Source organism: Mesorhizobium sp. M1143 (genome assembly GCF_040318435.1).
Lineage (GTDB): Bacteria > Pseudomonadota > Alphaproteobacteria > Rhizobiales > Rhizobiaceae > Mesorhizobium.
Map to the genome: position 1 here is coordinate 57,280 of NZ_JAMYMJ010000014.1, position 50,844 is coordinate 108,123.

Annotated in this window: 46 protein-coding genes and 1 tRNA gene (1 of these 47 only partly in view); 15 read left to right on the forward strand and 32 right to left on the reverse strand. The window is 63.9% G+C overall.

What is annotated here, in order from left to right; translation table 11 throughout:
• From NKH35_RS12920 to NKH35_RS12945, 6 genes are all read right to left on the reverse strand, one after another.
• Positions 1-828: the 5' portion of an Ldh family oxidoreductase gene (locus tag NKH35_RS12920; protein WP_023714560.1), read on the reverse strand. It extends 174 nt beyond the left edge of the window; 828 of the gene's 1,002 nt are visible here — the first part of the coding sequence; the start codon lies at positions 826-828; the stop codon falls past the left edge of the window.
• A gap of 114 nt (positions 829-942) precedes the next feature.
• Positions 943-1,752 (reverse strand): ABC transporter permease, encoded by an 810-nt coding sequence (locus tag NKH35_RS12925; RefSeq protein WP_023732642.1) that lies wholly within the window; start codon positions 1,750-1,752, stop codon positions 943-945.
• A complete protein-coding gene (locus NKH35_RS12930; protein WP_196814080.1) occupies positions 1,752-2,465 on the reverse strand; it encodes an ABC transporter permease in 714 nt (237 codons plus the stop codon). Before NKH35_RS12930 ends, NKH35_RS12925 begins: the two co-directional genes overlap by 1 nt.
• Positions 2,466-2,621: 156 nt before the next feature.
• On the reverse strand, positions 2,622-3,422 hold the full coding sequence (locus NKH35_RS12935) for a transporter substrate-binding domain-containing protein (RefSeq protein ID WP_023671323.1): 801 nt from the start codon (positions 3,420-3,422) through the stop codon (positions 2,622-2,624).
• A gap of 54 nt (positions 3,423-3,476) precedes the next feature.
• Positions 3,477-4,292, reverse strand: coding sequence for an ABC transporter ATP-binding protein (locus NKH35_RS12940; RefSeq protein WP_023671322.1), 816 nt, complete (start codon positions 4,290-4,292; stop codon positions 3,477-3,479).
• Positions 4,293-4,436: 144 nt separating this feature from the next.
• Positions 4,437-4,592: a hypothetical protein gene (locus NKH35_RS12945; RefSeq protein WP_196813600.1), complete on the reverse strand. Its 156-nt coding sequence runs from the start codon at positions 4,590-4,592 to the stop codon at positions 4,437-4,439.
• Between NKH35_RS12945 and NKH35_RS12950 the strand changes: the two genes are divergently transcribed.
• The 4 genes from NKH35_RS12950 (at position 4,519) to NKH35_RS12965 (ending at position 8,502) form a co-directional block, all read left to right on the forward strand.
• Positions 4,519-5,391 (forward strand): dimethylarginine dimethylaminohydrolase family protein, encoded by an 873-nt coding sequence (locus NKH35_RS12950; RefSeq protein ID WP_023732643.1) that lies wholly within the window; start codon positions 4,519-4,521, stop codon positions 5,389-5,391. The genes NKH35_RS12945 and NKH35_RS12950 overlap by 74 nt on opposite strands.
• The gene (locus tag NKH35_RS12955) at positions 5,361-6,029 is read left to right on the forward strand and encodes a TetR family transcriptional regulator C-terminal domain-containing protein (protein WP_023823892.1); all 669 of its coding nucleotides are present in this window, start codon (positions 5,361-5,363) and stop codon (positions 6,027-6,029) included. Before NKH35_RS12950 ends, NKH35_RS12955 begins: the two co-directional genes overlap by 31 nt.
• Complete coding sequence (locus NKH35_RS12960; RefSeq protein WP_352914803.1) at positions 6,026-7,606, forward strand: 5-guanidino-2-oxopentanoate decarboxylase; 1,581 nt, start codon at positions 6,026-6,028, stop codon at positions 7,604-7,606. The genes NKH35_RS12955 and NKH35_RS12960 overlap by 4 nt, the downstream gene beginning before the upstream one ends.
• A gap of 188 nt (positions 7,607-7,794) precedes the next feature.
• Positions 7,795-8,502 (forward strand): SDR family NAD(P)-dependent oxidoreductase, encoded by a 708-nt coding sequence (locus NKH35_RS12965; protein ID WP_023693135.1) that lies wholly within the window; start codon positions 7,795-7,797, stop codon positions 8,500-8,502.
• Between the two features lie 135 nt (positions 8,503-8,637).
• On the opposite strand, the gene NKH35_RS12970 is transcribed toward NKH35_RS12965, so the two are convergent.
• The 5 genes from NKH35_RS12970 to aroA all read right to left on the reverse strand — a co-directional run bounded on the left by NKH35_RS12970 (position 8,638) and on the right by aroA (position 14,581).
• A complete protein-coding gene (locus tag NKH35_RS12970) occupies positions 8,638-9,459 on the reverse strand; it encodes an MOSC domain-containing protein (protein ID WP_352670981.1) in 822 nt (273 codons plus the stop codon).
• A gap of 248 nt (positions 9,460-9,707) precedes the next feature.
• Positions 9,708-11,405 (reverse strand): 30S ribosomal protein S1, encoded by a 1,698-nt coding sequence (gene rpsA, locus NKH35_RS12975; protein ID WP_023703671.1) that lies wholly within the window; start codon positions 11,403-11,405, stop codon positions 9,708-9,710.
• Positions 11,406-11,610: 205 nt separating this feature from the next.
• Complete coding sequence (gene cmk, locus NKH35_RS12980; protein ID WP_352914858.1) at positions 11,611-12,249, reverse strand: (d)CMP kinase; 639 nt, start codon at positions 12,247-12,249, stop codon at positions 11,611-11,613.
• A gap of 15 nt (positions 12,250-12,264) precedes the next feature.
• On the reverse strand, positions 12,265-13,209 hold the full coding sequence (locus NKH35_RS12985) for an Abi-alpha family protein (protein ID WP_352914807.1): 945 nt from the start codon (positions 13,207-13,209) through the stop codon (positions 12,265-12,267).
• A 10-nt stretch (positions 13,210-13,219) separates the two neighbouring features.
• Positions 13,220-14,581 (reverse strand): 3-phosphoshikimate 1-carboxyvinyltransferase, encoded by a 1,362-nt coding sequence (gene aroA / locus NKH35_RS12990; protein WP_352914809.1) that lies wholly within the window; start codon positions 14,579-14,581, stop codon positions 13,220-13,222.
• Positions 14,582-14,787: 206 nt separating this feature from the next.
• On the opposite strand from aroA, the gene NKH35_RS12995 reads away from it, so the two are divergent.
• The 4 genes from NKH35_RS12995 (at position 14,788) to NKH35_RS13010 (ending at position 17,708) form a co-directional block, all read left to right on the forward strand.
• On the forward strand, positions 14,788-15,180 hold the full coding sequence (locus NKH35_RS12995; protein WP_023683538.1) for a TIGR02300 family protein: 393 nt from the start codon (positions 14,788-14,790) through the stop codon (positions 15,178-15,180).
• 173 nt (positions 15,181-15,353) lie between these two features.
• Positions 15,354-15,429 (forward strand) — tRNA-Ala (locus NKH35_RS13000).
• 171 nt (positions 15,430-15,600) lie between these two features.
• Complete coding sequence (locus tag NKH35_RS13005) at positions 15,601-16,284, forward strand: outer membrane protein (protein WP_352914812.1); 684 nt, start codon at positions 15,601-15,603, stop codon at positions 16,282-16,284.
• 1,034 nt (positions 16,285-17,318) lie between these two features.
• Positions 17,319-17,708: a hypothetical protein gene (locus NKH35_RS13010; RefSeq protein WP_023683541.1), complete on the forward strand. Its 390-nt coding sequence runs from the start codon at positions 17,319-17,321 to the stop codon at positions 17,706-17,708.
• A gap of 42 nt (positions 17,709-17,750) precedes the next feature.
• Here the strand turns inward: NKH35_RS13010 and NKH35_RS13015 are convergent, their stop codons facing one another.
• The 5 genes from NKH35_RS13015 to msuE all read right to left on the reverse strand — a co-directional run bounded on the left by NKH35_RS13015 (position 17,751) and on the right by msuE (position 22,455).
• On the reverse strand, positions 17,751-18,515 hold the full coding sequence (locus tag NKH35_RS13015; RefSeq protein WP_023683542.1) for an ABC transporter ATP-binding protein: 765 nt from the start codon (positions 18,513-18,515) through the stop codon (positions 17,751-17,753).
• A 24-nt stretch (positions 18,516-18,539) separates the two neighbouring features.
• Complete coding sequence (locus NKH35_RS13020; RefSeq protein ID WP_023732650.1) at positions 18,540-19,538, reverse strand: ABC transporter substrate-binding protein; 999 nt, start codon at positions 19,536-19,538, stop codon at positions 18,540-18,542.
• A 42-nt stretch (positions 19,539-19,580) separates the two neighbouring features.
• Positions 19,581-20,429, reverse strand: coding sequence for an ABC transporter permease (locus NKH35_RS13025; RefSeq protein ID WP_023711343.1), 849 nt, complete (start codon positions 20,427-20,429; stop codon positions 19,581-19,583).
• A 25-nt stretch (positions 20,430-20,454) separates the two neighbouring features.
• Positions 20,455-21,831, reverse strand: coding sequence for an LLM class flavin-dependent oxidoreductase (locus NKH35_RS13030; RefSeq protein WP_352914816.1), 1,377 nt, complete (start codon positions 21,829-21,831; stop codon positions 20,455-20,457).
• Positions 21,832-21,897: 66 nt separating this feature from the next.
• Complete coding sequence (msuE, locus tag NKH35_RS13035; protein ID WP_023683545.1) at positions 21,898-22,455, reverse strand: FMN reductase; 558 nt, start codon at positions 22,453-22,455, stop codon at positions 21,898-21,900.
• Between the two features lie 339 nt (positions 22,456-22,794).
• Here msuE and NKH35_RS13040 point away from each other — a divergent pair, with 339 nt between their 5' ends.
• Positions 22,795-23,814, forward strand: coding sequence for an LLM class flavin-dependent oxidoreductase (locus tag NKH35_RS13040; protein WP_023683546.1), 1,020 nt, complete (start codon positions 22,795-22,797; stop codon positions 23,812-23,814).
• 81 nt (positions 23,815-23,895) lie between these two features.
• Here NKH35_RS13040 and NKH35_RS13045 read toward each other — a convergent pair whose 3' ends face one another.
• The 5 genes from NKH35_RS13045 to NKH35_RS13065 form a co-directional block, all read right to left on the reverse strand.
• Positions 23,896-24,741 (reverse strand): fumarylacetoacetate hydrolase family protein, encoded by an 846-nt coding sequence (locus tag NKH35_RS13045; protein WP_023693126.1) that lies wholly within the window; start codon positions 24,739-24,741, stop codon positions 23,896-23,898.
• Between the two features lie 146 nt (positions 24,742-24,887).
• Positions 24,888-25,619, reverse strand: coding sequence for an SDR family oxidoreductase (locus NKH35_RS13050; RefSeq protein WP_023693125.1), 732 nt, complete (start codon positions 25,617-25,619; stop codon positions 24,888-24,890).
• 292 nt (positions 25,620-25,911) lie between these two features.
• On the reverse strand, positions 25,912-28,284 hold the full coding sequence (locus NKH35_RS13055) for an aldehyde dehydrogenase family protein (RefSeq protein WP_023732652.1): 2,373 nt from the start codon (positions 28,282-28,284) through the stop codon (positions 25,912-25,914).
• 226 nt (positions 28,285-28,510) lie between these two features.
• A complete protein-coding gene (gene deoC, locus NKH35_RS13060; protein WP_352914821.1) occupies positions 28,511-29,560 on the reverse strand; it encodes a deoxyribose-phosphate aldolase in 1,050 nt (349 codons plus the stop codon).
• A gap of 206 nt (positions 29,561-29,766) precedes the next feature.
• Positions 29,767-30,594, reverse strand: a complete 828-nt coding sequence (locus NKH35_RS13065; protein WP_023671300.1) for a ferredoxin--NADP reductase — start codon at positions 30,592-30,594, stop codon at positions 29,767-29,769.
• Positions 30,595-30,814: 220 nt separating this feature from the next.
• Between NKH35_RS13065 and NKH35_RS13070 the strand changes: the two genes are divergently transcribed.
• A complete protein-coding gene (locus tag NKH35_RS13070) occupies positions 30,815-32,899 on the forward strand; it encodes a hydantoinase/oxoprolinase family protein (protein WP_352914823.1) in 2,085 nt (694 codons plus the stop codon).
• Between the two features lies 1 nt (position 32,900).
• Positions 32,901-34,583: a hydantoinase B/oxoprolinase family protein gene (locus NKH35_RS13075; RefSeq protein WP_352638680.1), complete on the forward strand. Its 1,683-nt coding sequence runs from the start codon at positions 32,901-32,903 to the stop codon at positions 34,581-34,583.
• Positions 34,584-34,605: 22 nt separating this feature from the next.
• Here the strand turns inward: NKH35_RS13075 and NKH35_RS13080 are convergent, their stop codons facing one another.
• On the reverse strand, positions 34,606-35,496 hold the full coding sequence (locus NKH35_RS13080; RefSeq protein WP_352811191.1) for an SGNH/GDSL hydrolase family protein: 891 nt from the start codon (positions 35,494-35,496) through the stop codon (positions 34,606-34,608).
• A gap of 254 nt (positions 35,497-35,750) precedes the next feature.
• Here NKH35_RS13080 and NKH35_RS13085 point away from each other — a divergent pair, with 254 nt between their 5' ends.
• Together NKH35_RS13085 and NKH35_RS13090 are read left to right on the forward strand one after the other, a co-directional pair.
• A complete protein-coding gene (locus NKH35_RS13085) occupies positions 35,751-36,521 on the forward strand; it encodes an ABC transporter substrate-binding protein (protein WP_023671296.1) in 771 nt (256 codons plus the stop codon).
• 70 nt (positions 36,522-36,591) lie between these two features.
• On the forward strand, positions 36,592-37,707 hold the full coding sequence (locus tag NKH35_RS13090; RefSeq protein WP_352914828.1) for an aminomethyl transferase family protein: 1,116 nt from the start codon (positions 36,592-36,594) through the stop codon (positions 37,705-37,707).
• Position 37,708: 1 nt separating this feature from the next.
• Here NKH35_RS13090 and NKH35_RS13095 read toward each other — a convergent pair whose 3' ends face one another.
• The 6 genes from NKH35_RS13095 to NKH35_RS13120 are packed head-to-tail and all read right to left on the reverse strand — an operon-like array spanning position 37,709 to position 45,004.
• Positions 37,709-38,170, reverse strand: coding sequence for a MarR family winged helix-turn-helix transcriptional regulator (locus NKH35_RS13095; RefSeq protein ID WP_352914831.1), 462 nt, complete (start codon positions 38,168-38,170; stop codon positions 37,709-37,711).
• Positions 38,167-38,751 carry an amino acid synthesis family protein gene (locus tag NKH35_RS13100; RefSeq protein WP_023736894.1) on the reverse strand — a complete coding sequence of 195 codons (585 nt, stop codon included), beginning with the start codon at positions 38,749-38,751 and terminating at the stop codon, positions 38,167-38,169. Before NKH35_RS13100 ends, NKH35_RS13095 begins: the two co-directional genes overlap by 4 nt.
• On the reverse strand, positions 38,744-39,628 hold the full coding sequence (locus NKH35_RS13105) for a UPF0280 family protein (protein ID WP_023729752.1): 885 nt from the start codon (positions 39,626-39,628) through the stop codon (positions 38,744-38,746). Before NKH35_RS13105 ends, NKH35_RS13100 begins: the two co-directional genes overlap by 8 nt.
• Positions 39,628-41,169, reverse strand: a complete 1,542-nt coding sequence (locus NKH35_RS13110) for a 6-hydroxynicotinate reductase (protein ID WP_352914835.1) — start codon at positions 41,167-41,169, stop codon at positions 39,628-39,630. The genes NKH35_RS13105 and NKH35_RS13110 overlap by 1 nt, the downstream gene beginning before the upstream one ends.
• Positions 41,166-44,129, reverse strand: coding sequence for a molybdopterin-dependent oxidoreductase (locus NKH35_RS13115; RefSeq protein WP_352671017.1), 2,964 nt, complete (start codon positions 44,127-44,129; stop codon positions 41,166-41,168). Before NKH35_RS13115 ends, NKH35_RS13110 begins: the two co-directional genes overlap by 4 nt.
• A gap of 11 nt (positions 44,130-44,140) precedes the next feature.
• A complete protein-coding gene (locus tag NKH35_RS13120) occupies positions 44,141-45,004 on the reverse strand; it encodes an FAD binding domain-containing protein (RefSeq protein WP_023815985.1) in 864 nt (287 codons plus the stop codon).
• Positions 45,005-45,287: 283 nt separating this feature from the next.
• Between NKH35_RS13120 and pncA the strand changes: the two genes are divergently transcribed.
• Both pncA and NKH35_RS13130 read left to right on the forward strand, forming a co-directional pair.
• Entirely contained in the window at positions 45,288-45,902 is a 615-nt protein-coding gene (pncA, locus tag NKH35_RS13125) for a bifunctional nicotinamidase/pyrazinamidase (RefSeq protein WP_023815986.1), read from the forward strand.
• Between the two features lie 85 nt (positions 45,903-45,987).
• The gene (locus tag NKH35_RS13130; RefSeq protein WP_352914840.1) at positions 45,988-47,355 is read left to right on the forward strand and encodes a sodium:proton antiporter; all 1,368 of its coding nucleotides are present in this window, start codon (positions 45,988-45,990) and stop codon (positions 47,353-47,355) included.
• On the opposite strand, the gene NKH35_RS13135 is transcribed toward NKH35_RS13130, so the two are convergent.
• Genes NKH35_RS13135 through NKH35_RS13150 form a run of 4 tightly spaced genes read right to left on the reverse strand, consistent with a single transcriptional unit; the run spans position 47,356 to position 50,667 of the window.
• Positions 47,356-48,108: an ABC transporter ATP-binding protein gene (locus NKH35_RS13135; protein WP_352914843.1), complete on the reverse strand. Its 753-nt coding sequence runs from the start codon at positions 48,106-48,108 to the stop codon at positions 47,356-47,358. It abuts the gene before it with no gap.
• Positions 48,105-48,830: an ABC transporter ATP-binding protein gene (locus tag NKH35_RS13140; RefSeq protein WP_023815989.1), complete on the reverse strand. Its 726-nt coding sequence runs from the start codon at positions 48,828-48,830 to the stop codon at positions 48,105-48,107. The genes NKH35_RS13135 and NKH35_RS13140 overlap by 4 nt, the downstream gene beginning before the upstream one ends.
• The gene (locus tag NKH35_RS13145) at positions 48,827-49,789 is read right to left on the reverse strand and encodes a branched-chain amino acid ABC transporter permease (RefSeq protein WP_352914846.1); all 963 of its coding nucleotides are present in this window, start codon (positions 49,787-49,789) and stop codon (positions 48,827-48,829) included. Before NKH35_RS13145 ends, NKH35_RS13140 begins: the two co-directional genes overlap by 4 nt.
• A complete protein-coding gene (locus tag NKH35_RS13150) occupies positions 49,786-50,667 on the reverse strand; it encodes a branched-chain amino acid ABC transporter permease (protein ID WP_352914849.1) in 882 nt (293 codons plus the stop codon). Before NKH35_RS13150 ends, NKH35_RS13145 begins: the two co-directional genes overlap by 4 nt.
• Positions 50,668-50,844 lie beyond the last annotated feature (177 nt).

A 50,844-nucleotide genomic window follows, 5' to 3' on the forward strand; every position in this document is an offset into this window, starting at 1 on the left:
CGGGTCGAGCAGCTTGGGCTCGACGGCGAGCACGAACAGGCCGGTTCCCGGGCTGTCCGGTCCGCCGGAGAACCAGGGCGCGTCGAGCGACCAGTTGGCGCCCGACAGGCCAGCCGCCAGCACTTCGACCATCAGCGCGATGTTGGCGCCACGCTGGCCGCCGAAGGCCAGCATGGCGCCCTTCATGGCAGCGGCCGGATCGGTGGTCGGGTTGCCGCTGGCGTCCAGCGCCCAGCCTTCGGGGATCTTCTTGCCGTCCTCGGCCGCCTTGCGGATGTTGACGAAGGCGGTGGCGCTCGACGACTGGTCGATGACCAGCGGCGCGCCATCGGCGGCGGGTGCCGCAAACGACATCGGGTTGGTGCAATAGACCGGCTTGACCGAGCCCGAGCCTGCCAGCACCGCCGGCCCGTTGGTGGCGGCGAAGGAGACCAATCCCAGCTGCGCCAGACGCCCGGTGAAATAGCCTAGTGCGCCGCACGTATAGGCGTTCTTCTGCGAGAAGATGGCGACGCCGAACAGCTTTGCCGCCTTGGCGAGGTCGTCGATGGTGCGGTCGAAGCCGGTATGGGCGAGGCCGCCACGCGCATCGGAGAGATAGACGGCGAGCGCCGGCCTGGTGATCACCGGATCGGCATTGCCGTCGATGCGGCCGGCTTCCAGCGCTTCGAGGTAATCGATGAAATGGGTCAGCCCGACGGTCGAAAGCCCTTCCGCCTCGGCGGCAATGATCGAGGCGGTGAGCGACCGCGCCGCCTCCTCATTGGCGCCGGCGCCGAGCGCCGCCATCCGGCACAGCCCTGTTGCCTGGTCTAGAGAGAGTTGCATGGTGCGGACCCGATTGGTGGTGAGAGTGAGTAGGGAGTAGTCAGTAGGGAGTAGCGAAAGCAAGCGGTTTCCCGGTCATATGCTGACTACTCACTACTGCCTGCTCACTATTCCCTAGCCCACCTTGTTCGGTATGCGCGCCTCGATCTTGCTGAATGCAAACACCAGTATGCCGGTGATGATCATGTAGATCAGCGCCAAAAGCAGCAAGGGTTCGTAGGTGAGGTAGGTGTCCTGCCGGACCTTGGACGAGACTGCGAAGATGTCGATGACGCTGATCGTCGCCACCAGCGGCGTCGACTTCAGCTGCAGCACGGTTTCGCCGGTCAGCGTCGGCAGCGCCCGGTAGATGGCCTGCGGCAGCCAGATGCGGCGGAAAATCTTCCAGCGGCTCATGCCGAAAGCGCGGGCCGCCTCTAACTGCCCCTTCGGCACGCCGGCAAAGGCGCCGCGCATTACTTCGCCCTCATAGCCGGCGAAGGACAAGGTCAGTGCCAGCACGCCATAAGGCCAGGCTTGCCTCAGATACGGCCACATCCAGGATTCGCGGATCCAGGGAAATTGCGGAAACAGCGAGCCCAGCCCGTAATAGAGCAGCCATAGCTGGATCAGCAGCGGCGTGCCCCTGATGACGGTGCAGAATGTCCTGGCGGGGGCGGAAAGCCAGAACGGGCCGGCGGCCTGCGCCAGCCCGAGCGGCACGGCGAGCAGGAAGCCGAGAAAGCAGGTGACGGCCAGGATCCACAGCGACCGCCAGATGCCGAGAAGCCCCATTTCGTAATATTGCGGCAGCCAATCCCAGCGCATGAAGAAGGCTGCGCCGAAAACCAGCGCGATCGCGACCAGGATCAGCACGATGCGATGCGGCTGCAGCCACAGCGACGTGCGCGCGGCAGCGTTGATGATGGTCGCTTCTCCGGCCATCAGCGCGCATCCTTGAGCGACGGCATACCGCGCCGCGACCAGGCCTCGACGCGGCCGATGAGCAGGTTGGAGACCAGCGACAAGATGAGATAGAGCACGCCCGCGGCGAAAAAGAAGGTGAAATAGGCTTTGGTGACCCCCGCAGCCTGCCGCGTCGCCAGCGCCAGCTCGTAAAAGCCGACGACCGCCAGAAGGGCCGTATCCTTGGTGGCGATCAGCCACAGATTGGCGAGCCCGGGTATGGCGAAGGGCAGCATCGCCGGCAAGGTGATGCGCCGCAGCATGAGCCCGGGTGACATGCCATAGGCGCGGGCGGCTTCGATCTGGCCCTGCGGTATGGCCAGGATGGCGCCGCGGATCACTTCGGTCGAATAGGCACCCTGGACAAAGCCGAGCACGGCGATGCCCGCGGCAAGGCCGCTGATGTCGACGCGCTGGTAGCCCATTGCCGTCAGCGCCTGGTTGATCAGGTCCGTCCCGGCATAATAGAGCAGCAGGATCAGCACCAGTTCGGGCACGGCGCGCACGATGGTGGTGTAAACCGCCAGCAGGTCGCGCACGACCGGACCGCCGTAAAGCTTGCCAAAGGCGCCACCGGTGCCGATCAGGAGACCGAGGACGGTGGCGCCGAGCGCGATCTCGATCGAATGGAGCAGTCCAAGCAAGAGCGTGCCGCCCCAGCCCGGCGGATTGGGCGAAAGGAGCTCTATGATGCCGGCCGCCGAGGCCGAAAGAAGTGCGTCGATCAGCGTCGCCCCCGGATGCTGGCTCTAACCGCCGACGGCAGCGCCGGCGGCAAGCATGTCTGGGAAAGATCGGGCAGGGAGGCATGGCGCTAACGCCATGCCCCCTAGCTCATGCGAGGATCGTCAGTTCGACTGCGCGCCGCCACCACCGTAAATGTCGAAATCGAAGTATTTCTTCGATATCTCGTCATATTTGCCGTTCGAGCGGATCGCCTTGATGCCGGCGTTGATCTTGGCCTTAAGGTCGGTGTCTTCCTTGCGCACGCCGGCGCCCACGCCCGGTCCGAGCACTTCATCGTCCGGAGCCACCATGCCCTTCAGATCGCAGCAGGCCTTGCCCTGGTCCGACTTCAGAAATGCGTCGAGCGCGATCGAATCCGCCTGGACGGCGTCGAGGCGGCCTGCGGCCAGATCGTTGTTGGCTTCGTCCTGCGTCTGGTATTCCTTGATCTCGGCAGCCGTGGGCCCGAAATGCTTCTTCGCATAGGCCGAATGGGTGGTCGACACCTGCACGCCGAGCACTTTGCCCTTGAGATCGTCCGGCGTGGCGCCGAATTTCTGGTCCTTCGGCCCGATGATGGCGGTCGGCGTGTTGTAGTACTTATCCGAGAAGTCGATGGTCTTCTCGCGTTCGGCGGTGATCGACATCGAACTGGCGATGACGTCGATCTTCTTGGTCGTCAGCGCCGGGATGATGCCGTCCCAGGCGACAGGCGTGATGACGCAGTCGAGCTTCTCCTCGGCGCAGACGGCGTCGATGAACTCGATTTCCCAGCCAACCCATTTGCCGGAAGCGTCCGGCGAGGTGAAGGGCGGATAGGGCTCGGCGGCGACACCGATCTTGACCGGATCGGCCTTGGCCACGCCCATGGCGGCAACGCCGAGCAGCAGCGCTGCGGCGAATGTTTTCAGAACAGTCTTCATGTCACGACTCCCAGTTTGTTGTTGGTTCCCGGTTTTCTTCCGTCCCGGCTTGTCCTAGCCGATGTTGCGGATGAACTGCTTCAGCCTTTCGGATTTCGGTGCGCCGAATATCTGCTCCGGCGGCCCCTCTTCCTCGACCAGCCCGTTGCAGAGGTAGACGACATGGGTCGCGACCTCGCGGGCGAATTTCATTTCATGCGTGACCAGCACCATGGTGCGGCCCTCGCGCGCCAGGTCGCCGATCACCTTCAGCACCTCGCCGACCAGCTCCGGGTCGAGCGCCGAGGTCGGCTCGTCGAACAGCATGACGCGCGGGTTGATGGCCAGGGCGCGGGCGATCGCCGCGCGCTGCTGCTGGCCGCCCGAGAGATAGGCCGGATAGACGTCGCGCTTTTCGGCCAGGCCGACGCGCGCCAAAAGCTTTTCGGCTTCCCTGATCGCCACGTCGCGCCTGACGCCCAGAACATGCACCGGAACCTCGATGACGTTCTCGATCAGCGTCATGTGGCTCCACAGGTTGAAGTTCTGGAACACCATGCCGAGCTTGGCGCGGATGCGTTCGATCTGCCGGCGGTCGGCGGGCACGGTGTGGCCGTGGCTGTCGGCCTTGAGTTTGATCTCCTCGCCATTGACGCGGATGATGCCGCTGGTCGGGTTTTCCAGGCAGTTGATGCAGCGCAGCAGCGTCGACTTGCCGGAACCCGAGCCGCCGATAATGGCGATCACCTCGCCGTCGCGCGCCGACAGCGAAACGCCTTTCAGCACATGCAGATGGCCGAATTTCTTGTGCAGGTTCTCGACATGGATGGCTTCGGCGGCGCCGTCCTGCGCCTTGCCGGATTGGACTGCGGCGGTTCCCGCCGCGCTCACCGGGGAACCTCTGCCACAGGGTCCACGGCAGATCGTCGAACGTCTATCCGGCTAATCAACATACGCTGTAATGCCCACTCCAGACTTCAGCATGGACCCAACAGCGCGAGCCCGTCAATCCCGCTCATTACGGCACTTGCGGCCTTATTGTGCAAGTGTATAAATAGCCTCCGATGAAATTTTTTCCATTTTTTTCACCTTGAACACGGCATTGAAAAGGGCACTGATGAGCGCTTTCGGATCACAATCCATGGCGGCGCCGTTGCGGCGCGTGCTGATGCGGTCGGCGGCCAATGCCATGCGCGGTGCCGACCGGGCTACCTGGCACTATGGCCCGGGTTTCGACCCGGCGAAAGCGGCGGCGCAGCACGCGGCTCTCGCTGAGCTGGTGACGGCGTCCGGCGCCGAAATCGAATGGATCGATGACAAGGCCGACGGGCTGTCGGATTCCGTATTCACCCACGACCCGTCGCTGATGACCGACCGCGGCGCGCTGATCCTGTCCATGGGCAAGCCATTGCGCGCCCGGGAGCCATCGCTGCATGAGGAAACCTACACACGCCTGGGTATTCCCATCCTCGGCCGCGTCCAGGCTCCCGGCCAGGTAGAAGGCGGCGATTGCGTCTGGCTGGATGCCAGCACGCTGGTGATCGGGCGCGGGGTGCGCTCCAACCAGGAAGGCATACAGCAGGTTTCCAATCTGCTGACGCCGCTCGGCATTTCCGTCTACGGTTTCGATCTGCCGCTGTGGCAGGGCGAGGAGGCGTGCCTGCATCTGATGTCGGTGATCAGCCCGCTGGCCGACGACCTGGCCCTGGTCTATTCACCGCTTTTGCCGGCGCCGTTCTATCAGTTGCTGAAGGCGCGCGGCATCCGGCTGGTGGAAGGCGACGCCGAAGAGTTTGCCGCGTCCAACGGCCTCAGCCTGAACGTGCTGCCGACCAGCCCGCATAAGGTCATTGCCGTCGCCGGCTTTCCCAAGACCAGGGCCGCGATGGAAGCCGCCGGCTGCACGGTTCAAATCTTCGAGGCGGATGCCCTCTGCATCGCCTGCGAAGGTGGGCCGACATGCCTGACGCGGCCCATCCTGCGGCAATGAATGAGCGCCGCAAGTTCCGCCGCGAGGGCGAGGAGCGGCGGCGGCAGGATCTGATTGACGCGACCCTGGACAGCGTGGCCGAACATGGGCTGGAGGGCGCCAGCCTGCGCACCATCGCACTGCGCGCCGGTGTCACCGCCGGGCTGATCCGGCACTATTTCCCCGGCAAGGAAGACTTGCTGCAGGAAACGTACGCGGCGCTGATGGGCCGCATGACCGAGCGGGCGAAGGCGGCATTGCTCATGGAAGACGCCTCGCCGCGCCAGCGCCTTGCGGCCTTCGTTACCGCCAACCTCAACGCGCCGATCATCGATGCACGCGTGTTTTCGCTGTGGGCAACCTTCATCGGCCGCGCCGGCGCGGATCCGAGCCTGGCTCGCGCCCACCGCGAAGGCTATCTTGGCTTTCGCAACGAGGTGGAAGCAGTCGTTGCCGAAGTGCTCGGCGCCGAGCAGCGCAGGCCAAACGCAAATGAACTGCGCCGCCATGCCATTGCCATCAACGCGATCATCGACGGGCTCTGGATCGAAGGCTGTCTGGCCGCAGAGATGTTCTCGCCTGGCGAATTGGCGGCGATCGGCGTCAAAGCCATAGAGGCCGAGCTCGGCCTCGCGCCGCAAAAGGGAGAGAAGCTATGACCACCATCGGCGAAGCGCTGATCACGCTGCTCGAAGCGCATGGCGTCGACACCGTTTTCGGCATTCCTGGCGTCCACACTGTCGAGCTTTACCGCGGGCTGGCGCGTTCAAAGATACGCCATGTCACGCCGCGTCACGAACAGGGCGCCGGCTTCATGGCCGACGGCTATGCCCGTGCCAGCGGCCGGCCGGGCGTTGCCTTTGTCATCACCGGACCGGGGCTGACCAACACCATCACCGCAATGGGCCAGGCGCGCGCCGATTCGGTGCCGATGCTGGTGATTTCGGGCGTCAACGCGATGCCGACGCTGGGAAAGGGACTGGGCTTCCTGCACGAACTGCCGGACCAGCGCGGCATGATGGAGAAGGTGGCGCTGTTTTCGCAGCGTGTCACCGAGGCCAGCGAATTGCCTGGCGCTTTGGCGCTGGCCTTCGCGCTGTTTTCGTCGTCGCGGCCGGGCCCCGTCCATATCGAGATCCCGACCGACGTCATGGTCAAACCGGCCGACGGCATCGCTGCTTCGCTCACCAATGCAGCGCCGCCGGCGCCGGATGGCGCGGCCATTGCCGAGGCAGCCAAACTGATCGCAGCCGCGCGCCGACCGCTGATCCTTGCCGGTGGCGGCGCCAAGCGCGCCGAACAGCCACTGCAGCGCCTGGCCGAGCGGCTCGGCGCACCTGTCGTCCAGACCGCCAATGCGCGCGGTCTGCTGCACGCGCATCCGCTTTGCGTGCCGGCCAGCCCCAGCCTGAAGGCGGTGCGTGCGCTGATGGCAGACGCCGATCTGGTCATCGCCGCCGGCACCGAATTCGGCCCGACCGACTATGACGGTTACAGCGACGGCGGCTTCGTGCTGCCCGCCAATCTGATCCGCATCGATATCGGCGCCGACCAGCTCGCCCGCCGCCCGGTGAGCGTCGGCATCCAGGCCGATTGCGCGGAGGCGCTTGGTGCACTGCTAGGCGCGCTCCACCCTGATCATGCCGCAGCGAAGAACGGCGAGAGCCGCGCAGCCGCGTCGAGAAAGGCGGCCTTTGCCGAGCTCAGCCCGGCCTATGCCGCGCAGGTGCGTGCGGTGGAAACCATCCGCGACGCACTGCCGGGCGCCATCATCGTCGGCGATTCCACCCAGCCGATCTACGCCGCCAATCTCTATTACGACCATGACCGGCCAGGCGGCTGGTTCAACGCCGCCACCGGTTTCGGCGCGCTCGGCTACGGGCCGCCGGCGGCGATCGGCGCAGCGCTCGCCATGCCCGGCGTGCCGGTGGTTTGCCTGACCGGCGACGGCGGCTTCCAGTTCACCTTGCCGGAGCTAGGCGCGGCGCTCGATGCACCCGCACCGGTCATCTTCGTCGTCTGGAACAACAGAGGCTATCGCGAGATCGAAACGTCGATGCTCGATGTCGGCGTCGAGCCGGTCGGCGTGTCCCCGGCGCCGCCGGATTTCTGCAAGCTGGCCGAGGCCTATGGTATATCAGCCGAGCGGCTTGCCGGTACTGCCGGTCTCGCCGATGCGCTCAAGCGCGCACGCGCAACCAGACTGCCGCACGTCATCGAAATCACCATCGACTGACGCCTGGCCGCGCGCCGGATGTCCATGCGCGGGGGTCGGAAGGGGCGGTCGGCGGCTTCGAGCGATGCAAAGACGCAACAACTGCCATGTCGAGATGTCGGTTGAGTGATCGTGCAAAAGGCGCGACGCTCTGCGTCGGCGCGGCACGACAAGCGACATAATCATAAGAAACGACAGGAGCGTCCAGGATGACGGAAACAGTTCAGGGCAAGCATATCGTGGTGACCGGTGGCACCGGGGCGCTGGGTGCCGCGGTCGTCGGCAAATTGCTGGCGGACGGCGCGATCTGCCATGTGCCCAATGCCCACGCGTCGGCCCCCACGCATTTCCCCTTCGCGGCCCATGATCGCGTCCGGCTGGCGCATAATGTCGATCTCGCCGATCCTGCCAAGGTCGATGCCTTCTATGACAGCGTTCCCGAATTGTGGGCCTCCATCCATCTGGCCGGCGGCTTTGCCATGGCCCCCGTCGAGAAAATCGAATCCGCATCCTTTGCCGAAATGATGGACACCAACGCCCGCACCGCCTTTCTGTGCTGCCGCGCGGCAGTACGCTCCATGCTGGGCTCGAACACAGCGGGCCGCATCGTCAATGTCACGGCACGCGCCGGGCTCGACCCGCGCAGAGGCGCCGGCATGGTCGCCTATACCGCCAGCAAAGCGGCAGTGGCGGCGATGACCGTGGCGATGGCGGAAGAGCTGAAGCATAAAGGCATACTGGTCAACGCGGTAGCGCCCTCGACGCTCGATACGCCGGCCAACCGCGCCGACATGCCGGATTCCGATTTCGGCAAATGGGTCAGCCTCGAAGCCGCCGCCGAGGCAATCGCCTATCTGGCATCACCGGCCAATCTGGCAATGAGCGGAACGCTGGCGCCACTTTACGGCCGCGCCTGAAGTTCCGCCGCGCAGGCGACTCATTTGGTTTGGCTTCCGATGGCGGCCTTTGCCGACCTCGCCTGATCTACAGCGGAGGTTAGCCATTCAATCATGGCGACCGCCGACGCCTCCACGGCATTAGAAGGCCTGCGACTACGTCAGGTTCGAGACGCCCGCTTCCACGACCTCGACTGCGTCGCCGATGGCGATCGCGCCGGCGTTGTTGGGAATCGCATTCTGGCCGAAGATGATGCCGCCCTTGGCGGAGCGGTGGATTTTGCCAAGCGTCTGCAACGGCTCGCGCGGGTCCGGCTGCTCGCCGCTCAACGGATCTCGGGTCGTGATGACGCACCGCGAGCAAGGCTTTGCGATGCGCAACTCGACAGCGCCGATGCGGATCGTCTTCCAGCTGTCTTCGAGCCATGCGCCGTCTGCGTCGACGACGATGTTTGGCCGGAACCGCGCCATCTCGATGGGCCTGGCAAGATGGCTGTTCAGATGGTTCAGCGAGCCTGTCGTGGCGATCAGCAGCGGAAAACCGTCGGCAAAGCCGACGAAATCGCCGGGCTGGCCGAATTCCGCATCGACCGGCCGGTTTTGCGGATCGTCGAAATAGACGAGATCGACGGGCCGGCCAAGAATAGCCGAGAGATAGGCGCCGGCGGCCGGATCGCCCGGCCGCGCGGCAGCCATATCCTTCCAGATCTTGACTTGCCGGAGCGCGGTGCCGGGAGCCGGAGCCTCGACGAAGTGCGAGCCATGCCTGTCATGTTTCAAAAGGATGCCCGTTTCGCGATGCTCGACGTCGATCGTCGTCATATCAGGTATCTGGCGAATGGTGAGGAACTGCCCATCCTTGTCGACGACCATCCAGCGGCGGTCGCCTTCCATGCCCATTGTCTCGATGTCGGCGCTCGGCACGGCATGGCCGCGCAGGCTCTTGACCGGATAGCGATAGAGTTCGACGACCTTCATCGCGCATGCTTCTCCGTTGCCCGAAGGGCCGGACTTCCGTGTTTACGTCTGCAACGACAGCCGAGCCTACAGCCGCGCATGCGGAATTGAAGGGGTTCCGCCGTCTTTGTCTTGTGCCAACCGCGTCGCCGAGCATGAAAAAACCCGCGAGCCTTGCGGCCCGCGGGTCTTCTTGTTCAAGCCGCGCGTGAGGCGCAGCCGAGGTTTACGCTTGCGCGAAGCGACTTACGCGCTGCGCGCGAAGCGGCTTAGCTGCCCTGCTTCTTCAGCGCGGCGCCAAGGATGTCGCCTAGCGAAGCGCCGGAGTCGGTAGAGCCGTACTGTGCGACGGCTTCCTTCTCTTCGGCGATTTCCAGCGCCTTGATCGAGACCTGCAGCTTGCGGGTCTTCTTGTCGAAGGCGATGACGCGGGCGTCCAGCTTCTGGCCGACCGAGAAGCGCTCGGGGCGCTGCTCGTCACGGTCACGGCTGAGGTCGTTGCGCTTGATGAAGGTTTCGATGCCGCTGTCGACCAGCCGCACTTCCAGGCCGCCATCCTTGATGCCGGTGACTTCGCAGGTGACGACCGCGTTCTTGCGCAGTTCGCCTGAAGTCGCGGCTTCGCCGACCGTATCCTTGGCCAGCTGCTTGATGCCGAGCGAGATGCGCTCCTTGTCGATGTCGACGTCGAGCACCTGCGCCTTGACCATGTCGCCGCGATTGTACTCTTCGATGACCTGCTCACCCGGACGGGTCCAGTCGAGGTCCGAGAGGTGCACCATGCCGTCCACGTCGCCTTCAAGGCCGATGAACAGGCCGAACTCGGTCTTGTTCTTGACCTCGCCCTCGACCTGGCTGCCGACCGGATGGCTCGCGGCAAAAGCCTGCCACGGATTCTCGAGCGTCTGCTTGAGGCCGAGCGAGATGCGGCGCTTGGCCGGATCGACCTCGAGCACGACCACGTCGACTTCCTGCGTCGTCGACAGGATCTTGCCGGGGTGCACGTTCTTCTTGGTCCACGACATTTCCGAAACGTGGATGAGGCCTTCGATGCCCGGCTCCAGCTCGACGAACGCGCCGTAGTCGGTGATGTTGGTGACGGTACCCTTGATCTTCTTGCCGATCGGGAACTTGGTGCCGATCTCGGACCACGGATCGCTCTCGAGCTGCTTCATGCCGAGCGAGATGCGGTGGGTTTCCTGGTTGATGCGGATGATCTGCACCTTGACCGTCTGACCGATGTTGAGGATCTCGGTCGGGTGGTTGACGCGGCGCCATGCCATGTCGGTGACATGCAGCAGGCCATCGATGCCGCCGAGGTCGACGAACGCACCGTAATCGGTGATGTTCTTGACGACGCCTTCGACAACCTGGCCTTCTTCGAGGTTCTGCACGATTTCCGAACGCTGTTCGGCGCGGCTTTCCTCGAGCACGGTGCGGCGCGACACCACGATGTTGCCGCGGCGGCGATCCATCTTGAGGATCTCGAAGGGCTGCGGGTTGTGCATCAGCGGAGAGACATCGCGGATCGGGCGGATATCGACCTGGCTGCGCGGCAGGAAGGCCACGGCGCCGTCGAGGTCGACGGTGAAGCCGCCCTTGACCTGGTTGAAGATGACGCCTTCGACGCGCTCACCCTTGGTGAACTTCTCTTCGAGCTTGACCCAGCTCTCTTCGCGGCGGGCCTTGTCGCGCGACAGGACGGCTTCGCCCAGCGCGTTTTCGATGCGCTCGACCATGACCTCGACCGTGTCGCCGACCTTGAGCGTCGAGTCCTTGCCCTTGACGCCGAATTCCTTCAGCGGCACGCGGCCTTCGACCTTGAGGCCGACATCGATGATGGCCATGTCTTTTTCGATCGCCAGGATCGTGCCCTTGACGACCTGACCTTCGCCGGAGTGGCCGGCGGTAAATGATTCTTCGAGCAGGCTCGCGAAATCGTCGCGAGTGGGATTTGCAGCTGACATATTTTCTCCTGGAGTGCCCCGCATCTGAAGCGGGACGGGCGCCGTGGGTTAGCGTTGCGTTGGCCTGCCGGCGTTCCGGGCTACAAAAGCCCTGGGCCGCCTAAGCGGCAATTCCGGCGCATGAAGAATGCTGGCAGGCTGGTTCGTGCCCGATATGGGTATTTTCTTCGCTTCCGGCAATCGGTGGCAGCGGGAAAACCCTGGATCAGGCTTTATCTCTCTTGGCCAAGGCGTCGTCGATGATCGCTTTGGCCGCCAGAAACGCGGCCTCTATAGCCATTTCGGAGGTATCAAGCAAGTGCGCGTCGGCGGCGGGCTTCAGCGGCGAGTCGGCCCTGCCCATGTCGCGCTCGTCGCGGCGCATGATATCGGCAAGGATTTCGGCGAAATTGGCAGTGCCGCCGATGCTCTCGATTTCCGCCAGCCGGCGCTGCGCCCGCACCTGCGCACTCGCCGTCACATAGAGTTTTATGTCGGCGTCAGGGCACACGACCGTGCCGATGTCGCGCCCGTCGAGCACCGCGCCCGGCGGCGTTTTGGCGAAATCGCGCTGCTTTTCGACCAGGATGCGCCGCACGGTCGGATACACCGCGACCTTCGAGGCCGCTTCGCCAACCGCATGCGCCGACAGCACGGCTCGGTCGAGCTTTGCCAGATCGACTTGACGCGCGGCGGTTTCAGCCGCCGAGACATTGTCGAGCGGCAGCGCGTGCTGAAGCAGCGCATAGGCAACGGCGCGGTAGGTGAGGCCGGTGTCGAGCAAATTGAGGCGGTAATGGTCGGCGAGCCGCCGGGCAAGGGTGCCTTTGCCGGCGCCGGCTGGGCCGTCGATGGCGATTATCATCATTGTTTTTCCGATTTAGGAAACTTCATCTTCCTTCTTTCCGGAATTATTCAGGAATTCCCTAATGTTGTGCGAGCACATTTTTAAGAAGTAATAGCCAAACGAGGAAATACGATATAGATCAACAGAGCATATTAGGCTGCCATCTTTCATTTCGAATGAAATATCTTGCTTCTCAATTAGCGATAAATTTTTAAGTACGGCAATGTCAACTTTGATGCCTTCACTAAAGACATCTTGCATGTACTTTAAATCTCCGAATTCCTTATTCGACACAGCGGCGCTCATGTAAAAAGAGCCGGGTCCTGGCAAAATGCATTGTGCAAAATAAAAGAAAGATTCGTAAGGACCGTCAATAGAAACAAGTCTACGAATGGCACCTGCAAGGACTAGAGTTCTACGGGGATGATGAATAATCGGCCGCTCCGAGGCGATCGAATTTACTCGATCTCTGTATCGCCTGTCCTCCTGGTCGGTTTTGAAATCTTTTTCATCGGTCGCGTTTCCTACCCAGAATATTCTCTCTAACAGTCCAGCTTGATTTGAAGAAAGTTCAGACAGTACATTTACAAGATGGGGAGATATCCCGCTGCCCGTCGCTGCGCTGGCGATGAGCTCCGCCCATCTTTCCATCATTTCGGTATCATCGGGGCTCTCAAGAGAGGCTTTCTCGAGGGCAGGAATCAAAACCTTGTTAGGAATCGGACTAAATTGGCCGCTTTCTATGTCTAGCCGCTTTCGGGCAATCTTGGCTATTTCAACTAGAACGTCCTCCCGTTGAAGCCGAATCTGATCTGCGCGCAAACCACGAGCTTCGGATATCGGTCGGATGATATCCGTCAAGGCATCTAGCAAGCGACCGGAAGACTGGGGTGGGATTTCCGCCTTAATCTCAGCTTTGGCTCCTATACCAACGTCGATATTTATCCCTACCTTCTTATTAGAGTCATTCTCTCCCATTTTGTCGCCCTCAAGCCCCAATCTCCGCGCCCAGCCCCGTCATCAGCCCCATGAACTCCGGAAAGCTGGTCGCGATCATGGCCGCGTCGTCGATGGTCACCGGCTTTTCCGTCGCCAGCCCCATCACCAGGAAGCTCATGGCGATGCGATGGTCGAGATGGGTCTGGACCGTCGTATCCTGGCCGTTGGGATGGCCGCCCAACCCCTTGCCGCCCGGCTTGCCGCGCACCGCCAGACTTGCTTCGCCCTCAGTGCAGTCGACGCCATTAAGCTTCAGCCCATTGGCAACCGCTGCCAGTCGGTCGGATTCCTTCACCCGCAGCTCTTCCAGCCCCTGCATCAACGTCTCGCCCTCGGCGAAGCTCGCGGCAACCGCCAGCACCGGATATTCGTCGATCATCGACGGCGCCCGCTCGGGCGGCACGGTGACGCCCTTGAGCTCGGAGTAGCGCACGCGCAGATCGGCAACATCCTCGCCGCCGGCATTGCGCGGGTTCAAGATGTCGATCTGGCCGCCCATTTCCTGCAACGTTAGAAGCAGGCCGGTGCGGGTGGGGTTCATCAGCACGTTCTCGATGACGATGTCCGAACCCGGCACGATCAGTGCCGCGACCAGCGGGAAGCCGGCCGAGGAGGGGTCGCCGGGCACGGCGATGGTCTGCCCCGTCAATTTGCCCTGGCCCTCGATGAAGATGTGGCGCACGCCGCGCTCGTCGGTCTCGACCGAGAGATTGGCGCCAAATCCCCTAAGCATCTTTTCGGTATGATCGCGCGTCATCACCGGCTCGATCACGGTGGTGATGCCGGGCGTGTTGAGGCCTGCCAGCAGCACGGCCGACTTCACCTGCGCCGAGGCCATCGGCACGCGGTAGGTGATGGGCGCGGCGTGTTTCGGCCCATGCAGCGTGATCGGCATGCGGTCGCCCGGCGTCGCCTTCAGCACCTGCACGCCCATCTGGCGCAAGGGTTCGAGCACGCGGCCCATCGGCCGTCCCGACAGCGATGCGTCGCCGATGAAGGTCGTTTCCATGTCGTAAGTGCCGACGAGGCCCATTGTGAGGCGGGAGCCGGTGCCGGCATTGCCGAAATCGAGCGGGCCTTCCGGCTGCAGCAGCGCGCCATTGCCGGTGCCGCGGATCACCCACTCGGCGCCGCGCTTCTCGATATGCGCGCCCATCGCCTTCATGGCGGCAGCCGTGCGCATCACATCCTCGCCTTCGAGCAGGCCGGTGACGCGGGTTTCGCCGGACGCGAGCCCGCCGAACATCATGGAACGGTGCGAAATCGACTTGTCGCCCGGCACCCGCGCGGTGCCGGAAAGGGCAGATGATTTGCGGGCGGTGGCCGGCTTGGCAGCGGCGGCGTGAGACATGGAATTTCCCTGGACGGAATGCCGGCGCACCGGCGCTTTTCATTTGTTGCGGCGGTCTCGTATCACGGCGGGGGGAAATGGTCATCCCCATGGTCGCCGCTTGGCGCGAGGCCTTTCAGTGCTTGGTTTTGTGACGCCGGCTTTTCGCTTTGACAGCGCGGTAAACTGTGGTTAAGGGGACCACTCTTTTACTGACGAGGCTTGACGTGGCAAAAAACGAACTTGGCACAAAGCGTGTCGACCCTGAAACGGGCCGAAAATTCTACGACCTGAACAAGGACCCTATCGTCTCGCCCTATACGGGCAAGACGTATCCTCGTTCCTATTTCGAGGACGGCAAGATCGCCGCCCTCGAAGAGGAAGAGGAAGTGGCCGAGAAGGAAGTGGACGCCGAGGAAGAAGAAGGCGTTGAAGTCGTCTCGCTTGAAGAGGCCGACGAAGACGTCAAGGCCGGCGACGAGCTTCCCGACCTGGGCGACGACGAGGACGATGTCGATCTAGGCGACGATGAGGACGATACTTTCCTTGCGGACGAAGAGGAAGAAGACGACGATGTCGCCGACATGATCGGCGTCGGCGACGACGACGACGAAGTCTAAGAACGCTTCGAACGCATGCATTTAGCGGCGTTCACGGGCTATGACGAAAAAGCGGCCCTCGAAGGCTTGATCTTCAGGGAAGGCGGGGTTAGAAGCCGCCTGCACTAAACGGCGCGGTCCTGAAACCCGCGCCGGACCTCTCGCCGGCAACGGCGACGGCTGACTGCCGGAGTGGGGCCATAGCTCAGTTGGGAGAGCGCTTGAATGGCATTCAAGAGGTCGTCGGTTCGATCCCGATTGGCTCCACCAAACAGTCTGCAATGTTTCCATGCATTTAGCATCGCGGCTGGCTTAACGCTGTTACTGTGATTAGTTCCGGGGCACCGCAGTGTTTCACGTCGACGGATTCCACTGCGGGCACACTTTGCCGACAGGTGTGGCTTCCTAGCTACATACAAAGTTGCAGGCATATTCTACTAGTTGCCTGACATTCTGCTGGGGATTCCGATGAAAGCCTTTCTTTTCGCTTCACTTATCGCGCTTTCGGTGACCGCGCCGGCAATCGCCGCCGACACCATTACTGCTCCTGTGGACACCCCTGAATGGACCTGGCAAGGACCTTACGCTGGTATCTTCGGCGCGGGAACGCTGGAGCACTACAAGATCCATGAGCCGAACATTGGCGCCGGAGCTACCCACAGCCCCGGCTCGGCAACAATCGGCGGCTTTGCGGGCTATAACTTCCAGTCGGGCAAGATTGTCTACGGCGTCGAAGGCGAGCTTGGGTATCGCTTCAAGAAGAACACCTTCAACGACATTCCTGGCCCAGGCGTCCTCGACGCTTCCACCGGGTTGTTTGGCTCTGTAAAGGGTCGAGTCGGAATGGACATGGGAGCGTACATGCCGTTCGTCACGGCGGGGGTAACCGCCGCAAAGTTGAAGACGTTCTATCCAGGTGGTGACGCGGAGCGCGATGCCACCTTGGTAGGCGGCATCGTTGGAGCAGGTTTAGACGTCGCACTCACCCACAACGTGTTTTTGCGCGGAGAGTATGATTTCTCCTTCTTTGGCAAGAAATCGCTAGAATATTGCGGTGGCGGGTGCACACTCGAACACACGGTTCAGACGCACGACTTCCGCGTCGGCGTCGCGATGAAATTCTAGCTGTTAGCAGCACGAGCCTTGCTGAACTGGTCGCGTGTGCGACTTGCCGCAAAGGTCGACCTTAGCGGAATGGCGATCAGCGGTCTCGAGAACGGATTCAGGAAATCGCGTCCTCACGATATCGCGGCAGTCCGCAAAGCGTTTAAAGAGGCCGGAATCGTCTTCACCGTCGAAGGCACTCCCTCGCTAGCCCGCTCAGAAGGTGATAGCGGCCTCGCCACCGACAACAGACAGTGGCGCCGGCGGCAGAGCAAATAATAAGGGCGAAAAGCACGGGCGACCGATGAAGAACGTCCGGGTGCGACTGAACATCCTCGCTCCAAGGATGTTCTTGGGCCGCACGAAAAAGCCCGCCAGCTTGAGCTGGGGGCAATCGGTCTGGAGTAGCTGGAATGAGCCAGCATAGACGAACGAGCGGCGGGTTGGATGGTCCCTTTACCTGCCTGGCTTACCAGCCACCGCTCTCCAAGGCTCCCATAGACCTACGCCTGCTAAGTCGTCACGTCGAGCGCGTGAGTGGCCGTCACCTTGCCAACCTTGGCAATTGTCACGCAGATCGCCCGGACCAGGCTCGGTAGCGCAAGATAACACGAAATGCCGCCGGTGGCGCGAACGCGAAGGCCAAACCCGATCCGCTCGCTGTCGAATACAGAAGTCCGTGCCGTTCGGCTTCGTAGCGCCCACCACGCGCTTTGTGATTTTGACTGATTTGGCGCCTTCGGACATACTGTGGCACCGCTTGGAGGGTCGGGGCACCGCCAGGGCACCATAAAATAGACAACCCGGCGACACTCACGGAAGCACCGTAGCTGATTTGCGTTGAAACTAATAACTTCCCGGACACTGGCTGCAACGCACGGAAACAGAACGAAAGAAAGGCCCTATGAATGGCATTCAAGAGGTCGTCGGTTCGATCCCGATTGGCTCCACCAAACAGTCTCTTTCCGACGCTCGGTTTCGCGGCATTCATGCTTGTCGCCTGCCAGTCGGCGCCTGAACCATCATCGCCGCCGCCAGCGCCCGCACCTCAGCCCATGGCGCCTGCCGCGATCTCTGCTCCGGATGGTGCGGCGGTCCTCGATCCATCCGTGCGGGTTATGCCGCCCGGCGAAGGCGTCCCGGCCAAATATGTCGCGTTTTCCGGCATATGGGGCGGACAGCTGGACGGGATGTATGACGGCAAGCTCGCCGTGCTGACGATTACGCGCGGCGGCAATGTCACCGCCACCTATGCCTGGGGCGATGTCGCCGACAACAAACCGGGCGTGGCCGATGGCGAAGGCAAGATTTTCGGCAACACGTTGAAACTGCGGCGCCTTCCCAATGGCGCGGACGTCAGCGCGGTCATTCAGGCGGACGGAACGCTGGCCGTCACCTATGGGCTTGCCGACCGAACCTATACGGGCACGTTCACCAAGCAGTAATCGCGAGAGCGAGTGTCAGCCTACGGTTCGCGCCTGCCCCGATCAGTGCAGGCCGAATTCGCGCAGCAGTTCTTCGCGATAGCGCACGAAGCGGCTCTCGCTGCGCTCGCGCGGGCGTGGCAGGTCGATGTCGATCAACCGCGCCGCGCCGCCTTTCTCCTTGGGCAGGATCAGCACGCGGTCAGCCAGATAGATCGCCTCCTCCAGATCGTGGGTGACCATCACCATGGTGACGTTCTCTTCGCTCCAGATGCGCGCCAGTTCCTCCTGCATGCCGATCTTGGTCATGGCGTCCAGCGCCCCGAGCGGCTCGTCGAGCAGAAGGATTTCGGGCTGCACGGTGAGCGCCCGGGCGATGCCGACGCGCTGCGCCATGCCGCCGGAAAGCTGGCTCGGAAAAGCATCCGCGAATTCGGCAAGGCCGACCAGGGCGACGTAGAAGCGGGCGCGTTCCTCGGCTTGTCTCTTGGGAACACCGCGCACTTCGAGGCCGAACGCGACATTGCCGAGCACGCTCAGCCACGGCAGCAGCCGCGGCTCCTGGAAGATCACGGCACGCTCGGCGCCGACGCCATGCACCGGCTGGCCGTCGATCGCGACACCGCCGCTGTCGGCCGCCTCCAGCCCGGCCAGAATACGCAGCAGCGTGGTCTTGCCGGAGCCGCTGGCGCCGACAATGACCAGGCATTCCCCCGAACGAATGTCGAGGTTGAGCGTCCGCAGCACGGCAAGCTGGCGCCCGCCGAGGCTGAAGGATTTGGACAGGTCGCGGATCGAGACCTCCCCGCCGCGGTTGGAACCGGTCATCTCATCTCTCAGCTATTTCAGAGCTCAGTTGATCTTGGTTTCGCCGGGCCGGTACAGAATGTCGGCGGCTTTCAGCTTGCCCTTGGCCAGACGGCCGTCGCGCTCCAGCACGGCGACCCAGAAGTCGATGTCGCGGTCGGTCGCCTGCGCACCTTCGCGCAGACCAAAGCCGGTCCAGTAGCGGGCGAGATCGCCGTTTTCACCGCGCTTGTCGAGGATAGTGGCCAGCACCTTGCGGGCTTCGTCCGGGTTCTGGCGCGACCAGTCCGAGGCGCGCGCCGACTGTTCGACGAAGTTGCGCGCCGCATCCGGGTTGGCGGCAATGAAGTCGCGCCTGAGTACGACGAAGCCGCCGGCGAGTTCGCCGAGCACCTGCGTGTCGTCGAACACGCCGCGCACGCCGCCATTGGCGACCAGCGCGCCGGCAAAGGTCGCCTGCCAGTAGCCGAGGCCGGCAATGTCGACCTGGCGCGAGCGCAGCGTCTGCTCAAGCTGCGGGCCGGGCACGACAATGAGGTTGGCGGCGGTCGGCGGCAGGCCGACGCTGTGCAGGGCCTCACGCACCGTATAGTCGAGATGAGCGCCGAGCGTGTTGACCGAGATGGTCTTGCCGGCAATGTCGGCGATCGATTTGATCGGGCTGTCTTCCAGCACGTAGAAGACGCTCTTCACATCCTTGTTGATGCCGTTGCTCGGATACGCCGCGACGAAGTCGTTGCCGCCCGAGATCGAGTTGATCACCGCCGCGGTGGCGGCCGAGCCGATGTCGACGCTGCCGGAAGACAGCGCAAACAGCGATTCCGGTCCACCCGAGGAATAGCCGACATTCTCCAGCTCGACGCCGAGCCCTTTGAAGTAGCCGAGCTCGTCGGCCAGCTCATGCGGGGAGATGCTGCCACGGCTGGCGAGGTAGCGGAACTTGACGGCTGCGGCTTGCGCAAAGGCCATGCGCGGCAGGCCGGCGGCGATGAGGCCGGCGGCAAGCGGCGCGCCGGCAAGCAGCGAACGGCGGGTGATTTTCATGATCGGGTCCTTCCTGGAGGTAAACGGTGAGGGGCGGACTGCTCAGTTGACAGGATTGCTCCAGCGACAGAGCCGCCGCTGCAGGGTGACCAATGCCTGGTTGGCGATCAGGCCAAGCCCGGCGAGGATGACGATTGCCGCAAACATCAGCGGGATCTGGAAATTGTACTGCGCGTTCATCACCTGGAAGCCGATGCCCTTGTTGGCACCGATCATCTCGGACGCGATCAGCAGCAGCAGCGCGGTGGTGGCGCTCAGCCGCAAGCCGACGAAGATCGACGGCACGGCGCCCGGCAGTACGACGCGGCGAAACACGGTGAGCCGGCTCGCACCATAGACGCGCGCCATTTCAAGCAGCTTGGGATCGACTTCCTTGACGCCGCTGGTGGTATTGAGCAGCAGCGGAAACAGCGTCGCCCAGAAGATGACGAAGATCTTCGAGGTCTCGCCAAGTCCCAAGAGCAGGATGAACACCGGATAGAGCGCCAGCGCCGACGTCTGCCGGAACACCTGCAGGATCGGATCGAGCGCGGTTTCGACCGGGCGCACCTGGCCCATGAACAGGCCAAGCGGAATGGCAACGGCGACAGCCGCCGCAAAGGCGATGCCGGCGCGTTGCAGGCTGATGGCGATGTCGCCGAGCAGGCTGCCGCCGGCAAGCCCCTTCCAGAGTGCGACGACGATCATGTCGATCGGCGGCAGCACCGCCGCGTTGACCCAGCCGACGCTGCTCGCCACCTGCCAGAGCGCCAGGAAGCCGGCAAGCACGCCGTAGCGCTTCAGGAAGCGAACAGCCGCCTTGCTACCGAGGTTCAGGAAGTCGGTGCCGAGCCCGGTTTCGCCACCACTGCGGCGAACCGTGATCTGCCGATCGATGTGCTGCAGCGTCATTGCTTCACCCCTTCGATTGCCAAGGTCATTCGGCGGCAAGGACGGTCGAGCGGGCGACGGTCCATGGATTTTCCGGGCGCCTGAGGCCGAGATTCTCGCGCAGCGTGCGGCCTTCGTAAGCCGTGCGGAACAGGCCGCGCCGTTGCAGTTCGGGAATGACCAGGTCGACGAAATCGTCGAGCCCGCCGGGCAGCCAGGGCGGCAGGATGTTGAAGCCGTCGGCCGCGTCGCTGGTGAACCATTCCTCCAGCTGATCGGCGACCTGCCTGACGCTGCCGACGATGGTGTAGTGGCCGCGCGCCGTCGCTACCCATTGGTAAAGCTGGCGGATGCTGAAATTGTGCTCGTCGGCAATCTGCCGGATCAGCGCCTGGCGGCTTTTCATGCCTTCGGTTTCCTTGCTCGGCGGCAACGGGCCGTCGAGCGGATAGCCCCTGATGTCGAGCGTCTGGCCGGCCAGCCCGTTGAGCAGGGCGACACCGTCCTCGGGCAGGATAAGGTCGTTAAGCTGTTGGTATTTGGCACGGGCCTCGTCCTCGGTGCGGCCGACGAAGGGCGCGACGCCCGGCATGATCAGCACCTGGTCGGGATCGCGGCCGACTTCAGCCACGCGCGCCTTGATGTCGCGGTAGAATTCCTGCGCCGTCTCGAGCTTCTGATGGGCCGTGAAGATGACCTCGGCCGAGTGCGCGGCAAGCCCACGGCCGTCTTCCGACTGCCCCGCTTGTACGACAACCGGATGTCCTTGCACCGGGCGCGGCACGTTGAGCGGACCCTTGACGCTGAAATGCTCGCCCTTGTGGTCGATGTCGTGCAATCTGTCCTTGTCGTAGAAACGGCCCGACTGCTTGTCGCGGATGAAGGCGTCATCCTCCCAGCTGTCCCACAGCGCCTTGACCGTCTCGACATGCTCATGCGCCCTGGCATAGCGCTCGGCATGGCTGGGCTGGACGTCGCGGTTGAAATTGCGTGCCGTTTCGTCGCCGGCCGAGGTCACCACGTTCCAGCCGGCGCGGCCGTTCGACAACAGGTCGAGCGAAGCAAATTTGCGCGCCAGCGTGTAAGGCTCCTCATAAGTGGTGGACGCCGTTGCGATGAAGCCGAGATGCGTCGTCAGCGGCGCCAGCGCCGCAAACAGCGTCACCGGCTCGAAGCCGGCGATCTTGGCGTTGCCGCCCTCGCGGGCGCCGAGGCCGACGGTCAGGTTGTCGGCCAGGAAATAGGCGTCGAACAGGCCGCGCTCGGCGGTCAGCGCCAGCTGCTTGTGGAACTCGAAATTGGTGGCGCCGTCGGCCGGCGCATCGGGATGACGCCAGGCGGCGATATGCTGCCCGCCGCCGGGCAGGAAGGCGCCGAGCTTGATCTGCCGCGGCCTGCTATCGGACTTGCTGGCTCGAGTCATTGCAGGTTCGTCCTTCTGGTCTATGCGGGCTGGTCTTGCGGGAAGAAATGTTGTGTTCCTGATCTCTCAGGCGGCAAGGACGACGCTGTAGGGCACGCCGGCCACCCGGCATGCCTCGGCGACCGCCTGCCGGGCTCGCGCCTTGACTGCCTCTGACACCAGCACGCCATCTGCAAAGTCCTTGTCCGAGGCGTAGATCGCGGTCGGCAGGGTCTGCGCCTCGAAGAAGCCGAACAGCGGCCGCAACTGGTGTTCGACGACAAGCGAATGACGCTCGCCGCCGCCTGTCGCCGCCAGGATGATCGGCTTGCCGCGCAGCGACGACGGGTCGAGCAGGTCGAAGAAGTGCTTGAACAGCCCGGTGTAGCTGCCCTTGAAGGTCGGGGAGCCGACCACCAGCACGTCGGCGCCGAGCAGCTGCTCGATAATACCGCGCGCCGCCGGATCGAGATCGCCAAGCTGTCTTGCAGGCGCAAAGGACGGGCCGAGATCCTCGATGTCGAAAACGCTCAAAGCCGAGCCGGCCCGGCTCGCCACCTCACCGGCGATGTGGCTGACGAATGCCTTCGTCTTGGACGGACGGGTCAGGTTGCCGGACAACCCCACCACCAGCTTTTTTGACATCCGAGGCTCCTTCTCGCAACGCACTATCCGCATTAAGCCTACCGATTTTATAGAATTAAATGAGCGAGAAGATTTCAAAACCGGGCTCTGAAGCGAATGGAGTTTGCGGTACATCGCCTTTGGTTGGTTCATTTGGCCCCAAAAGCGCCGCGGCAGATGCTGACGCGGTCGCGCAGGGCATCGCCGGGGACCATGGCCTTGGTCCTTTGCGCACCGATGGGTATCGTCGCGAAACCGTCAAGGGCCGGCGGCATTGACACTGCGTTGTGTGAGTGTCGATTGAACCCGATCGCGTGGGCGACGAAGTAGGCAACTGGAATCAAAGAACAGGATGCGCGCATGAAGAAGATCGGCTTTCTTTCGTTCGGCCATTGGTCGCCCTCGTCGCAATCGCAGACGCGCTCGGCGTCCGACGCGCTGCTGCAGTCGATCGACCTGGCCGTCGCCGCCGAGGAGCTGGGCGCGGACGGCGCCTATTTCCGCGTCCATCATTTTGCCCGCCAGCTCGCTTCGCCGTTTCCGCTTCTGGCCGCGGTCGGCGCCCGCACCAGCCGCATCGAGATCGGCACCGCCGTCATCGACATGCGCTATGAGAATCCGCTGTATATGGCCGAGGATGCGGGTGCTGCCGACCTGATCGCCGGTGGCCGGCTGCAGCTTGGCATCAGCCGCGGTTCGCCGGAGCAGGTGATCGACGGCTGGCGCTACTTCGGCTACGTGCCGCAGGACGGCAAAAGCGATGCCGACATGGCGCGCAACCATGCCGAGGTGTTTCTGGACGTGCTGCGCGGCGAAGGTTTCGCGCAACCCAATCCGCGGCCGATGTTCCCCAATCCTCCGGGAATGCTGCGGCTCGAGCCGTTCTCGGCCGGCCTGCGCGATCGGATCTGGTGGGGCGCCGCTACCAACGCCACCGCCGAATGGGCGGGCAAGCTCGGCATGAACCTGCAAAGTTCGACGCTGAAGTTCGATGAGGGCGGCCAGCCGCTCCACATCCAGCAGGCCGAACAGATCCGCGCTTATCGTGCGGCGTGGAAGGAAGCCGGCCATACACGCGAGCCGCGCGTGTCGGTCAGCCGCAGCATCTTTGCGCTGGTGAACGACCGCGACCGCGCTTATTTCGGCGGCGGCAGCAGCGAAGATCATTTCGGCTATATCGAGCCTGAGAAGCTTGCCGTCTTCGGCCGCTCCTATGCCGCCGAGCCCGATGTGCTGGTCAAGCAGCTGAAAGAGGATGAAGCGATCGCCGAGGCCGACACGCTGCTTCTGACCGTCCCCAACCAGCTCGGCGTCGAGTACAACGCCCACGTCATCGAGGCCATCCTGAAGCACGTCGCGCCAGCTCTCGGCTGGCGCTGACAAGAGGCGCCAGCCGCCGGGCAAACAAAGAGATAGACCGTTTCGCCGGCAAACGGTGAAACGCTCTAAGGGAAGAGGCGGCTAGGCATCCGCCTTGAAGGTCTGCTTCTGCTGGCCGAGCCCCTCGATGCCCAGTTCCACCACATCGCCAGCCTTCAAGAACACCGGCGGCTTCATGCCCAGCCCAACGCCGGGTGGCGTGCCGGTGGAGATGATGTCGCCGGGGTGGAGCGACATGAACTGGCTGAGATAGGAAACGAGATAGGCGACGCCGTAGACCATGGTCCTGGTCGAGCCGTTCTGCATCGTCTTGCCGTTGACCGTCAGCCACATTTTGAGGTTCTGCGGATCGGCAACCTCGTCCTTGGTGACAAGCCACGGCCCGGTCGGACCAAACGTGTCGCAGCTCTTGCCCTTGGTCCACTGGCCCTGGCGCTCGGCCTGGAAGGCGCGCTCGGACACGTCATGGGCAACGGCATAGCCGGCGACATAATCCAGCGCATCGGCCTCGCTGACATATTTGGCTTTTCTGCCGATGACCACGGCGAGTTCAACCTCCCAGTCGGTCTTTTCCGAGCCGCGCGGGATCAGCACATCATCGTCGGGGCCGACAATGGCCGAGCTCGCCTTCATGAAGATGATCGGCTCCGGCGGCACGGTGGCGCCGGTTTCGGCGGCATGGTCGGAATAATTCAGGCCGATGCAGATGAACTTGCCCGTGCCGGCGACGCAGGCGCCGAGGCGCGGCTTGCCGGAAACCGCCGGCAGCGAGTTCGGATCGAGCTTCGACAATGTCTCGAGCGACGCCGGATCGAGCGCCTTGCCAGCAATGTCGGTGACATGACCCGAAAGATCGCGGATCGTTCCATCCGCATCGAGCAGGCCGGGGCGTTCGCTCCCTATCTCGCCATAGCGCAGCAGTTTCATCTTGCTCTCCAAATTGCGGCCCAAGGCCGTTTTCAAAACTCGCTCCGCCAAGCGATGACTGGGCGGACTCTGGCTATCGGACCCGACCTAGGGCAAGCCGGACTTTAGAACTGTTCGAGCCTGGACCTGCGGATCGAGGCTATTGCTCAGATCGACCAGCCGCCGTCGATATTATAGGCCTGGCCTGAGGTGTACGTGGCGCCGGCGAGGTAGACGGCAAGGTCGGCGATTTCCTCGGGCGTGCCGAGACGGCCCATCGGCTGGCGGGCAATGAAGGCTGCGCGGGCCGCCTCGTAATCGCCCTGCGCATGCATGCGGTCCTGCAGCGACGGGCTCTCGACAGTGCCGGGGCAGATGGCGTTGCAGCGAATGCCCTTGGCGACATAGTCCGCGGCAACCGCCTTGGTGAGACCGATCACGGCCGCCTTGGAGACGCCATAGGCGAAGCGGTTGGGCACGCCCTTGCCGGCGCCGGCGACGGACGACATGTTGATGATCGAGCCGTCGCCGCGCTCCAGCATGCCGGGCAGCACGGCCCGAATGGTGCGGATCATGGCGCGGACATTGAGATTGAAGGCGAAGTCGAGATCGGCATCCTTCATCTCGAGGATCGAGCCGGAATGAACGAAGCCGGCGCAGTTGAACAGCACGTCGACGCGGCCGATTTCGGCGAAGCCCGACGTGACGGCATCATCGTTGAGGACGTCGAGCTTGCGGGTCTTGATGCCGGAGGTCTTGGCGAGTTCGGCCAGCAGCGCCTCGTTGATGTCGGTGGCGTGCACGACGGCGCCTGCCTTGGCGAAGGCCAATGCGCTCGCCCTGCCGATGCCTTGCGCCGCCGCCGTGACGACAACGACCTTGCCTGCCAGATCCGCCATGCGTTTCTCCTCGCCTCTTTGGCCACTTCTCGGCCCGATTTAATGCGGGCTGACCGGGGCGTCCTGTGCCAGACAGGCGCGACTATGCGGCCTGCACAATCCATCAGTCCATAAACAACAAATGTTTTTTCTGGTTAAAGAACACATGTCCGGGCGTCAAGCCCGAACGCGATCACCTTCGCGACGGCTGATGTAATGCACATCGCTTGCTCTGATGCAACAACATGTATGACAACCGGGCAACGAGTCGCGCTGCCATGGTTCACTCAAGCACAGCGCGCTTCAGGCGGCATTAGTCGCCGTATGGCACCCAGACGTTCTTCACTTCGACGGCGCGGCGCAGCAGGGCATCGCCGGCGGCCTCGTCGGACGCCCAGTCGAGGCTGCTGCCGTTGCCGGTCCAGACGCGCTTGAGATTGCCGACGGAATCGGCCTCCGCCTTGGCGCAAGTGTCGGCATCGGCAAACAGCCAGAGCCCGTCGACATCGTCATGCTTGGCCAGCACGCCGGCAAGCTCCGCCGTGCGGCCGGTGACGATGTTGATGGCGCCTGCCGGAACGTCGGAATATTCGATCACCTGGTAGAGATCGGTGGCAAGCAGCGGGTATTTTTCCGACGGCACGGCCACTACCGTGTTGCCCATGGCAAGCGCAGGTGCGATCAGGGAGATCAAGCCGAGCAGCGGCGCGCTGTCCGGGGCGACGATGCCGACGACGCCGACCGGCTCGTGCAAAGCGAGCGTGACGGCGCGGGCCGGTGGCTGATGCACCCTGCCCTCATACTTGTCGGCAAGGCCGGCATAGAGGAACAGGCGCTCGATCGATTGTTCCACTTCCTCCCGCGCGGCCTTGGCGTTGGCGCCGGTCAGTTCGGTCAAGCGTGCGGTAAACTCGCCGGCACGGCCGGACAGATTTTCGGCGAGATAATATAGCACCTGGGAGCGATTGTAGGCGGTCGCCTCCGGCCACGCTTTGCAGGCGCGGGCGGCGGCAACGGCGTCGCGGATGTCCTTGCGGCTGCCGAGACCGACTTCGCCGGCCAGCTTGCCCCTGGCAGTGGCGACATAAACCGAGTAATTTCCATCGGGACGCACCTGCTTGCCGCCAATGAACAGCTTGGCCGTGCGGTCGATGGCGCCGCCATCCGATTGCTCGACGGGCTGCGCCGAAGACGCCGTCGGCTTGATCACCGGGCCGAGCGGCAGTTTTGCCGAGAGATATTCGAACATGCCCTCGCGCCCGCCCTCGCGGCCAAAGCCGCTTTCGCGATAGCCGCCGAAGCCGCAGGCGGCGTCGAACATGTTGGTGCCGTTAACCCAGACGACGCCGGCCTTCAATTGCGGAGCGACATGCAGCGCGAGGTTGATGTTTTCGCTCCACACCGAGGCGGCCAGCCCATAGCGCGTGTTGTTGGCAAGCTCGATCGCTTCCTCGGTGTTGCGGAAGGTCATGGTGGCCAGAACCGGACCGAACACCTCTTCCTGCGCCAGTATGTTTGCCGGCGAAACACCGGTGGCGAGCGTCGGCAGGTGGTAGTAGCCGGAAGACGGCAGCACCGCATCGGGCTGCCAGCAGACGGCGCCCTGCCTGGCGCCTTCGGCGACCAGACCCTTGACGCGGTCGAGCTGCGTGGCGTCGACCAGCGGGCCGACATCGGTGTTCTTGTCGAGCGGGCTGCCGACGCGAAGCCGGCTCATCCTGACCTTGACCTTGGCGATCAAGGCATCGGCAATGCCTTCCTGCACCAGAAGCCGTGACCCGGCGCAGCAGACCTGGCCCTGGTTGAACCAGATGCCGTCGACCAGTCCTTCGACGGCGCTGTCGAGATCGGCGTCCTCGAAGACGATGAAGGCCGATTTGCCGCCAAGCTCCAATGACAGCTTCTTGCCCGATCCAGCCGTGGCTTTCCTGATGATCTTGCCGACCTCCGAAGAGCCGGTGAAGGCGATCTTCTGGATGCCGGGATGGTTGACGATGGCGACGCCCGCTTCCGGCCCGCCCTGGACGATGTTGACGACGCCCTTGGGCACGCCGGCACGCTCGCAGATCTCGGCAAACAGGATGGCGGTGAGCGGCGTGAACTCGGCCGGCTTCAGCACCACCGTGCAGCCGGCGGCGAGCGCCGGCGCAATCTTCCATGCCAGCATCAGCAGCGGGAAATTCCATGGGATGATCTGGCCGACGACGCCGACACCCTTGTGGCCTGGGAAATCCTTGTCCAGCGCCTGTGCCCAGCCGGCATGATGGATGAAATGGCGGATGGCCAGCGGCACGTCGATGTCGCGGCTTTCGCGGATCGGCTTGCCGTTGTCGATTGACTCAAGCACTGCGAACAGGCGCTGATGACGCTGCATCGCGCGGCCAATGGCGTAAAGCACTTTTGCGCGCTGGTAGCCCGAGGATGCCGACCATTTCGGTAAGGCCTTGGTGGCTGCGGCGACGGCTGCGTCGATATCGGCGGCGCCGGCATCGGAGATCTTGGCCAGCAGCTTGCCGGAGGAGGGTTCGCTGGTCTCGAAAGTCTTGCCGCTGGCGGCCGCCTTCCAGCCGCCATCGATGAACAGCGCCTTGCCGAAATCGCGTCCGGCAAGCCAGGCATCGGCCTCGGTGCGGGCTTCCGGCGCCGGGCCGTATTCCATGGCGTGATAGCGTTCGAGAATGTTCATGACGCGCTCCAGATAATCTTCTTGGCAGGCGCTCTGTGGCGCCCCCCTCCTTCCTGCCGGACATCTTCCCCACAAGGAGGGAGATCAGCATTCGCGCCTGTCGGCTCCGAAACGTCGACGACTGGCGAAATCGTCAATGATAGCCAATCTCCCCCCAGGTGGGGGAGATGTCCGGGAGGACAGAGGGGGGCGCGAAAAAACTCGGCGTTCAAGGCCTTCACCCGCCTCACGCCATTGCGTGGCGGTGGTTGGCCGAATAATGCCCGGTCAGATGATGCTCGAGCTGGCGCTCGATATCGGTCAGCAGGCTCGAGGCGCCGAAGCGGAACAGGTCTGGCTCCAGCCATGGCCGGCCGAGCTCCTCCTTCATCAGCACCAGCCAGTCGAGCGAAGCCTTGGCTGTAGAGATGCCGCCGGCCGGCTTGAAGCCGATGAGAAAGCCGGTCTCCTCGAAATAGGCTCGGATGGCGCGCACCATGGCAAGGCCGACGGGCAGCGTGGCGTTGACGCTTTCCTTGCCGGTCGAGGTCTTGATGAAATCGGCGCCGGCCATCATCGCCACCATCGAGGCCAGCATGACATTGCGCAGCGTGGCGAGGTCGCCAGTGCCGAGAATGACCTTGAGATGCGCATCGCCGCAGGCTTCGCGCATCGAGACGATCTCGTTGTAGAGCTCCTGCCACTTGGCGCCGAAGACCAGGCCGCGCGGGATGACGACGTCGATCTCGTCGGCGCCGTCGCGCACCGATGCCTCGATCTCCTGCAGGCGGGTCGACAACGGCGCAAGGCCGTGCGGGAAAGCGGTGGAGACGGCGGCGACATGGATGCCGGTGCCGCGCACGGCATCAACAGCCGTCGCGACGAATGGATGATAGACGCAGACCGCCGCCGGGCGGATTTTTTCGCCCTCGATGCCAAGCCCCTCGACGATGTCGCGGCGGAACGGGTTGATCGCCTTGGCGCATAGGCGGCGCACCCGCTCTTCGGTGTCGTTGGAATTCAGAGTCGTCAAATCCATGCAGGAGACCGCGCGCAGCAGCCAGGCGGCCTGGTTGTCAGCCTTGATCGAGCGCCGCTTTGTGAGGCTGGCGACCCTGCGTTCCAGCGCCGAGCGGTTGACCGAGCGCACCGATTCCATGAAGCCGAGATCGAGCCGCATGCCGGTGTTGCGGGCAATACCGTGGCTTTGCGGCACGGGCGTGTTGGCTGCGGCACGCGCCTGCAGCGGCGTGACCTTGGACCCGCCGAGATCGGCTTCGCGGATTGTGCTGCTCATCTCCTGCCCTTTCGCTCGACGATTTTACGTCGTGGTGCGTGTCGTTGCTCCCGGACTTGGGCGACACACACCGAAGATAGCCCGTGAATCGATGCTTCACGAGTCCTTCAAGGGCTCATAACGGAAAAAGGCGGCAAAAGCAGCTGAATTTTGACCACATGGTCAAAACGTCAATTCAAGACGTGGCGCCGAGGCGCCGGCTGATGTCAGCCGACGAAAGCGCGCTCGACGACGAAGGTCGAGGGATGGCTGAGCGAGCCCTCATGGAAGCCGAGGCTTTCGGCCATTTCCTTGACGTCCTTCAGCATATGCATCGAGCCGCAGATCATAATGCGATCCGTCTCCGGATTGAGCTTCTCGATGCCGAGGTCGTCGTAGAATTTGCCGGAGCCGATCAGCGCGGTGATGCGGCCCATGCGCGCCGACTCTTCGCGGGTCGTCGAATTGTAGAGGGTGACGCGGCCGCCGGTCAGTTCGCCGATCAGGGGATCGTTCTCGAGCGCGGCCACCAGTTCCTGGCCATAGGTCAGTTCGGCATTGTCGCGGCAGGTGTGGGTCAGGATGACCTGATCGAATTTTTCGTAGGTATCGGGGTCGCGCAGAAGGCTGGCGAAGGGCGCAATGCCGGTGCCGGTCGAGATCATGAACAGGCGCTTTGCCGGGGTCAGCGCGTCGACAACCAGCGTGCCGGTCGACTTCTGGCGCATGATGACGGTGTCGCCGACCTGGATCTTCTGCAGTTCGGAGGTCAGCGGGCCGTCCGGCACCTTGATCGAGAAGAATTCCAGCTCTTCGTCCCAGGCCGGGCTTGCCACCGAATAGGCGCGGTACACCGGCTTTTCGGCATTGGGCAGCCCGATCATGACGAACTCGCCGGAGCGGAAGCGCAGCGACTGCGGACGGGTGATGCGGAACGAGAACAGACGGTCGGTGTAATGCTTCACCGAGACGACGGTTTCGGCATAGACGTTGGCCGGAATCGGGAACTGCAGCGGACGGGCGCCGGCGGTGTTGAGTGCGGATGTGGTGTTCATCAAATCCAACTCTGTCTTGCCCACGCCTGTGCGGGCGCCAAACCGTTTCCTGCGCGCCCAGACCATTCAGGTCCCGGCGAGCCGTTCACACACTCCAAAGCAGTGAGCTCTTGTGTCCCAAATTTATTAGTATACAAACGATATTTGTGTCAAGATACCACGCTAAAACAGCTTTCCAAACTGCGGCATATTCGTAGTTCCGCCATTTCGGATTTCGACAATGAAAGAGAATTTTTCGGTGCAACAACCGGATTCCCTGGGTCACGTCGTTGCCGGCATCGATGTTGGCGGAACCTTCACCGACCTCATTTTGATCGACGGAAATGACGGCGGAAAGGTGCATATCGCCAAGACGCCGACGACGGTCGACAACCAGGCGTTCGGCGTGGTTTCAGCGCTGGGCGCCACCGGCTTTGCCATAGACGGCATCGACCTCATCGTGCATGGCACGACCACCACCACCAATGCAGTTCTGGAACGCCGGCTGGCGAAAACCGGCATGATCACCACACGCGGTTTTCGCGACGTGATCGAGTTGGGACGGCGGACCCGACCGCAGCCCTATGGCATGACAGGCACCTTCGTTCCGATCATACCGCGCGATCTCAGGCTCGAAGTCTCGGAGCGCGTCGAAGCATCCGGCGCGGTGCGCACGCCGCTCGACGAGGCCGAGATGCGCGACGCCGTGAAGACGCTGATCGCGGCCGGCTGCGAGTCCCTCGTCATCCATTTCCTGCATTCCTACGCCAACCCTGGACATGAGCGGCGCGCGGCCGAAATCGCCGCCGAGCTTTGGCCGAACGGCTACATCACGACTGGCCATGCGCTGCTGTCGGAAGCCCGCGAATTCGAGCGCGGCGTTACCGCCGCGGTCAACGCCTCGGTGCAGCCGATCCTCGAGCGTTATGTCGAGCGGCTGCGCAAGGAATTGGCCGCCAAGGGCTATGCCCGCGACTTCCTGATCATGAACGGCAATGGCGGCATGATCTCGGCCCGTTTCGTCACGCGCGAGTCGGCCAAGACCGTGATGTCCGGCCCGGCCTCCGGCGTCATCGCCGCCGCCTATACGGGCAAGCGCGCCGGCTTTGAAAACCTCGTCACCTACGACATGGGCGGCACCTCGACCGATGTGGCGCTGATCCGCAACGCCGAGCCGGCGGTCTCCAACGAGATCGAGATCGAATATGCGATGCCGATCCATGTGCCGATGGTGGCGGTGCATACGGTCGGCGCCGGCGGCGGCTCGATCGCGCGCGTTGATGCGGCCGGCCTGATCCAGATCGGCCCGGAAAGTGCCGGCGCCAATCCCGGTCCGATCTGCTACGGCCGCGGCGGCTTGGAGCCGACCATCACCGATGCCAATCTGGTGCTGGGACGGCTGGCGCCGAAAAAACTGCTGGCGGTCGAAAATCCGGTCACCGTCGAGCGCGTCACCGGCATTTTCGAGAACAGAATAGGCAAGGCCACCGGCCTCTCCGGCGTCGAGGCGGCGGGTGCAATCCTGCGGCTCGGCAACATGAAAATGGCCGGCGCCATCCGCATGGTCTCGGTGTCGCGCGGCCATGATCCGCGCGATTTCGCGCTGTTCGCCTTCGGTGGCGCCGGGCCGCTGCATGCCTCCGCCCTGGCGCGCGAACTCGGCCTGCCCCGTGTGCTGGTGCCGGCGCGTCCGGGCATCACCAATGCGCTCGGCTGCGTCGTGGCCGATCTGCGTCACGACTTCGTCAACACGATCAACCAGCCGGTCGCCGTGCTCGATGAAGCCAGGCTTCGCGAGGTGCTGGAACGTCACCGCGGGGAAGGCGAGGAACTGATCGGCAAGGAAGCGGTGAAGCCGGAAACGATCCGCGTTACGCACTCTGCCGACATGCAGTTTGTCGGCCAGACCCACATCATCAACGTGCCGTTGCCGTCTTCATCGGTGACAAGGCAGGAGTTGCAGGCGCTGTTCGAAAAAGCCTATTTCGCCCGCTTCAAGGTCGAGCTGCCGGAGATCCGCGCCAATCTGGTCAACCTCAACACGTCGGTGACGGGCGTGCGGCCGGCGATCGACCTGTCACGGCTGATCGACCCGGCCGGACGTACAAAGACGCTAGACGAGGCGCTGCGCGAAACAAGGCCTGTCTGGTACGCAGGACGCTGGCACGATACGCCGATATACGCACGCGAAAAGCTGCCGCCCGATGCCGTCATCGAAGGGCCGGCGATCCTCGAACAGATGGACGCCACCACCGTGCTCGAACCCGGCGACCGCGCAAGATCGGACGCCGACGGCAACATCATCATGGATATCGGCGAGGCCTGAGATGCAAAAGCTCGACGCCATCACGCTTTCGGTCCTGCAGGCTGCCCTCCAGCAGGTCTGCGACGAGATGGATCTCACTTTCTCCCGCGCGGCCTTCTCGCCTGTCATCGCCGAAGCCAATGACCGCTCCGACGGCATCTACTCGGCCGTCGACGGCTCGCTGATCGCACAAGGCAGCCAGGGCCTGCCGGTGTTCGTCGGCGTCATGCAGTATTCGACCAGGACGGTGATCGAGATGATCGCCGACGGCCGCTGCCTGCCACCTGAGCCGGGCGACATCTATATCGTCAACGATCCCTATCTCGGCGGCACTCATCTGATGGATGTGCGCTTCGCCATGCCGGTCTATCGCGACGGCAAGATATTTTGCTGGCTATCGAATACCGGCCACTGGCCCGATATCGGTGGCTCGGTGCCGGGCGGCTTCTCCGCTTCCGCCACAGCCGTCGAGCAGGAAGGCCTGCGGCTGCCGCCGGTCAAGCTGTTCAAGAAGGGCGTGCTCGACACCGAAATCTACGCCATCATCTGCTCCAACATCCGCGTCGCCGACCAGCGCATCGGCGATATAAGGGCGCAAGCCGCGGCACTGCTGATCGGTCAGGACCGGCTCAATGGAATCCTCGATCGTTACGGGGACGAAACCGTCGTCGGGGCGATCGCCGAACTGCGTCGCCGCGCCGCCGAGCAGATGCGCGCCAACATCTCCGCCATTCCAGACGGCACCTATAGCTCGAAGGCCTTTGTCGACTCGGACGGCGTGGTCAACGAGCCGCTGACCATTGCACTTGCGGTGGAGAAGAAGGGCGACACGCTGACCTTCGATTTCACCGGTTCCTCAAAACCCTGCGCGGGGCCGATGAACAGCGTGCTGGCGACGACGCTATCCTCGGTCTATCTCGCCATGCGCCATATCTTTCCCGATGTGCCGATTAGCGCCGGGGCTTTCGAGCCGCTGATCGTCAAACGGCCAGAAGGCACGTTTCTCGATGCCAAATACCCGCGGCCCGTCTCGGGCTGCGCGGCTGAGGTGTCGCAGCGCATCGCCGAGGCGGTGTTCGCGGCGATGGTGCAGGCGCTGCCGGAAAAGGTGACGGCTGCACCCGCCGGCTCCAGCGGCAATTTCGCGCTCGGCGGCAACGATCCGGCCCGCGGCCGCGACTATGTGATGTATCAGATCTCCGGCGGCGGCTATGGCGGCAATTCGGGACATGACGGGCTGACCAATGGCTGCTCGACCATCGGCATTTCGAAATCGCCGCCGGTCGAGATCATGGAGCAGGCCTTTCCGGTTCTCTACCGCCACTATGCCTTGCGCGAAGGCTCCGGCGGCGCCGGCAAGCAGCGCGGCGGCTTCGGCCTCGCCTATGAGGTCGAGATATTGCGAGGCGAGGCGCGAGCGTCCTTCGTCATGGACCATGGCCGTTTCGGCCCGCAAGGCGCGCTCGGCGGCAGGGACGGCGCGGTCAACACAGTGACCGTGTTCCGCGACGGCGAGGCACATGTGCCGCCGCATCTGTCCAAGGAACAGGACATCGCGCTCAAGGCCGGCGACCGCGTGCGCGTCGGCACGCCGGGCGGCGGCGGCTATGGCGATCCGCGTCAGCGCGATCCGAAACTGGTCGCCGAGGACGTCCGTCTTGGTTACTACACCGATGAACAAGCCAAAGAGCTGTTCGGAACCTGACAGCCGACAGGCCCGAGCTGCGTTAGCTCTGCAGCTTGGCCTTCAGCGCATCGGCGAATTTCTGCGCGATTTTCTTGAAGCCGGCGGGATCGGGATGCAGTTCGTTGGCCCAGTCGGCCAGCTTCAACGTTCCTTGCGTGTCGACCAGATGGAAATTGTTGTTGGGATCGTCGGCCAGGCGCTTCACCACATCGCGGAACGCCGCCAGCGCGTCGTGGACGATGACCGTGCCCTTGGCGACCGTCCAGTTGCAGAAATCGAGCGACGGTTTCAGCCACGGGCCGACACAGGACGGATGCGCTCCGTTCGGGATCGGAAAATCATAGCAATGGCCAAAGATCGGCACGCCTGGCGCGACGCGGTCGCGCAGCGCGAACAAATCGAGATAGCAGGCCTCGACCATGCCGAGCGCCTTGGTGAAGCGGTTCTTGTTCAGCCCGGGGGCGTGGCCGTCATTGAAGTCGAGGAAGATGCAGAACTGGTCGCCGGCAATGTCGTTGCCACCGGCAGAGAACAGGATGGCATCGGGCTTGCCGTCCAGCCAGTTGGCCTTGTTGCGCAGGGCGGCGATCATGCGCTGCTGCTTGGGCAGCGACATCTCGTCGGTCGCCGCATCGCCATGATGGGCAAGGTTGAGGATGGTCGGCGGCATCGAGCCGATGCGGCGCAGCTGCGCGATCACGTCGGTGTCGACGAACGGAAAGCCGTTGCCGGTGAGCGGATAGTCGAACCAGGAATCGCCCTGCGCCAGCATCACCAGCGGCCGGTTGGCGACGGCCGCCTCGAGATTGCCGGCGCTTTCCCTTGCGGTTTCGAGCCGCTCGATGTTGGCCTGGTGAACCCTGATGCGCTTGGCGATGTCGTCGTCGATGCGCCGTTGCGCGGCTTCCTGCACGAATTCCTGCTGGTCCATCCCCAGGTCCCTCCCATGACCGCCTATGTCCGGCTGAGCATGCGCCGATGTCCATGATCGGTCTGTAATTTAGATCACAGTAAGATTCCTGGGGAAGGACGGCTTGCCGCGCCGTGATCGCCGCAGAGCATGTCGTTTCCGTCTCCGTGGAGTCTGCAAAAGACCATAGACTTCTATCCTTGTTTTCGCGCAATTCCGGACGGGAAACCGCCAACACCTTCCCTGGAATTGCTTAGTCAACGGAGATCAGGAACATGCGTCTTTTCGGTCGTTTCGTGCTTGCCGCGTCCGCCGCCCTGCTGCTTGGGACCGGTGCTGCCTCTGCCGAGAAACTCAGGATCGGCACCGAGGGCGCCTATCCGCCCTTCAACTATGCCAATTCGGACGGCACGCTGGGCGGCTTCGACATCGACCTCGGCAAGGCGCTGTGTGCCGAGATGAAGGCCGAGTGCGAATTCTCCGTACAGGATTTCGATGGTTCCATTCCGGCGCTGCAGGCCGGCAAGTTCGACGCCATCATCAACATCACCATCACGCCGGAACGGGCCGAGAAGGTCGAGTTCACCCACAAATATTACCAGACGCCGCCGGCCATCGCCGTGCCGAAGGATTCGACCATCGCCGGCACATCGCCGGACGATCTGAAGGGCAAGGTGCTGGGCGTGCAGAGCGCAACCATCCACCAGAATTTCGCCGAGCAGAAATACTCCGGCTCGACCGTGAAAGCCTATCCGACGGGCGACGACGCCCGCACCGACATGGCCAATGGCCGGCTCGACGCGATGATGGACGGCTCGATCATCCTGACCGAATGGCTGAAGAAGCCCGATGGCGCCTGCTGCAAATTGCTCGGCACGCTGACCGCCGATCCGGCCATTCACGGCCCCGGCGTCGGCATCGCCCTGCAAAAGGGCAACAAGGAACTGGCCGACAAGTTCAATGCCGCAATCGAGGCGCTGCGCGCCAACGGCAAGTACAAGGAAATCAACGACAAGTACTTCGCCTTCGACGTCTACGGGGGTTAATCCCTCAGCCAACCCGACCTCGGCAGCGCCACCCGGCGCTGCCGTTTTCATGAGATGACGGAGAAGTTTCTTGGTTGAGCGGCGCTCCCCTTTCTACACCAGCATCGTTGGCCTCGGCGCCACGATGGGCCGGGTCGGCGGCGACTTCGTCTCGGCCAAAACTTATTCCGGCATCGCCGACGAGCATCTGAACACGCGCAAGAATGTCGGCGTGCAGGATCTGAGCACCATGGGCAAGATGGACATCAAGGGGCCGGAAGCGGAGGCGCTGGTCAACCACGTTATCGTCAACGATGCGGCCGCGATGAGCCCCGGCCAGGTGCGCTATTCCACCGTCTGCCGCGACGATGGCGGCATCATGGACGACCTCACCGTGTTCCGGCTGGCGCCTGAGCATTTCATGCTGGTGACCGGCTCGGTCAACCGGCTGAAGATGCTGCCCTGGCTGCAGCATCATGCTGAAGCGCGAAAGGCCTATGTCACCGACATCACCGCGGCCGTCGCCTTCCCGACCATACAGGGGCCGCGCTCCCGCGAGCTGCTGAAAGCACTGGTTTCGGATGCCGATCTCGATGAGTTGAAACGCTGGGCGTTCACTTCAGGGCGCGTCGGCGAGACCAAAGTCCTGATCTCACGCACCGGGGTGACCGGCGAGCTCGGCTTCGAACTGTTCGTGCCGGCGGACGAGGCGACTTCCGTCTGGGACGCGCTGGTGCGGACCGGCGGCGATTTCGGCTTGAAGCCATACGGCGTGCTGGCCATGTTCACGCTCGGGCTGGAAAAGGCCTATCCGGCGCATGGCATCGACATGGACGAGAGCCGTACGCCCTTCCATGTCGGGCTCGATCGCTGGATCAAGTTCGACAAGGGCGAGTTCATCGGCCGCGAGGCATTGCTCAAAATTCGCGACAAGGGGCTCGACGAACGCTGGACCGGGCTGATTCTCGACGGTGACAAGCCGGCCGCGACGGATGCCAGGGTTTTCGCCGACGGCGAGGATGCCGGCGTCGTCACCTACAGCGATCACGGCTATTCCTTAGGCAAAGTTCTGGCGACGGCGCATTTGCGGCTGCCGTTCACCGCCATCGGGACCGAATTCAGCATCGACATTGACGGCAAGCCGACCCGCGCGGTGGTGGCGCCGATGCCATTCTTCGATCCTGAAGGCGCTCGGCTGCGGGCCTAAATCAGGCTAACTTCGCTAGCAGCCGCATAAACGTGGCCGCTTCCTTGACCGTCAGCGGCGCCAGTGTCTCCTGGGTGATGGCGCGGGCCAACGGGATCAGCCGTTCGACCGCCTCGCGTCCCTCTGGCGTGAGGTTGACCAGCAGCCGCCTTTTGTCGACCTCATGCTTGGTCAGGTCGACCAGGCCACGCGCCTTCAGCCGATCGATCACGCCCTTGACGGTCGCCGCATCCATGGCGATCAGCGTTCCCAACTGGTTCTGCGAGGTCTCGCCGACATCGTGCAGCTTGGCGAGTGCAGCGAATTGCGGCGGCGTCAGGTCGCTGATCTGGGCGGCAAAGATCGAGACATGGCGCTGATGCGCCTTGCGCAGGATGAAGCCTACCTGCTCCTGCAGGCGGTAATCATGTTCGTCAGGCTCTTCGGCCTCGACGAGCTTGAGAAGATTGTCGCCGCCGCTCATCGCAAGCCGTCCCAAGCCTTGATGTCGCCAACCGCCAGGCCGCCCATGCGGTCGTGCACGCGCGGACCGCAGCTCATGGCCAAGCAGAAGAGGATCTCGTCGGGGCGCGGCCCGTCGCTGAGGCCGACCTCAATGGCGTCGAAATGGCTGCGCACATAGGCAGCGTTGGTGTGGCCGAGCGGCACGTCGAGCCGCGAGCCGAACGCCCCGACCTTGGTTGCCGACGGCACGATCGCCTTGGCGTCGCCCAGCCGCTCGCGCATGGCATAGCCGCCCGGCACATGCCAGAGCGCGCCGTGCTCCAGCTCCCCTGACGAACCCACAATGGTGCCCTTGCCGTAGGCGTCGATCTGCTTGATGTCGCCGCCCAATGCGGCAATGAGCTTGTCGGTGAGCAGCAGGCCAAGCGGCTTCAGATCGTCCATGGCGCTCTGCAGTTCTTCGACGTAGCGGCCGGCGAACGGGTTCTTCACCAGCGCCACGGCCGCCGCGCGGCGGCGCGGCGCAGCTGCGACCGGGCCGCCATCGTGAAAGATCTCTTCGGTCAGAACCGCGATCTTGCGGATCGGAAACTCAGGCATGGGCAACTTCCTTCCCTGGATTTTTGTTGGGCGCGGCAAGCGCCATGGAACCACTGATGCGGGCTTCCCCACCTAGAAACAGCGCCGATGCGGCAATCAGGCCGCGCCGGCGAAAATCTTCGGCGACGGCAAGGCCATTGTCCAGCGCCCGCTCCACATCGCCACGCGCGAGCATGCCGACGGCTTGTGTCACCAGCCGCGCGCCGAGATCGCTGTCGGGCGCCAAGTCCTGCGCGGGAATGCGCTTGATGGCGGGATTGCCGGGCAGGTCGACGGCGTTGGCAATGAGTGTCGCGGCCGCATCGGCCTCGGCGCCGGTGTGCGCCAGCACGGTGACGGCGTCGGCAATGCCAAGCGAGAACGAACGGCCGCGCCAGCCGCTGGTGGCGACGCCGCGCACGCCGTCCGCCGAGCGAATGGTGAGGCGGTCGGCCATGCCGTTGCCGGTGCCGGCGATCGCCAGGTTCATCGACTGGCCCTTGCCGATATGGAGGGCGCTGTCGCCGCCATTGTTGACATAGGCCCGGTCGAGCTTGCGACCGGCAAGCAATGCCGAGAGCATTTCGTCGGCTACCGATCCCGCGACGGCGGCCATCGGCGTGATGAAGCATTCCGCCAACGGCATGACGGCTGCTTCCATGCGCCGCGCGGTCGGGCCGGCGAAGGTGCGCGGCGCCAGGAAAAATGCCGGCAGCCGCAATTCGGGAAGCTCCTCGACCAACTCGATCAGGATCGTCTGGAAGCGCTCGATCGCCTGATCGTAGGCGGCACGACACTCAGCCGCCTCACCAAAGGCTTCGACGATCAGGTCGATCGGCCCGTGGTTGAGGTGCAGCCGCTTGCCGTCCTGCAGCCAGTGGACTTGCGGGCCTTGCATCAAGAGGCCCCGTTCGAGCCGACGCGGCGCAACTGCGCCAGCGGCGGCCATGGATTGTGGGCCTCGGCGCCTGAGCCGCGGCGCGGGTTGAGATATTCGCCGCCTTTGGCAACGATATCCTCGACGCTGCGTATCTCGGCCTCGTAGCCGCCCAGCCGGACATAGTCGTCGCGGCGTAGCGTGAATTCGATCGGCGCCACCAGCGCCGGCGTCGGCACATAGCCGAAGGCGCCTTCCGGCACGCGCATGACGTCGACCATCAGCGTGATGCCGCCGCCCGGCCAGACATAGACCGGCGCGCCGCCAACGGTAACATAGGTATTCAAGCCCTGCACCGAGCGGGTGAGATTGACCGGGTTTTCGGTGACGCCGGCGCGCAGCGAACCGCCGGCGCCGCCGATGAACAGCACGGTGCAGAGCGCCGGCTCGCAATTGTCCTCGATCAGGCCGACCGATTTCTGCAGCCGCTCGGGGAACGGTTTTTCCACCGGCTTCAACTCGTCGTCGAGCTCGTAATAGGCGAACTGCTCGCCGGTGGTCGACACCATCAGCAGCGACAGGCCGGGGCGGGCGCCCTTCTTGGCGTTCCATCCGCCGAGGATCGACAGCGGGTCGGAAATCGAGGTGCCGCCCCAGCCGAGGCCGGGCTCGGAAACCTTGAAATAGCGGCCCGGCGTCGAACGGCGGCCGATGATCTTGATGCCGGTGTCCTGCCAGCCCAGCACCTTGCCGGCCTGATGCTCGGAGACGACGCCGGTGATGTGGTCGTCGACCACCACCACCTCGTCGACAAGGCCGCGCCATTGCGTGGCGAACATGCCGATGGTGGCCGAGCCGCAGCCGACCCGCATGCGGTGTTCCTGCTTGCCGTCGATGACAGGTGGTTTGCCGGCTTCGACGGTGATGGTGGCGCCGCCATCGATGGTCAGTTCGACCGGCTTGCGATTGCACAGACTGAGCATCGCGTCACAGGTTGCCCGGCCTTCGGCCTTGGAGCCGCCGGTCAGATGATGCACGCCGCCCAGCGACAGCATCTGCGAGCCATATTCGCCTGTCGTGACGTGGCCGATCGCCTCGCCTTGCGCGCGCACGATTGCCGTTTCGGGGCCGAGATGACGGTCCGTGTCGATCTTCACCTTGACGCCGCAGTACGAAAAAATGCCTTCGGTGACCACGGTCACCAGATCGACGCCCTCGACCTCCTGGCTGACGATGAAGGGGGCTGGCTTGTAGTCGGGATAGGTGGTGCCGGCGCCGATCGCAGTGACGAAGCGGCGGCCGGTGTTGACCAGTTCGCCGTCCCATTGCTCGCCCTCGGCGGTGAAGGGCACGACCGCGGCGCCGCTCTCTGCCGCATGGTCGAGGATGGTCAGCGGGTCCATACGCACGATGCGGCCACCGACATTGCCGTAGCGGTCGCAGGCGCCGGTGCGGCCATCGGCGATGTAGCACATCACCGGACAGGCATCGCAGCGGATCTTTTCCGCCACCAGCTTTTCGCCCGGATCGTGGGTTTCGAAGCGTTCGGCAAGCTCGCTCATCGGCGTGCCTCCTTGTCGCGGATGCCATCTTTTTCGCGGATGGCGGCGCGGATGCGCGCCGGCGTCGCCGGAACCTTGGTGATGAGAACGCCGGTGGCGTGGCGTATGGCGTTGAGGATGGCGGGTGCGGTCGGGATCAGCACATGCTCGCCCAGGCCCTTGGCGCCGAACGGTCCCTCCGGATCGGGAACCTCGATCAATATGTGCTCGATCTCAGGCACATCGCCGATGGTCGGGATGAGATAGTCGTGCAAATTCTCGGTGCGACCGGGGATGTATTCCTCCATCAGCGCCATGCCGATGCCTTGCGCGATGCCGCCTTCGATCTGGCCTTCGACCAGCAGCGGATTGATCGCCTTGCCGACATCGTGTGCGGCGGTGATTTTCAGCAGCTTCACGGTGCCAAGCTTGAGATCGACTTCGAGTTCGGCGATCTGCGCGCCGTAGCCATAGACGGCGTAAGGCTTGCCCTGGCCCTTGGCATCGAGCGGCAGCGTCGGCGGATCGTAGGTCTCCTCGGCGCGAAAGACGAAACTGTCCGCATCGACATCGAGCGCGGCGAGATCGATGCGCCGAGTGGCTTCGCCTTCACGAATGACGATCGCCGGGCCGTCCAATTGCAGGGCAGCGTTCTCCGAGACATTGGCAAAGCGCAGGATTTTTTCGCGCAAGGCGCGGCCGGCCTTCTCGGCCGCCTTGCCGGTGACAAAAGTCTGGCGCGAGGCCGATGTTTTGCCGGCGTCGGGGCTGATCGCAGTGTCGGCGCTCTTCAGCTTGAATTTTTCCAGCGGCAGGCCGAGTGCGTCGGCGCAGATCTGGGCGATGACGGTGTTGGAGCCCTGGCCGATATCGACGGCGCCCTGATGCAGGATGACCTCCCCCTCTGGCGAGATACCGACCCTTATGGTCGACGGATTGGGCAGCGAGGTGTTGCCGCAGCCATACCAGCAGGACGCGATGCCGACGCCGCGCTTTTTGCTCGTATTGGCATTGTTGAATGTATCTGCGTCGGCCGTCGCGCGAGCCCAATGCAGCCGCAAGGAGTCGAGGCACTCGAATATGCCGACGCCCGACTCCAGTCGCTGTCCGGTAACCGTTTCGGATCCGTTCCGAAGGCAGTTCTTCAGCCGAAAATCGAGCCGGTCCATGCCAAGCTTGCCGGCGAGCTCATCATAGAGCGTCTCCTGCATGATCGTCGCCTGCGGCACGCCGAAGCCACGGAAGGCGCCGGAGATCGGCCCGTGGGTGTGGATGGCGCGGCCTTCGGCGCGGTAGTTCGGCGTCGCATAGGGACCGGAGGCATGCACCGGCACGCGGTTGGCGACGGTCGGGCCCCAGCTGGCATAGGCGCCGGTGTTGAAATCGCCTGTGAAGACCATGCCGGTGACATGGCCCTCGGCATCTACGCCGATGGTCGCCTTCATCTCGGACGGATGTCGCTTGGTGGTCGACATCATGGATTCGGTGCGGGTGTAGGCAAGCGCCGCCGGCCGGCCGGTCTTCAGTGCCACAAGCCCGATGAGCGGCTGCAGCGACACGTCGAGCTTCGAGCCGAAGCCGCCGCCGGTCGCGGTCGGCACGATGCGCACCTTGTCGACGGCAAGACCGAGCACCTTTGCCGTTTCGTCACGGTCCATATAGGGGGCCTGGGTGCAGGCGACGACGACCAGCGTGTCGCCGTCCATGTAGGCATGGCCGGCTTCCGGCTCGATGTAGGCGTGCTCGACATAGGAGGTGTCGATGGCACCGGACACCGTGTAAGCAGCCTCGCCAAGCGCCGCCTCGGGGTCGCCGCGCTCGACAAAGCCCTTGGTCAACAAATTGGCCGGGCGGTTCGCGTGGATGAGCGCAGCCCCTTCTGCCTGCGCGTCGCCGGGCTGCAGAAAATGCGGCAGCTCGGTCCAGCGGACCGGGAAATCCTGGAGGTCGAGATCGAGCATGGCCTCGCGCTCGCCGGCGACAAGCGCCACTGCCTCGCCGCGCAGCCGCGCAAAGCCTTCGGCCAGCGCCGGCTGGTCGGCAAACGGACCGATGACGCCGAAACAGTTTTTTCCCGGAATGTCGGCGGCGGTGAAGACGCCGACGATGCCGGGATGCGACTTCACCCAGCCCTCCAGGTCGCCGAAGGCGAAGCCGGCATGATAATGCGGCGAGCGGACCACCAGCACGGCCAGCGCATCGGCGGGAAAGGCATCGGCGCCGAATTTTTCAGCGCCGGTGACTTTTGGCACGCCGTCGAGCCGGACCGGGGAGGCGCCTACAGCATTCCCTGTGGTTGGCATTCTACGTTCAAAGTTGAATTCCAACGAATGACGTTGGCGCTGCCCCTCACCCTTACCCTCTCCCCGTGAAGAACGGGGAGAGGGGAGCGTCGGCGCTGGAGCACTTCCCTTCTCCCCGTCACTATACGGGGTGAAGGTGCCGGCAGGCGGATGAGGGGCAGCGCCGTCGGTCGACGTCTCGAACCGTCCCGCATCCATCACTGCCGCAATGATCTTTCTGTAGCCGGTGCAACGGCACAGGATGCCACCCAGCGCATCCTGCACCTCGGCCTCGGTCGGATTCGGTGTGCCATCCAGCAGCGCCGTTGCCGCGACCAGCAGCGCCGGCGTGCAGATGCCGCATTGCGCGGCGCCATGTGCCAGGAAGGACGCCTGCAGCGCCGAGAGCCGGCCATCGGCGAGGCCTTCGACGGTCGTTACGGACGTCCCGGCTGCGGAGGCCGCCGGCATCAGGCAGGCGCAGACGGCGTCGCCGTCGACCAGCACCGTGCAGGCGCCGCAATCGCCGGCATCGCAGCCAACCTTGGTGCCCGTCAGCTGCAATTCGTCGCGCAAAACCTGCGACAGCCGGCGCAGCGGCGGCACATTGACCGAGACGGCGGCGCCATTGACGGCGAAGGCGATCTCGGCGCGCTCGATGCCGAGGCCCGGCACGAGGTCGGGCAGGGCTTCAATCATCTCAGAGTGGCTCATGCCGCCACCATGCTGTTGTCGTTCGTCAGCCCGCAGGCCCCCAGCACGGCGCGAGCGACAAGCTCGCGCGCTGCGTCGAGCCGGTATTCGGCGCTGCCGCGCACGTCGGCAATCGGCGAGAGCTCGGCCATCGGCGCGGACAGGAGAGCATCGGCGAGTGCCGGGCCGACAGGCTTGCCCACCAGCACGGCTTCGACAGCGGCGAGCCGCCTGGCGACGGCCGAGCAGGACCCGACCGCGACAGCGGCTTCCATGACCATGCCATTCTCGGCAACGAGGCGCGCCGCCACCATGGCGATGGAGATAACGAGGTAGCGCCGCGCACCGAGCTTGACGAAGGCCGACGTGCCGGCAGAGGCCCGCTTCGTGATGCGGATGGCGGTGACCAGTTCGCCCGGCAGCAAAGCGGTGCGGCGGTTGCCGAGAATGAACTCCTGCAGCGGCAGATAACGCGTCGCGGCTGCAGAGCGCAGCTCGACCTCGGCGTCCAGCACCAGCAGTCCCGGAACGCCATCGGCGGCAGGCGAAGCATTGCAGAGATTGCCGGCGATCGAGGCGACATTCTGGATCTGCAGGGAGCCCACTTCGCGCGCGGCCTGCTTCAGCGCATCGAAAGCCGCCGGCAATGGATGGCGGACAAGGTCGGTCCAGGTGGTGCGGGCGCCCAAAACCCAATGGGTTTCGGTCTCGGCAATGCCGCGCAGCGAGACCAGGCCGTTAATATCGAGAACATTGTCGCGGAACGGTTTGGCGCCCTGCGCCGGATAGAAATCGGTGCCGCCGGCAAGCACGCGCCAGGCGCCCTCGCCCAGCAGAGCGAGCGCCTCGTCGAGCGTGGCGGGTTTCGCGTAACGGATCACGCTTTGCCTTCCAAAAAAATAGGCCTTCCCATTGGGACCTTCAAAAGGTGGGGTCTTCCCGAACCCCGCCAATGTCTGATCAGGCCAAATTCATTCGTATGCAAATGATATCAAGCTGGCGGAAATTGTCAAAGCCGGAGTTTAAGGGAACCCGGCCGCCAAGCATTTCTTACGCTTGCAGAGGTTGACGCAGGCGGCCATCCGGTCAAGTTTCAGCATCCGGTCGCATCAGCGGCGTATTTCACTCGATCCCCCGTTCGAGACGTAGAAGAGGAGAGGCGCCATGGCCGACGAAGCGCTTGTTGTCATCGACCTGCAAAACGACTTCTGCCCCGGCGGCGCACTGGCGGTTGCCGGCGGCGACGAAATCGTGCCGCTGGTCAACGATCTGATTCGGCATGCCGAGCATGTCGTGCTGACGCAGGACTGGCACCCGGCCGGACATTCGAGCTTTGCCTCCAGCCATCCGGGGGCGCAGCCCTTCAGCGCGATCGAAATGCCCTATGGGCCGCAGACGCTGTGGCCGGACCATTGCATCCAGGGCAGCCTCGGCTCGGATTTTCACTCGGGGCTCGCCTGGACCAAGGCCGAGCTGGTGATCCGCAAGGGATTTCGCCCTGATATCGACAGCTACTCCGCCTTCTTCGAGAACGACCACAAGACGCCGACGGGGCTCGCCGGCTACCTCAAGGAGCGCAGCATCGACAGTGTGACCCTGGTTGGCCTGGCGACCGACTTCTGCGTTGCCTTTTCGGCCCTCGACGCGGTCAAGCAAGGCTTCAAGACGACGGTTCGCCTCGACGCCTGCCGCGGCATCGATCTCAACGGTTCGGTCGAGGCGATGCTGAAGAGGATGCGCGATGCCGGGGTTAGGCTCGAAGACCCGATCTCGGAGTGACTGGATCGTGAGGCATCGAGGGGGCTGCACACAGTTGGGGAAGGCTTTGGCGGCAGGTGTACTCGCTTCCGCTGTGTCTCCGCAAATGGCCTTCGCGGCCGAGGCCCGCGGCCTGCCCGATGCTACCATGTCGCTGTGGTGGGCGCTGCCTTTCGCCGGCCTGCTGCTCTCGATCGCCACCGGACCGCTGCTGTTCCATCATGTCTGGGAGCATCACTACGGCAAGATCGCAGCCGGCTGGGCAGCGCTGGCGGTCATCCCCCTGATGGTTGCATTCGGCGTTCCGGTAGCCGGTGAAGCCGTGCTGCACACGCTGCTCACCGAATACATGTCGTTCATTATCCTGCTGTTCGCGCTCTACACCATTTCGGGCGGCATCCTTGTCGCCGGCAACATCCATGGCACGCCGCTGGTCAATGCCGGGCTGCTGCTCGTCGGGGCGATGCTGGCCTCGGTGATCGGCACCACCGGCGCCTCGATGATCCTGATCCGGCCGATGCTGCGCGCCAACGACAACCGGCAGTTCAACGCCCATATCGTCATCTTCTTCATCTTCCTGGTGTCTAACATCGGCGGCTCGTTGACGCCCTTGGGCGACCCGCCATTGTTCGTCGGCTTCCTGCGCGGCGTCGACTTCTTCTGGACGTCGGCGAACCTCTGGCGCGAGACGCTGTTTACCGGCGGCCTGGTGCTGCTTGTCTTCCTGGCCATCGACATCATGCTGCATCGCCGTGAAGGCGGCGCGCCGAAGATCAAGGATCCGACGCCGGATACGAAGGTGCGCCTTCGCGGCCTGGCCAATCTGCCGTTGCTGGCCGGCGTCATTGCCGCGATCCTGCTTTCAGCTGCCTGGAAGCCGGGCGTGACTTTCTCCATCCTCGGCGTCGGCCTCGAACTGCAGAACCTGGTGCGCGATGCCATCATCCTGGCGCTCGCCGGGCTGTCGCTTGTCGTTTCCCTCAAGAGCCATCGCGAGGCCAACGGCTTCACCTGGGGCCCGATCGCGGAGGTGGCAAAACTGTTTGCCGGCATCTTCATCTGCATCGTGCCGGTCATTGCCATCCTTCGCGCCGGCCATGACGGCGCGCTGGCGCCGCTGGTGGCGCTGGTGACGTCACCCACCGGCCAGCCCAATGATCTCGCCTATTTCTGGCTGACCGGCGGGCTGTCGTCCCTCCTCGACAATGCGCCGACCTATCTGGTGTTTTTCGAACTCGCAGGCGGCGACGCGCGGCACCTGATGACGGAGGCGGCCTCGACGCTGGCCGCGATCTCGGCCGGCGCGGTGTTCATGGGCGCCAACACCTATATCGGCAATGCACCCAACTTCATGGTCTACGCCATCGCCCGACACCGCGGTGTGAAGATGCCGGGCTTCTTCGGCTACATGGCATGGTCAGGGCTGGTGCTGATCCCGATCTTTTTGATCGCCGGGTTCCTGTTTTTCGGCTGATCAGCCGACGCCGACATAGCGCCTGACTGCCGATGGGTCGGCGCGCAATTGCTCGACATCGACGGTCTCGCGGTTGCGGCCGTTCTCGATGAAGCAGACGCGGTCGGCGACGGACAGCACGGCGTCGACGCGCTGTTCGACCAGAATGGTGGAGACACCTAGCTCACGCAGCTTCACCACCGTCTCGCGGATCTTGGCGATCATCGACGGCATCAGCCCCTCCGTCGGCTCGTCTAGCAACAGCACCTGCGGCTCCAGACAAAGGGCGCGGGCCATGGCCAGCATCTGCTGCTCGCCGCCGGACAAAGTGCCGGAGCGCTGGCGCAGCCGCTGGCGCAGCAGCGGGAAGAGATCGAGCACGCTCTCGCGCGTCGCTCTTCCGTTGCCGCGCGCCATCAGACCGATCTCGATGTTTTCCGCCACCGTCATCTCGGCGAACAGCCGCCTGCCTTGCGGTACATAGGCGACGCCGGCCTTGGGCACCTCATGCGCCGGCAGGCCGGTCAACTCCTTGCCGGCGAGCCGGATCGAACCGGCGCTCGACGGAACCAGCCCCATGATTGCTTTCAGCGCCGTCGTCTTGCCGGCGCCGTTGCGACCGAACAGGCACAGCACCTCGCCCTTGTTGAGCACGAGATCAAGCTCGTAAAGCACCTGAACCTCGCCATAGAAGCAGTCGAGCCTGGAGATGGTCAGCGCTTCAGTCTCGTGGGCCTCAGTCTCGTGGGCCTCAGTCTTGTGGGCTTCGCTCATGGCGCCGTCCCCAGATAGGCTTCCTGCACCTGGGTGTTGGCGCGAACCTGTTCGGGCGTGCCTTCGGCCAGGATCTTGCCGGCGTTGAAGACGGTGATGCGGTCGGCCAGCTGCATGACGACCGGCATGTTGTGCTCGATCAGGAGCACGGTGGCGCTCTTGGCAATCTCGCGCACCAGTCCGATGAAATTGTCGATCTCGCTGTCGGCCAGCCCCTGCGTCGGCTCGTCGAGGATCAAAAGCCGCGGCTTCAGCGCCAGGCCCATTGCCACTTCCAGCAGGCGCTGATGGCCGTAGGAAAGCTGGCCGGCCGGCATATGGGCGCGGCCGGCAAGGCCGGTGCGATCGAGCGCGGCCATGACACCGGTGCGCACCGCACCTTTCGAGCGGCCATCGGTCAGCGTGCGCTGCACCGGCAGCGCGACATTGTCGTAAGCGGAAAGGTTGGCAAAGACGCTGGTGATCTGGAAGGTGTAGGCGATGCCCCGGCGAACCCTGAGATAGGCCGGCTGGCTGGTGATGTCGGCGCCGTCGAAGACGATCATGCCGGACGATGGCTGAATGCGGCCGCTGACCAGGCTGACGAAGGTGGTTTTGCCGGCGCCATTGGGGCCGATGACGGCGCGGATCTCGCCCGGCATCAGCTGAAAATCGACACCATCGACGGCGCGCAGGCCGCCGAAATTGCGCGCCAGGCCTTTGGTGGTCAGCAACGGCATCATGGCAGCCACCGGAGCCAGCGCTGGCGGATGGTGCCCAGAATGCCTTTGGGGAAAAACAGCACCAGAAGGATGAGTGCAATACCGACGATCAGGAGATAGGCGGAGGTGTAACCGCTGGCGGTGTCGATGACATAGTACATGAACACAGTGCCAAGCAGCGCGCCCAGCGTCGTGGCGGCGCCGCCGAGCAGCACCCAGAGCAGCGGCAGGATGGAATACTGCACCGAGGCAAAGCTCGAGCCGACATAGCCGAACAGCAGCGCATAGGCCGCACCCGACGCGGCGCAGATGGTGCCGGAGACAACGACGGCGATCAGCTTATTGGAGAAGGTGTCGTAGCCCAGCATTTTCGTACGCTCCTCGTTCTCGCGCACCGCGACCAAAACGCGGCCATAGCGGGAGCGGACGATGGCGAGGGTGATCAGCAGCACGACCGAGAACAGCGCCAGCGCGCTCATGTAGCGCACGGTCGGGTTGGTTAGGTCGAGCGATGTCGCGCCGAAGGCCAGAACCCGCGCGGGCTGCGGCACGACCAGACCCTGGTCGCCGCCGGTCCAGGCGGCGAAATAGAGGATGGTGAGGTAAAACACCTGCGCGAACATCATGGTGACGATCATGAAGGCCACGCCGGTGGTGCGCAGCGCCAGCAGGCCGATCACCAGTGCCAGCAGCGCGCCGCAGGCGATGCCGGCGAGGAAAGCCAAAGGCACGCTCCAGCCGAGATGGATGACCGCGAGACCAGCGCCATAGAGCCCGGCGGCGAAGAACATGGCGTGGCCGAGGCTGAGCAGGCCGACATAGCCGAACAGCATGTTGTAGCCCATGGCGAACACCGCCAGCACCATGATGCGGGCCAGCAGGCCATGATGGTAGTCGGGCAGGACGAAGCTCAGCGCAAACAGCAGCGCGATGACGCCGAGATGCAATGCATAGGCTTTTGCCGGCGAAGCTTCGCTCATCGCGACGCCTGCCCGAACAGGCCCTGCGGCCGGAATACCAGCACCATGGCCACCAGCAGCGTGGCGATGATCTTGGCCAAAGTCGGCGAAAAGAACACCGAGATGATGCCGTCGGACAGGCCGATCAGCACGGCGGCGACGACGGTGCCGCGCAGCGAGCCGAGGCCGCCGATGATGACGACGATGAAGGACAACAGCAGCGGGTCCTGTCCCATCAGATAATGCGCCTGACTGATCGGCACGATCAGCACGGCGGCGATGGCCGCCAGCATGGCGCCGAGCCCGAAGACGCCGGCATAGACGCGGTCGACCGGAATGCCGAAGGCCTGCGCCGTCTCGCTGTCATATTGGGTGGCGCGCATGACGAGGCCGATCTTGGTGCGCGTCAGCACCAGCCAGGTGGCGATGAGCAGAAGGGCCGAAGCGGCAATGATCGACAGCTTGTAGCCGGAATAGCCGAACCAGGGCAAAAGGATGCGGTAGCTGAAGGGCGGCTCCACCGGGCGCGCTTCCGGGCCATAGAAGCTCAACGCCAGCTGCTGGATGATGTAAAGCATGCCGATCGTGGCGACGATGGTGGCTTCCGGATTGTAATTGAGCCGGCGCAGCACAAGCCGCTCGGCTACCAGCGCAATGGCGCCGACGATCAGCGGCGCAATCACCAGCGCCGCCAGGAAGCCGAGCGTGGGATGGCCGGGTATCGCCGTCGAGATCGCCCAGGCCAGCACCGCGCCCAGCATGAAGAACTCGCCATGGGCGACGTTGACGACGCGCATGACGCCGAACACCAGCGACAGCCCAAGCGCCGTCAGCGCCAACACGGCGGAGGTGACAAGGCCTTCGAGGGCGGCGAGGAGGAGGTGGGGTCCGAAATGCATTCAGGGCGCCCTTACCCTCCCCTTGTGGGGAGGGTGACCGCGCAGCGGTCGGGTGGGGGTTGGGCACGGGCCGTCGCGGGCCCCCCCCCCCCACCCCCCGCGCGCACGCAACAAAACCAACTAGGGGGGCGCCCACCCCCACCCCCGGCGGGGGCTGGGGCGGCGCGCCCCCCCCCG

What these genes read in the sequence shown, in the direction of transcription:
- NKH35_RS13020 (WP_023732650.1), bottom strand. Translation starts at nt 19,538, where the DNA reads ATGAAAATCACCCGCCGTTCGCTGCTTGCCGGCGCGCCGCTTGCCGCC.
- NKH35_RS12925 (WP_023732642.1), bottom strand. Translation starts at nt 1,752, where the DNA reads ATGGCCGGAGAAGCGACCATCATCAACGCTGCCGCGCGCACGTCGCTG.
- NKH35_RS13065 (WP_023671300.1), bottom strand. Translation starts at nt 30,594, where the DNA reads ATGAACACCACATCCGCACTCAACACCGCCGGCGCCCGTCCGCTGCAG.
- NKH35_RS13145 (WP_352914846.1), bottom strand. Translation starts at nt 49,789, where the DNA reads ATGAGCGAAGCTTCGCCGGCAAAAGCCTATGCATTGCATCTCGGCGTC.
- NKH35_RS13085 (WP_023671296.1), top strand. Translation starts at nt 35,751, where the DNA reads ATGCGTCTTTTCGGTCGTTTCGTGCTTGCCGCGTCCGCCGCCCTGCTG.
- NKH35_RS13115 (WP_352671017.1), bottom strand. Translation starts at nt 44,129, where the DNA reads ATGATTGAAGCCCTGCCCGACCTCGTGCCGGGCCTCGGCATCGAGCGC.
- NKH35_RS12970 (WP_352670981.1), bottom strand. Translation starts at nt 9,459, where the DNA reads ATGAAGGTCGTCGAACTCTATCGCTATCCGGTCAAGAGCCTGCGCGGC.
- NKH35_RS12985 (WP_352914807.1), bottom strand. Translation starts at nt 13,209, where the DNA reads ATGGGAGAGAATGACTCTAATAAGAAGGTAGGGATAAATATCGACGTT.
- NKH35_RS13040 (WP_023683546.1), top strand. Translation starts at nt 22,795, where the DNA reads ATGAAGAAGATCGGCTTTCTTTCGTTCGGCCATTGGTCGCCCTCGTCG.
- NKH35_RS13015 (WP_023683542.1), bottom strand. Translation starts at nt 18,515, where the DNA reads ATGACCGGTTCCAACCGCGGCGGGGAGGTCTCGATCCGCGACCTGTCC.
- NKH35_RS13055 (WP_023732652.1), bottom strand. Translation starts at nt 28,284, where the DNA reads ATGAACATTCTCGAACGCTATCACGCCATGGAATACGGCCCGGCGCCG.
- NKH35_RS13105 (WP_023729752.1), bottom strand. Translation starts at nt 39,628, where the DNA reads ATGCAAGGCCCGCAAGTCCACTGGCTGCAGGACGGCAAGCGGCTGCAC.
- NKH35_RS13150 (WP_352914849.1), bottom strand. Translation starts at nt 50,667, where the DNA reads ATGCATTTCGGACCCCACCTCCTCCTCGCCGCCCTCGAAGGCCTTGTC.
- NKH35_RS12955 (WP_023823892.1), top strand. Translation starts at nt 5,361, where the DNA reads ATGCCTGACGCGGCCCATCCTGCGGCAATGAATGAGCGCCGCAAGTTC.
- NKH35_RS13070 (WP_352914823.1), top strand. Translation starts at nt 30,815, where the DNA reads ATGAAAGAGAATTTTTCGGTGCAACAACCGGATTCCCTGGGTCACGTC.
- NKH35_RS12945 (WP_196813600.1), bottom strand. Translation starts at nt 4,592, where the DNA reads ATGGCATTGGCCGCCGACCGCATCAGCACGCGCCGCAACGGCGCCGCC.
- NKH35_RS12960 (WP_352914803.1), top strand. Translation starts at nt 6,026, where the DNA reads ATGACCACCATCGGCGAAGCGCTGATCACGCTGCTCGAAGCGCATGGC.
- msuE (WP_023683545.1), bottom strand. Translation starts at nt 22,455, where the DNA reads ATGTCAAAAAAGCTGGTGGTGGGGTTGTCCGGCAACCTGACCCGTCCG.
- NKH35_RS13050 (WP_023693125.1), bottom strand. Translation starts at nt 25,619, where the DNA reads ATGGCGGATCTGGCAGGCAAGGTCGTTGTCGTCACGGCGGCGGCGCAA.
- NKH35_RS13100 (WP_023736894.1), bottom strand. Translation starts at nt 38,751, where the DNA reads ATGCCTGAGTTTCCGATCCGCAAGATCGCGGTTCTGACCGAAGAGATC.
- deoC (WP_352914821.1), bottom strand. Translation starts at nt 29,560, where the DNA reads ATGAGCAGCACAATCCGCGAAGCCGATCTCGGCGGGTCCAAGGTCACG.
- pncA (WP_023815986.1), top strand. Translation starts at nt 45,288, where the DNA reads ATGGCCGACGAAGCGCTTGTTGTCATCGACCTGCAAAACGACTTCTGC.
- rpsA (WP_023703671.1), bottom strand. Translation starts at nt 11,405, where the DNA reads ATGTCAGCTGCAAATCCCACTCGCGACGATTTCGCGAGCCTGCTCGAA.
- NKH35_RS13080 (WP_352811191.1), bottom strand. Translation starts at nt 35,496, where the DNA reads ATGGACCAGCAGGAATTCGTGCAGGAAGCCGCGCAACGGCGCATCGAC.
- NKH35_RS13110 (WP_352914835.1), bottom strand. Translation starts at nt 41,169, where the DNA reads ATGAGCGAGCTTGCCGAACGCTTCGAAACCCACGATCCGGGCGAAAAG.
- NKH35_RS13135 (WP_352914843.1), bottom strand. Translation starts at nt 48,108, where the DNA reads ATGAGCGAAGCCCACAAGACTGAGGCCCACGAGACTGAGGCCCACGAG.
- NKH35_RS13095 (WP_352914831.1), bottom strand. Translation starts at nt 38,170, where the DNA reads ATGAGCGGCGGCGACAATCTTCTCAAGCTCGTCGAGGCCGAAGAGCCT.
- cmk (WP_352914858.1), bottom strand. Translation starts at nt 12,249, where the DNA reads ATGATAATCGCCATCGACGGCCCAGCCGGCGCCGGCAAAGGCACCCTT.
- NKH35_RS12935 (WP_023671323.1), bottom strand. Translation starts at nt 3,422, where the DNA reads ATGAAGACTGTTCTGAAAACATTCGCCGCAGCGCTGCTGCTCGGCGTT.
- NKH35_RS12950 (WP_023732643.1), top strand. Translation starts at nt 4,519, where the DNA reads ATGAGCGCTTTCGGATCACAATCCATGGCGGCGCCGTTGCGGCGCGTG.
- NKH35_RS13130 (WP_352914840.1), top strand. Translation starts at nt 45,988, where the DNA reads ATGGCCTTCGCGGCCGAGGCCCGCGGCCTGCCCGATGCTACCATGTCG.
- NKH35_RS13025 (WP_023711343.1), bottom strand. Translation starts at nt 20,429, where the DNA reads ATGACGCTGCAGCACATCGATCGGCAGATCACGGTTCGCCGCAGTGGT.
- aroA (WP_352914809.1), bottom strand. Translation starts at nt 14,581, where the DNA reads ATGTCTCACGCCGCCGCTGCCAAGCCGGCCACCGCCCGCAAATCATCT.
- NKH35_RS13030 (WP_352914816.1), bottom strand. Translation starts at nt 21,831, where the DNA reads ATGACTCGAGCCAGCAAGTCCGATAGCAGGCCGCGGCAGATCAAGCTC.
- NKH35_RS13075 (WP_352638680.1), top strand. Translation starts at nt 32,901, where the DNA reads ATGCAAAAGCTCGACGCCATCACGCTTTCGGTCCTGCAGGCTGCCCTC.
- NKH35_RS13140 (WP_023815989.1), bottom strand. Translation starts at nt 48,830, where the DNA reads ATGATGCCGTTGCTGACCACCAAAGGCCTGGCGCGCAATTTCGGCGGC.
- NKH35_RS12965 (WP_023693135.1), top strand. Translation starts at nt 7,795, where the DNA reads ATGACGGAAACAGTTCAGGGCAAGCATATCGTGGTGACCGGTGGCACC.
- NKH35_RS13010 (WP_023683541.1), top strand. Translation starts at nt 17,319, where the DNA reads ATGGCGCCTGCCGCGATCTCTGCTCCGGATGGTGCGGCGGTCCTCGAT.
- NKH35_RS13045 (WP_023693126.1), bottom strand. Translation starts at nt 24,741, where the DNA reads ATGAAACTGCTGCGCTATGGCGAGATAGGGAGCGAACGCCCCGGCCTG.